Origin of the sequence: Peribacillus sp. NPDC076916, assembly GCF_050269675.1 — a bacterium.
Taxonomy (GTDB): Bacteria; Bacillota; Bacilli; order Bacillales; family DSM-1321; genus Peribacillus; species Peribacillus aracenensis.
The window spans coordinates 561972-619642 of the sequence record NZ_JBNNIU010000003.1; the positions used below are offsets into that span (position 1 = coordinate 561972).

The following is a 57671-nucleotide window of genomic DNA, read 5'->3' on the forward strand; positions in this document are numbered from 1 at the left end:
AAATTCCAAATGACTTGGTATGTAACCCGCGCGTTCTTTTGTGTTTTTTCATTTTGAAAAAAACGGGTCAGCTGCTTCCAGACTGTTTGAAATCTATCTTTTTGATTATTATTCATAGTATCATACCCCCTGAAATCACATATATTATAGCATATAACAGGTAGGGGAAAGGGCATCTTTCTTATTTTTCTATAATCCGTAAGGGTGATGTTGACAAGGATTCTTATGTATGATAAAAGTTTATTAACAACAATAAAATGATGAAATGATCGCGATGATAGGACCCAGTAGTCAGACTATCCCTGTTTCAGAGAGCCGGTGGTTAGTGGAAATCGGTACAAATGGTATGATGAATTACTTCCTGGAGCATTTGCTGTGAAATGATTAGTAGCAGGAAACGGTTGACGACCGTTATTCGTCTTGAGCGGAGGGCATATTATGTCCTCAAGTTGGGTGGTACCGCGAATTCATTCGTCCCTTCATATTTATGAAGGGGCGTTTTTGTGTGTTTTTTGCGGTTTTTTTCTAAGATGGAGGAGGAATATTTAATGGAATTGCTTAAAGACCTCGAGTGGAGAGGGATTATTTATCAACAAACGGATGAAGAGGGTTTTAAGGACCTTTTAGAAAAAGAAAAGATTTCTTTATACTGTGGTGTCGATCCAACTGCGGATAGTATGCACATCGGACATCTATTGCCATTCTTGACATTGCGCCGTTTCCAGCAGCACGGTCATCGTCCACTTGTGCTAGTAGGCGGTGCGACTGGACTTATCGGTGATCCAAGCGGTAAAAAAGAGGAACGCCAGCTGCAAACACTGGAAAAAGTGCTTTATAATGCAGACTGCATAAAAGGGCAGCTATCCCACATCTTTGAATTCGACGGTGATAATGGTGCGGTCATGGTCAATAACTATGACTGGATAGGTAAAATCGATATGGTTACATTCTTGCGTGATTACGGGAAATACATCGGCATTAACTACATGCTGGCAAAAGATACGGTTGCTTCCCGCTTGGATACGGGAATTTCCTTTACTGAATTTGCGTACACGATCTTACAAGGAATTGACTTCGGTCATTTATACAGCAATTTCAACTGTAAATTGCAAATTGGCGGCAGTGATCAATGGGGCAACATTACGACCGGTCTTGAAATGATCAGGAAATCCAATGATGAGAATGCTAAAGCATTCGGTATGACGATCCCGCTCGTAACGAAAGCGGATGGAACGAAATTCGGTAAAACGGAAGGCGGAGCGATTTGGCTTGACCCGGAAAAGACGACTCCGTATGAATTTTACCAATTCTGGATCAATACAGCCGATGCTGATGTTGTGAAATACCTGAAATTCTTCACATTCCTATCTCGTGAGGCGATTGAAGAGTTAGAGCAATCTGTACAGACCGAACCGCATTTGCGTAAAGCGCAAAAAGCATTAGGAGAAGAAATGACACGTTTGATTCATGGTCAGGAAGCTCTAGACCAAGCAATCAAAATCTCTGCCGCCCTATTCAGCGGTGAGGTGAAGAATTTAAGTGCAGCGGAAATCAAATTGGGCTTTAAAGATGTCCCTAGCTTTGAACGTGAAAGCAAAGAAGATATCGGTTTGGTCGATTTAATCGTTGAAGCGAAAATTTCGCCATCCAAGCGTCAAGCCCGTGAGGATATTCAGAATGGGGCAATCTCCATAAATGGGGAGAAAGTGACTGATCTGCAATATGTAGTGACGGAAGCTGCCAAGATTGAAGGGGAGTTCATCCTCGTTCGTCGCGGCAAGAAGAAATACACATTAGTGAAATGATTATTCAAAGCCCGGCTGAATCCCAGCCGGGCTTTGTCTCATGCAAAGGTGTTTAGGTGCAAAAAAAAAACCCATCCAAGGATGGGCTTTTTTGAAGTTATTAACGAGAGTAGAACTCAACGATAAGAGCTTCGTTAATTTCAGCAGGCAATTCAGAACGTTCTGGTAAACGAGTGAAAGTACCTTCTAATTTCTCAGCATCGAAAGTAAGGAAATCAGGAACGAAGTTAGTTGCTTCAACTGATTCTTTGATGATTGAGAAGTTGCGTGATTTTTCACGAACTGCGATTGTTTGTCCAAGAGTCACTTTGTAAGATGGAATGTCTACGCGGCCTCCGTCTACAGTGATGTGACCGTGGTTAACAAGTTGACGTGCTTGACGACGTGTACGAGCTAAACCAAGACGGTAAACTAGGTTGTCAAGACGTGATTCAAGAAGAATCATGAAGTTTTCACCATGAACACCTTTAAGTTTGCCAGCACGGTCGAACATTGAACGGAATTGACGTTCAGTGATTCCGTACATGTGACGAAGTTTTTGTTTCTCTTGCAGTTGCATTCCGTATTCAGAAATTTTTCTGCGTTGGTTAGGACCATGTTGTCCTGGAGCATAAGGGCGTTTTTCTAATTCTTTACCAGTACCTGTTAGGGAAATTCCTAAACGACGGGATAGTTTCCAGCTTGGGCCAGTATAACGAGCCATAGGATGACTCCTCCTTTAAATGTTTTTATTTTGGTAAAATAAAAACCGTGTGAATGTACGATCATGACCATTTTGTTTTCATGTACCTTCGCCCTAGCAGCAGAGAGTTACGAGATACACCTCTGTATTGAGGAACAAAATGAGAACATAAAGGCTGTCACATAGGCTGCAATATTTTACACAAGGAGTATTGTATAATATTCTGCTCAATGAGTCAAGGACAGTTGTGATTAATTAAGGAATGGATAAAGAGAATCACAGGAGGAAAGACAATATATTAAAAAAATGCAATTTATATAGAGAGGTTTTTTCCATTGTAAGCGTAATGATGTAATGAATCCAAAAATTATGGATGGTTTGAGACATTTCTTGGGTGCCTATGCCATGGGTGGTTCAATCCTGTTTCTTTGCTGAAAATGTCAAAAGGGTCGCTGAATTCAGGAAGGAACGGGTACTTGTACAAGTAATGGAAAAGGGAGCAGGCAAGGTTTGCCGCTCCCTTTTACTTTATAAATGATTGGAAAGGATTTCAGCGAACTTCTCCAGTCCATGCTGGTCCATTTCATCGAAACGGTCCGTTATCGGGCTGTCGATATCGAGGACACCGAGCAATTTGCCATCCTTCATGAGCGGTATGACAATTTCAGATCTTGATGCCGCATCGCAGGCGATATGTCCAGGGAATTGATGGACATCCTCTACACGCAGGGTTGTTTCAGTTGCAGCTGAAGTCCCGCATACGCCCTTGCCCATTGGAATGCGGACACAGGCTGGAAGACCTTGAAAGGGTCCTAGAATTAATTGGCCTTCTTCATATAAATAAAAACCTACCCAGTTAATCTCATCGAGAAATAGATTAAGTAAAGCTGCCGCATTGCTTAAATTTGCTATCCGGTTCGTTTCATCTTCGATTAAGGCAAGTAGTTGTTTTTGGACCAGTTCATAGTTTTTTTCTTTTTTTCCTTGATACATTTCGACATTAAACAAAAGCGTTCACCTGTCTTCCGCATATTTTTACAGCACTATCTAATCATGATGCTTTATTGTTGGGAAATTGTCGAGAAATTACTAAAGGATTCAGGCTCTTCCGTGAAGAAGTAGTCCACAAGACTTGTCTCAAAGAAAGCGAGGGATTGCCTGAATGAATCGCCAGACGCCAACGAAACAAGCCATTGTGGAAGCTGCATTGCATTTATTTCATTTAAAAGGCTATCATGCTACATCCATACGGGATATTGCAAATAAAGCGAAAGTGAACGCTGCAAATATTGCCTACTATTTCAAGAATAAACAGGGGTTGCTGGAATTCTGCTTCATTTCCTATTTAGAAGAGTATATCCTGGTCCTTGAGAAGAACATGACATTGCTCGAACTTAAAGGCCCGCAACATTGCTTGATGAATCTTGTAAAGGATATTCTCGCTTTCCAGAGGGAAAACTTCCTTGCTGCACGGTTCATATATGGGGAATCTTCACTAGATTCCAATTTAAACCGCGAAATTCATTCGACTTATTTTACTAAGGAAAAGTCTTATTTTCAATATATTTTGGAACAAGGAATCAAGAGCAGGAGTTTCCACCAAGTATCCGTTCCCATGTATATGCTGCAGTTGAAGGGTTTATTGACGGCCCCTGTCCTGCATACCCATTATGCGATGGAGGTGCTTCACGTCTTCCCGCAGGAAGCCTATTACACGAATATTTATGCCAATGAAGTCGGACGTTTTCTGCAAGATACCCTTTTCAATGCCGAAGACTTCCAGCCACTGTTAGCCGGCCGGCCTGAAGTGTATACATGAGTTATCCTTTATACCCTGCAATCAGTGCCTGATGGCCCTGACCCAAATCTTTAGCCTGATGGGCATCGGAACCGTAAATAAGCGGAATGCCGAGATCTAAAGCACGTTTTGCAAATCGTTCAGGGGGATAGGGCTCACCGCATAGCGGCTTTACAAGCCCGGCTCCATTATAATCCAGTTCATACCTTTGATCCTTGATCATATCGAGAACCTTGTAAACCCGCTCGTCAAAACTTGATGCCGGCGGATATCGATGCTGGAATTTATGGACAAGCGTAATGTGCCCGATCCGTTTTGGTTTATATATGCCTAAATCAGCTTTTATTGATTTTTCCAGTGTATCGTAATATTTGGTATAAACCGATTCCACTGAACCTAGTTCATTGGCAATCTCACTAAACCCATCATCGCTGAAATCGATGCAATGCCAACTGTTTTGATGCTTGATGAAGTGGACGGAAAGTATACTATCATCAAGGAATTCACCGATTTCGTCGAGGAATGCTTTTGTTTCATTTTCATACCCCTCTATAAAGTCAACCTCCAGGCCTGTTTTGATCAGGATTTTGTCTTTATAGCGTTCTTTCAGTACGCGGAGCTCTTGAAAGTAATCCAGGAGCAGGGCAGCGTCCATGCCGCTGTCTTTTTCAGGCGTAGGATCTTGAAAATTTCTTGGCAATGGAGCATGTTCCGTAAATGTGATTTCCTTTAATCCTAGCTCGATTCCCCGCGTAATATATTCATCGAATTTATCCGTAGAGCCGTGTGGGCAAAACGGAGTGTGCACATGACCGTCAGCTTTCATGGTTCTTCCCTCCCAAAAAACAGGTATTTGTAGCAATTTTCTACAAAAAAATCATTTTTCTCGTCAAAAATTATTGCTAACATGGTATCATAAAAGCATTAAATTTAACATTTATAAAATTGATATATAAACGAGCAAGACTGTAAGGACTAGAACAGGGGGCTTACCATGGATTACATAATTGGGGTAATTGTATTAATTTTGATTTTCATCATTTGGGGTTATTTTTTCAAAAAGAGATATTTTAAAGAAATCGATCGACTGGAATCCTGGAAAATAAGCATCACGCACCGCCCCGTGCTGGAAGAGCTTTCTAAAGTCAAACAATTGAACATGACAGGTGAAACAGAGGAAATGTTCGAAAACTGGCGAATTGAATGGGACGCCATCATTACGGATCATATGCCCGAAGTCGAAGAGCTTTTATTCGATGCCGAGGAATTCGTCGATAAATACCGTTTCAGCCGATCAAAAGAGGTACAGCGCAAAATTACAGTCAAGCTGAATGAAATCGAGGAAATGATCAAAAAGATCTTATATGAACTGAATGAACTCGTAGGCAGTGAGGAAAAGAATCGATTGGAAATTGAGGATATCAAAGAATCCTACCGTCAATTGAAGAAATCCCTGCTTGCGCACAGGCATAATTATGGGAAAGCGGCTGATAAGTTGGAAAATTCCTTGGATGAAGTATTGCAAATCCTCCAGAAGTATGAAGAAGAGACCGTGAACGGCAATTATTTGAATGCGAGGGAGCTAGTTCTATCCATTAAGGAAAAATTGGCGGTTCTGTCAGTTAAAATGGAAATGCTCCCAAAATTATTGGTGGATAGCCAATCAGAGCTGCATTCCCAGCTTCAGGAATTGAAGGATGGTTATGAGGAGATGTCAGGACAAGGGTATCTGTTGAGCCATATCCAATTCGAGCAGGAAATATCACGGCTTGAGGAAGAACTGGAACTTTATAAAACACAATTGGACAATGCCGAAACGGAAGCCGTGGAAAAAGGCATTAATGAAATGCGCGAAAGCATCGAGGTTCTTTATGACCTTTTGGAAAAAGAAGTACTTTCAAAACAGTATATTTTGAAAAATGATGAAGTTCTCAGAAAAACGTTAAGTGACCTTGAATATGAAAACGATAAACTTAAAGTTGAAACCATACATGTTCAACACACCTATCATTTGACGGAAAATGAGCTTGATGCACAACGGAAAATGGAAAAGCAGATTGCCCAGATTTCGAAACGCCATCAATTGCTTGTCTTGAAAATGGAGGATAATGTGATGGCAAGCTCCCTTATCAGCGAAGAGATGCAGGGACTGTCGGAACAGCTGAAGGAATTGCAGGAAAATCAGAAAGACTTTACCCTTAAATTACAGGCTTTGCGAAAAGATGAAATGGATGCCAGGGATGCATTGGCCGAATTGAAGCGCAAAATGGTCGATACTGGACGTTTAATTGCAAAAAGCAATATTCCAGGTCTTCCAGAAGAGTATAAAGTGGTGCTTCAGGACGCCAAAGAAAGCATGGACGATGTTCAGGGGAAACTTGAAGAAAAGCCGCTTGACATGGCCGCTGTTTATATTTACTTGGAAAAGGCGGTTCAACAGGTGAATAAGGTCCACGAAAAAGCCAATGAATTGATCGAACATATGTATTTGGCCGAAAAGGTGATCCAATTCGGAAATCGCTATCGCAGCAGTCACGATATGGTAGCCGAGAGCCTTAGGGAGGCCGAGGCCAAATTCCGAAGCTACGAATATCAAGCCGCCTTGGAAACGGCAGCCACGGCCATAGAAAAGGTCGACCCAGGCAGTTTACGAAAAATCGGGACGAACATAGAAGAAGTCCTTTCCTAAAAAACCCGCCATGGCGGGTTTTTTCTTTTACAGGACGCTGCAATAGACTAGGCAGGAAGTTAAATCGTTCTGCGGGACTAAAAAAAGCAGGTCTCCTATCATTTCAGTGGACCAGTGTTTTACATTCTCTTTCAAATTCAATTATGTTAATATTAGAAGTTGCAACAGCAACATTGAAACTTATATTCAGTAGAGTGACCATCATAGATACAAAAACATGGAAGGTGAACCCATGATTTATTTTGATAATAGTGCAACAACAAAACCATATCCCGAAGTAATCGAATCATTCATGAAGGTTACTTCGGACTATTTCGGGAACCCCTCTTCGCTTCATGGACTTGGGGTGCAATCCGAAAAACTGCTTTCCGCCGCAAGAAAGCAGGTCGCTGATTTACTAAAGGTGAAGAGTTCGGAAATATATTTCACTTCCGGGGGGACGGAAGGAAATAATCTTGCCATCAAAGGGGCCGCCCAATCTCAGGGAAATCGCGGCAAACACATAATCACGACTGCGATTGAACATCCTTCTGTTGAAGATGCATGCCAATCATTGACGAAAATGGGCTATGAGATCACATATCTTCCCGTTAACGAATGTGGGCAAATTGATGTAACGGATCTTAAGGAAGCATTGAGGGAAGATACCATTTTGGTTTCCGTCATGCATGTTAATAATGAAGTTGGCTCGATACAGCCGATTGCTGAAATTGGTAAATTGTTAAAACAATACCCAAACGTGCTCTTTCATGTCGATAATGTACAGGGAACAGGCAAAGTTTCGTTATCATTGCGCGAAGCCAATGTGGATTTATGTACAATTTCCGGCCATAAGGTTCACGGCTTGAAGGGGACGGGCATCCTTTATGTTCGTGAAGGCGTTCGGGTCGATCCGCTTTTCCATGGTGGCAATCAAGAAACGAAAATCAGGAGCGGCACTGAAAATGTTGCAGGAATCGTCGCCCTATCGAAGGCTTTGCGTATTAGTATGAACAATCAATTGCTGTATCTTGATAAGCTGCAGCAAATCAAAACATATTTATATAAAGGCTTGAAGGAAATGGACGGGGTAATGGTTAACAGTCCTGAAGAGGGTGCACCCCATATTGTGAATTTTTCCGTTCCGGGGCTTAAATCCGAGGTATTGCTGCATGCACTTGAATCGGAAGGAATATATGTTTCGACGACCAGTGCCTGTTCTTCGAAAAAAAGGACGGTAAGCAAAACGGTGGATGCGATGTTCCATAATACAGCCCGTTCCGAAAGCGTCATCCGGATCAGTACTACCTATGGCAATGAAATGGAAGAAGCAAAGCAAGTTCTGGCGGCGATACAGAAAATAGTCGCTAATTTAGAAAAAATAATGAGGGTTGCAAAATGAAATTTGATCATATAATTATCCGTTATGGAGAAATCTCCACGAAAAAAAGAAACCGCAAAGGCTTTGTAGACAAAATGAAGGCACATATCCGCTGGAGTTTAAAAGATATAGAAGGTGTAGTGCTCACTGCCAACAGGGAGCGGATGTACGTTCTCCTGAACGGTGCGGACCATAAGCCTGTCATTGAGCGGTTGAAAGGCATTTTTGGAATTCAGTCATTAAGCCCTGCAATAAAAATAGAGCGTGATCTGGAAGTGATGAAAACGGCAGCACTGTATTATCTTAATCATACTCTTGAAGAGGTGAATACGTTCAAAATCACGACAAAACGCGCGGATAAGGATTTTCCATATAATACAGATGAAATTAACAGGGCAATCGGCGGGCATTTACTTCGAAATACAGAAGATTTAAAAGTGGATGTAAAGAACCCTGATTTGAACCTGCTAGTGGAAGTGAGACGCGAAGCCGTGTATTTGACAGGTGAAATCATCCAGGGGGCAGGCGGTCTTCCATTCGGTTCAAGCGGGAAGGCGATGCTGATGCTTTCAGGCGGGATTGATAGCCCTGTTGCGGGATTCCTTTCGATGAAACGGGGATTGGACGTCGAAGCGATCCATTTTTATAGCCCGCCGTTCACAAGCGAACGTTCACGCCAAAAGGTCATTGATTTGGCAGGCAAGCTTGCAGAAATAAATGGAAGCATGAAAGTGCATATCGTTCCATTTACGGAAATCCAATTATTGATTCAAAAACAAATCCCGGAAAACTACTCAATGACTACAACCCGGCGTTTAATGATGCGGGTCGCCGATCGAATCCGTGAAAAGGAAGAAGCCATGGCACTGATTACCGGTGAAAGCCTTGGACAGGTTGCGAGCCAGACGATGAGCAGCATGTTTGCCATCAATGAGGTGACGAATACACCGATCCTGCGTCCGCTGATTACCATGGACAAGACAGAAATCATCAAAATTGCGAGAGAGCTCGATACTTTTGAAATATCCAATCTGCCGTACGAGGATTGCTGTACGGTCTTTACGCCGGCAAGCCCAAAAACGAAACCGAAACGTGAAAAAGTCAATTACTATGAAAGCTTCGTCGACTTTGAATCCTTGATTGAAAAAGCGGTCTCCGAAACTGAAATATTAACGGTTAAACCTGGTCAGACTTTCGATAAGGAAGAAGCGATGGAAGACCTATTTTAATATCCTGTAATTACCAATAAAATTGTGCGAATGAAGCCATGTGTTTTAACACACTCTATAATCACAAGGAGGTGAAAAACACATGGCAAACAACAACAGCTCAAACGAATTATTGGTACCTGGAGTTGAACAAGCTCTAGAGCAAATGAAATATGAAATCGCTTCAGAATTCGGCGTACAACTTGGTGCCGACACAACATCTCGCGCTAACGGTTCAGTTGGTGGAGAAATCACAAAACGCCTTGTTCAAATGGCTGAACAACAATTAGGCGGAGGATTCAACAGATAATTTAATAAACATGGCTACAGAGAGCGGGTTCTAACACCCGCTCTCTTTATTTTTGTTGGTCGTGGCGGCCGAATAAAGTGCGGGCCATTATTTTAAACAAGACTTAGTAATACTACATGATTCTTCTACTGTTTTAAATAAAATGAAAACTCACAGGATTGAAGAAATTTGCGACACCCCTGCCGAAAAACTGGCTGGCCGAGACCCCACAGACGCTTGCTTTGATGAGGCTTGGCAGACAGTCGGCGGATTTCTGAAATCAACTGGAACGGTTTTTTTAGTGAAAACTGGATGTTCATCGAATTTGACTACAGTTTACAGAGGGCGGGTTCTAACACCCACTCTCTTTATTTAATTGTAAAAATAAATAGAAATATTAGAGAAGTATCTTGTATAATGAGTAGGTACTAAGAGTTCATAATTGGAGGGGAAGAATATGAAGCGTGAAGACTTATTGGCTCCGGAACATTACAACTTAGTTAGTGAAATGGAACGTTTTGCAAAAGATCCAGAAAAAGTTGCCGTCCTCTGGGAGAACGAAAATGGGGATAAAAAACAACTTACATATGAGAACTTATTAAAAAGTGCAAATAAAATCGGAAATGCCTTCAAGAAAAAAGGACTGGGTAAAGGTGATACGGTCCTTATCATAATCCCTCGTTTGGTGGAAGCTTATCAAGTGTATTTAGCCGCATTGAAAATTGGCATGATTGTCATACCTTGTTCCGAAATGCTTCGTGCGAAGGACTTGCAGTATCGAGTCAACCATGGTGATGTCAAAGGAATCATCAGTTACCATGAATATACTCATGAATTGAATGAAGTAGAAGGGGCGGAAAACCTCCTCAAATTTTCAATCGGAAAACGAATCGAAAATTGGCTGGATTTGAATGAGCTTGCCGATGAGGAATCAGATCAGCTGCCCATGGCCGACACGAAGAGTGAGGATATGGCGTTCTTATCATATACTTCCGGAACGACAGGAAATCCAAAAGGGGTCGTCCATACACATGGATGGGCTTATGCCCATTTGAAAACGTCTGCGGCAAACTGGCTTGGCATAAGCGAAACGGATGTGGTTTGGGCAACGGCAGGCCCAGGGTGGCAAAAGTGGATCTGGAGTCCTTTCCTGGCGGTTCTAGGAACGGGAGCGACCGGTCTTGCCTATCATGGGAAGTTCGAGGCGAAAAAATATCTTCAGCTGCTTCAGGACTACAAAGTGAATGCATTATGCTGCACACCGACCGAGTATCGATTGATGGCAAAGGCGGATAACCTTGATGACTATGATTTATCCCATCTTCATAGTGCTGTATCAGCGGGAGAGCCTTTAAATCAAAAAGTGTTCGAGGTCTTTAAAAACCATTTCCATATTGAAGTGCGTGATGGTTATGGACAGACCGAAAATACCCTGTTGGTAGGGGTAACGAAAGGCATGGATATTAAATTGGGCTCCATGGGCAAACCGACTCCGGGCAACCATGTGGAAATCATTGATGATTCAGGCAAACCTTGTTCTCCTGGCGTAGTGGGGGATATTGCCGTACATGTAGATACACCTGCTCTATTTAAAGAATATTTTAAAGATCCGGAGCGGACATCACAGCAGTTCCGCGGGGACTATTATATTACCGGCGACCAAGCGAAAAAGGATGAAGATGGTTATTTCTGGTTTGAGGGTCGATCTGATGATATCATCATCAGCTCGGGATATACGATTGGACCGTTTGAAGTGGAAGATGCACTCGTGAAGCATCCATTTGTTAAAGAGTGTGCCGTTATAGCAAGCCCTGATGAAATAAGGGGAAATGTGGTCAAGGCATATGTAGTCTTGATGGAGGATATCGATCCGAACAGTCAAGGCTTGATCCAGACGCTCCAAACGCACGTGAAGGAATTGACTGCCCCATATAAATATCCAAGGAAAATCGAATTTTTAGAAGAACTGCCCAAAACGACATCAGGTAAAATCAAACGGGTGGATTTACGGAAAAGGGAAGAAGCACTCCTTAACAATTGATTGAAAGCACTACCGTCAGCCCCAACGGCTGGCGTTTTTTTTATTACAGGTACTTGGATAAAAGCATAAATATGGGATTCCGTGATATGAGATGGTACACTTACTGCATATCTGCACAGTAACAATCATTTAATAAGGAGTGTAAAGCCGGAATGGGAACGTTATGGTTCAATGGGTCGATTTATACGATGATTAAAGAAAACGATCAAGTGGAAGCAGTCTTCACTGAAAAGGGGGTAATTGTTGATACCGGCAGCCAGGACTATTTGAAAAATGAATATGCCGGCAATATTTCCAGGGAAATCGACTTAAATGGACAAACGATGCTGCCGGGGTTAGTGGATAGTCACCTTCATTTGGTCGGGCATGGTGAAAGGCTGCTTCGTTTAGACCTCTCTTTGATGGATAGCAGGGAGGCCATCTTGAAATCCTTGAAGGAAAAGTGCTCAAAAACCCCGGCCGGAAAGTGGATTGTTGCCGAAGGGTGGAATGAAAATGAATGGCCGAGTCCTGAATTGATATTACGGGATGAGCTTGACGAGATATCGACAGAACATCCCATCGTATTGAAAAGGATTTGCCGTCATGCCTTGGTGGTCAATTCCCGCGCCCTATTGGAAGCGGATATTAAAGAAGATATAAAGGAACCTTCAGGCGGGGTGATCTGCCGTTATCCTGACGGGCGTTTAAATGGTTTATTTAAAGAAAGTCAAGCGCAGAACTTTATTTTAGACAGCCTTCCCGGGATTGATCAAGAGTATATCGAAAACGCGCTCACAGAGGCCATAGAAGACGCATATAAGCTAGGTTTGACAGGGGGGCATACCGAGGACCTTTATTATTACAATGGCTTCATGCCGGCATATCAGGCGTTTAAATCGGTTATCGAGGACCGGGGAATGGCCTTTCGCGCCAATTTGCTCGTCCATCACGAAGCGTTTGAAGAAATGCTGGCAGCAGGCGGCGGCTATCAGAAAGGTACGCGATATATCAAATTTGACAGCATGAAGATATTTACCGACGGCTCCTTGGGCGGCCGCACAGCTCTGTTGAGCGAGCCTTATGTAGATCAAAAGGATACGAATGGAGTCGCGATATTCACTGAAAACGAGCTTCAGGAATGGGTGAAAAAAGCAAGGGATGCCGGAATGCCGATTGCTGTACATGCGATTGGCGATCTCGCTTTTGAATACGTCCTGAATGCAGTAGAAGCCCTCCCGCCAATAAAGGGGCAGAGGGACCGGCTCATCCATGCGCAGATTGTCCGGCCGGAGCTGTTGGAGCGGGCGGCAAAACTGCCGGTAATCTTTGATATCCAGCCGGGTTTCGTCCCGTCCGATTTTCCGTGGGTGGAAGAAAAGGTTCCAGCCGATCTACTGGAATCCTCCTATGCCTGGAAAACCTATTTGAATTTGGGCATCATTTGTGCGGGAGGGTCGGATGCACCCATTGAACCATTAAATCCAATTTTGGGCATTCATGCAGCTATCACAAGGAAGAAAATCAACAGTGATGACCCAACCGTATATGGCTTGGGCGAAAGGCTTTCCGTATACGAGGCTTTCTCACTGTATACAAAAGGGAGTGCTGCAGCAATCGGCCAGGAAAAGCGCCGCGGTGTGATCAATGAAGGGTACGATGCTGATTTTACCGTATTTAATCTGGATGTTTTTGCTGTGGCGCCGGATGATCTCCTACAAGCAGAGGCGGTCATGACGGTCATCGATGACAAAATCATGTATGATAAAAAATAACAGTTGCAAAAAAAGAAATGGAAATACAAAATTATTAGATGGAATTAGATAAAGGAATGTAAATGGAAAGAAGGCTTGTTATGAAAGTGGATGAACAAAAAGAAGGGGCAATCTATGCAGCCCTTTCTTACATGATGTGGGGAGTCGTGCCGATTTACTGGAAGTTCCTTCAGGGAGTCGGTGCAACAGAAATTTTAGCTCAGAGGGTATTATGGTCTTTCGTGTTCATGCTGGTTTTATTGATGTTCATGAAAAAATGGCAAGCGTTTCTTGATTATGTCAAAAACATAATGGGAAATCCCAAACTCTTTACGGCATTACTAACGGCGTCACTGCTTGTTACAGCTAATTGGGGAGTGTTCATCTGGGCCGTTAACTCAGGACGGATCCTCGACACGAGCCTTGGATATTATATCAATCCGCTAGTCAGTGTACTATTGGGAGTGATAGTCTTAAAAGAAAAACTGAGCCGGGCCCAAATCATTTCATTCCTGCTTGCAGGAATCGGAGTCTTGATCCTTGGCATTCATTTCGGCACCATCCCGTGGATCTCTCTTGTTTTGGCCATGACGTTCGGATTATACGGTCTGGCAAAAAAAATGATCAAGGCCGAATCGGCGATCGGGCTGACGCTCGAAACGATGATGGTAACGCCTCTTGCCCTGGGTTACCTGATATACTTGATGAACCAATCAGAAATGCAATTCTTTACAGAGGGAAGCACAAGCTTGCTGTTGGTGGGCGGCGGGATTGTCACGGCATTGCCTCTTTTATATTTTGCGAAAGGGGCGGAGAAGATCCCGTTATCGATGCTTGGCATTTTTCAGTATATCGCTCCGACCTTATCTTTATTGATCGGGGTATTCGTCTATCATGAAAGTTTTACCAAAGCACACCTTTTAGCCTTTTTGTTCATATGGTCAGCCTTGGCTGTTTATACATTATCCATAACGAAATGGGGTCAGGCAAGTGCCCGCAGGTTCAAAGGCAAAGGGAATATTGGTGCGTGAATAACAAAAAATGCTCGGAGATTTCTCTCCAAGCATTTTTTTATGCCGGTTAGGAGAAAATGCCCGGGTCATGAAAGGTAAAAACTCGAACCTATTTCTGATACAATACAATTGGAAAGGCTGACAGGACTGTAATCGGACTTTGCACGGGGGATATGTTGTTGGAATTGACTATAGAAGGAACTATCCAGGAAAATGATATGATCTGTCAGGAATGCCGATATGGTGGCGAACGGCTTTCTATTGCTATTTAATTCATCGATGATTCCCTGTGAACTGGTAATCCCGATCCCGTGGCCATAAAAGAGGTCTTTTCCTAATAATATGGCATTTTCACCTTGCCATTCAGGAGTTGCCAGGTCGTGATCAGGGTTTTTGAAGTAAAGGCAATCACCTGGTAAATAATCCCTTCCTTTATGAACGATGAGTTCCATATTTTGTGGAGGGTGCCAGTCATATAAAACTAGGTTTGAAAAAAGGTCGTCGAAATTCCTAGGGCCGATCAAATCCAAAATGGCCTTTAAAAAAGTGACGACTATTGCAGTCCCGCATTCAAAAGCATAAAGCCCTCCATTTATGAAAATGTCAACGAGTGCAGCATGAGGGAGAACTCCTGGCTGAAGGGTAAAAGTGCCATCCTTTGAAAGGCGCCAATATTGTTTATTGGATGCCGATTCCTCAAGTGTGGAAAATTCTGCATTACTTTTATCCAACGCAATAGCTGCCGCAATGACCCGGTTCCTCAGTTGTATCTCGAAATTAAACTTTCTAAAGTTCCGATATTCAAAAATGTTGGAATCCTCCGCCAGCAATTGGACGATTTCAAGTGATTTAGCAGATGCTATTCCTGGTTGGATTTGACTGACATCTAACCGTTTGTGATTAATCTTTATCATGATCATATCCACCTTTTACTTATGAAATGAACGGTTTATAAAACCGGTAAACAAAAATGTTTACATATAATGCTCATTATATGAATGCAAGCTTTGAATTGACTATTTGGAACGTGACAGCTGAGAATGATTGGAATGAAAAGAGGCAGAATTTTTTTGCTTTCATTCCAAAAGATGTTTTGCTAGAAATCCTAGAGTGCAGGAATACCTCTCCGATTAGCGAGAAGAAGCAAATTAGTATTTCTTTTTCCCCATGAATTGATATAATGAGAGAGAAAAGTTCATATGTGCGAGAAATGTAGGGGGGCCAGTACTGCTGGCTGAGATTGCATCCTTTAGATGCTGACTCTTTGAACCTGATCTGGATGATGCCAGCGGAGGGAACATATTATTACTGACTTTCTGTTTTGTATGTTAACGTCCGAATCCATCTTCGGGCGTTTTTTGCTTTTTCATCCAGTATTTGAATAAACCCTGGAGCCCCATTATGGTTCCGGCATATGGATCTTATATGATGTGTAGGAGGATAATGACTTGAATAAATTCTTGCCACTGTTAACTTCGTTGTTCCTTTTGGCTGGATGCGGTGCAGGCGGAACTAATGAAAAAGAAGAAGCATCTAAAAATGAAGGAAATGAAAAATTAAAAAAAGTATCGGTCGTGCTCGATTGGACACCTAATACAAACCATACAGGATTGTATGTAGCCAAGGAAAAAGGTTATTTTAAAGAACAAGGTCTTGATGTGGAAATCATCATGCCAGGTGAAGCCGGAGCTGATAAGCTTGTCGCTTCAGGGAAATCTGAATTTGGCGTAAGTTACCAGGAGGGCATAACGCAGGCCCGCGTGCAGGGCGTGCCGATTGTTTCGGTAGCTGCCGTCATCCAGCATAATACCTCGGGATTCGCTTCACCTGAGGCAAAGAACATTAAAACTCCCAAGGATTTTGAAGGGAAAACGTATGGTGGCTGGGGGTCTCCGGTTGAAAAGGCCATCATTGATTCACTCATGAAAAAAGAAAATGCGGATGTAAATAAAGTGGATATAGTCAATACAGGAGACACGGATTTTTTCACTTCGGTTAAAAGGGATATAGATTTTGCCTGGATTTATTATGGATGGACAGGGATTGAGGCTGAATTGCGAAATGAAAAGCTTAATATGGTTTACTTAACCGAATACTCTGATAAGCTTGATTACTATACGCCTGTATTGACTACGAATGAAAAGATGATAAAAGAAGATCCGGAGACTGTTAAAGCATTCGTACATGCAGCTTCGAAAGGGTACCAGTTTGCGATCAAGAATCCTGATGATGCAGCGGACATGTTAATTAAATCTGCACCGGATCTTGATGCAAAACTAGTGAAGAAAAGCCAGGAGTGGCTGGCAGACAAGTATCAGGATGATGCTCCGCGATGGGGTGAGCAAAAGCTTGCAATTTGGAAGAATTACAGTGATTGGATGACTGAAAATAAGCTTCTTGAAGGTGATTTCGATCCTGAAAAGGCATTTACCAATGAATTTTTACCAAAATAGGAGGAAATACAATGGCCAACTCATTAATTAGCATACAGATCATTCCTAAAGGGGAAAATGTCATCCCCATGGTCGATGAAGCAATCAAGATCATTGAAGAATCAGGTGTCAAGTATGAGGTTCACCCGCTTGAAACGACAATGGAGGGTGAGCTTTCCGAACTTTTTGCCGTGATAGAAAAAATGAATGTAAGAATGATTGAAATAGGATCGCCGAATGTCATTTCCCAAGTGAAAATATTATATCAGCCAAGCGGGATAACGATGGATACGTTAACGGAGAAATATAGGGCATGAACGGAAGGGGAATTTGGAAGAAGGGGGCTCCCTTCTTTCTTTTATTATTGTTGCTGATAGTATGGGAGTCAGTGACAGTTTTATTGAAAGTCGAAGAATGGCTGTTTCCCGCTCCATCGGCCATTTTCATTGAAGGAATTGAGTCGTCCAGCAATCTATACGGACACCTTATATCCACAACCGAGCTTGCGTTGTCGGGTTTTTTTATTGGAAGCTGCATCGGCTTATTGATCGCGGCAATCTTACACCTATTTCCAGGTGTGAAGGATGCGGTTTATCCTCTGCTCATACTATCACAAAATATACCCATCATTGTTCTGGCGCCGCTCTTGGTGATCTGGTTTGGCTTTGGCATGCTGCCTAAGTTAATAGTGATATCGCTTGTATGTTTTTTTCCGGTTGCGGTTTCATCATTGGATGGTTTACGCCAGACACCGTACGAACTTAAGCATTATTTCAAGATGATGGGAGCGGGAAAAAGCCAGTTATTTTGGAAGCTGGAACTTCCTCACTCGATTCCGTTCATTTTCTCCGGCCTGAAAATTTCGGCCACCTATAGTGTAATGGGTGCGGTTATTTCGGAATGGCTTGGAGCAAAATCGGGGATTGGTGTTTATATGACTCTCGCTTCCTCTGCGTTCAGGACAGATCGGGTGTTTGTTGCCATTTTCATCATCATGGGAATGAGCCTGATCTTTTTTGGAATCATCACCATCCTGGAGAAATACTTAGTTTCTTGGAAGAGAAAGGAGGGGAAAAGGGATGAATCTGGAAATTAAAGATGTCTCCTATTCTTTCGATGGTAAACAGAATATATTGGAGAATATGAATTTCCATGTGGATGAAGGGGAATTTGTCACGATCCTTGGGCCATCAGGCAGCGGTAAAAGTACATTGTTCCACTTGATCGGCGGCATTTTGAAGCCGGATCAGGGAATCATTTCACTGGGTGGCAAAAAGATAAATGGCTTAAAGGGCCATATCAGCTATATGCCTCAGCAGCCTTCCCTTTTACCTTGGAGGACGGTAGTGGAAAATGTTTTGCTTGGAAGTGAACTTGCTGGGATCAGAGATAAAGAAAAGGCAAAAGCCCTATTGATGAAAGCCGGATTAGAAGAGTACGAGAAAGCATATCCGCATGAATTATCTGGAGGCATGAAGCAAAGGGCCGCATTCATCCGGAGTATCTTAAGTCCACAGGACTTGATGTGCCTGGACGAACCCTTTTCTGCCTTGGATGAACTGACAAGATTGCAAATGCAAAAATGGCTATTGTCGGTTTGGGAAGAAAATCGGAGGTCGGTGCTATTTGTTACACATAGCATAGATGAAGCAGTTTTCCTTTCAGATAGAATCTATGTGTTATCAGCAAAACCGGCTGCTGTCATCAAAGAAGTGGAAATTCCATTTCCAAGGCCAAGAAGTGAAGAACAGCTTCTTAGTGATGAGTTTTTTCATTTGAAGAGAGACTTATATGCAGCACTGAAGCCAACTATTTCTACTTAAGGGAGGCGATTAAACTTGAGGATCATCGACAGTCATATCCATTTGGACCGGTATGACGTTGTTAAGCGGAAGCAGATTCTGACTGACATGGAAAAGGTTCATATGGAATCCTTACTGTCTGTTTCCATGAATTTGGCTTCTTCGATTAATAATTATCAACTCTCACTGAAGGATTCACGAATAAAGCCTGCCTTTGGTTTTCATCCTGAGCAGCCCCTCCCAAGTGATGAAGAAGTGAACGAACTTTTGAACTGGATGCGGGAACATCATCAAGATATGGTTGCCATTGGTGAGGTTGGGCTGCCCTATTATTTAAGGCAGGAAAATCCCGATATTGATAAGTCAGCGTATATAGCGATACTGGAGAGGTTCCTGATCTTAGCTAAAGAGGTTGAAAAGCCGGTTATCCTCCATGCTGTACATGACGATGCACCCATCGTTTGCGACCTTTTGGATAAGCATCAAATCACAAAGGCACACTTTCATTGGTTTAAAGGCGATATCCGGACAGTCGAAAGAATGGCCGAAAAGGGCTATCGCATTTCGATTACTCCTGATGTTTGTTATGAGAGGGAAATACAGGAATTGGTTTCGGAATACCCACTTAAGCTGATGATGATTGAAACGGATGGACCATGGCCGTTTGAAGGGGTTTTCAATGGGAAATGGACCCATCCCGGCATGATGCATGACAGTGTGCGCCAGATTGCTTCGATTAAAGGATTGCCGATTGAGGATGTCTATGAAATCCTTTATCAAAATACGAAAGATTTTTATCATATTTAAAGGTACCGGTTACCATACCCGGTACCTTTTTTAGTTCATAGAAAGGTCCTTTTAACCTTTTCCCAAAAGGAATTGTCTTTTAATTTAACGGTCTTGATGACTTTACCGCTTAACCGGACCTTTACTTTTTCGACATGATTGATACTTAGTGCTTCATTGTCCATTCCGATGATCGGATAGCTTGGTCCGTTTTCTTCAAGGTGGACGGTCAACGTCTTATCACCGCTTAAAATAAATGAGGAACCTAGGGTCCGATAGGTATTATTATTGACGGAAGCAAGCTCGCTCACTTGAAAGCAAGGGAGGAGAGGATCGACAACGGATCCATTGACCGATTTATTATAGGCGGTGCTTCCAGTCGGAGTCGCAATGATGATTCCGTCCCCGCGAAAAGTTTCAAAATGGAGTTGATCGATGAAAATATCCATGATGAACGTTTTGGTGATGGAAGACCGGATACTGAGTTCATTAAGGGCATAAAAGGAGGGTTGATCGTCCAACTGGATAGCGATGGTTGGGTATTTACGGACCTCGATTTGCTCTTTTGTCATGGCATCGATCATTTTATCACTGTCTTCCAAGTGGAAATCGCAATACATATTCAAGTTACCTGTGGTGGAAATGCCCGCATATAAACAGTCATCCCTGAATCCGGTTTTCCGGGCTGCCTGCAGGAATGTGCCGTCATCACCGATGCTTACGATGATGTTTGCTTTCGTGAAATCCTGGATGACTTCATACGAATGTTGCTTCGCCAAGTCCGACAAGTATTCTACCTTGCTAATCATCTCTGCATTCGGTGCATGGAAAAAATAAATATTCCTTCGAGTGTTCATCATGTTCCCCCTAGTATGTATGGTGATGAAAGGGCTTTCTTTATCCTGTTTACGATAAATGCAATTTGTGCAAAATGGACCAATGCATTTCCAATTTGAGGATTATTTGCTACAATTTTATATGTCTTAGTTTATCATGGAATGAAACATTTTTGTCATTAGTTCGTATGGTAAGAAGGATACATATATTTAAGGGGGAAAACAGATGAATGGAAAGCGTTGGGCGGCACTTGGAATCGCAGCCGTTTTATTTTTTGTCTCTATTGCTGTTGGGGCGGCTACGACTCTATTTACAGCGGATACGGAAAATATCATTGATGAATTATTAGCTTCCGAAAGTGCATTTTACGAGGAAGTCATAGAAGGTGATGATTTCTCAAATGTTATTGCCGTATTTGATGTAGAGGGCACGATTCAAGATACAGGAGAAGCCTCATTACTTAGTTCAGCAACATATAATCACCGGGCCTTCATGGATAAGCTGAAGATGGCAGAGGAAAATGATGATATCAAAGGAATCATCCTTCGGGTGAATTCTCCAGGCGGCGGTGTCGTCGAAAGTGCAGAGATCTATGACAAGATCCTAGATATCAAGAAAGTGAAAAAACCTGTTTATGTTTCCATGGGATCAATGGCGGCTTCAGGCGGATATTATATTTCTGCACCAGCCGATAAGATTTATGCTAGCCCGGAAACGATGACGGGTTCACTAGGCGTCATCATGCATGGGTATAATTACGAGAAGCTGGCCAAGAAGTATGGTGTCGAGTTCGAAACCATCAAAAGCGGACCACACAAAGATATAATGAGTCCAACCAGGGAAATGACTGGGGAAGAACGAGAAATACTGCAGAACATGATTAATAATTCTTATGATCAATTTGTAAAAGTCATTGCAGACGGACGCGGAATGACAGAGAAGGAAGTAAGGGAAATTGCCGATGGACGCATTTATGATGGGCGTCAGGCTAAAGAAAACCATCTAATCGATGATTTCGGTCATTTGGATGATGTAATTGCCGCAATGAAAACGGATATCGGTAAAAAGGATGCTCAAGTTATCCGTTATACAGATGAGGCAGGTTTCGGTTCATTATTCAGTATGGGTGCGCAAAAAATGTTGGGAAATGATGTGGAAACGGCAGTCTTGACAAAAATCCTTTCCTCTTCAAATTCTCCACGCTTAATGTATTTGTATGCGGAATAGGGGGGCTGAAGGATGACGGAACGAAATGAAAACAATGAACAAATCGCTTCATCCAATCTAATGGCAGATCAAGAGGTTCCCGTTCAGCAGGAATTTACACCAGCCAGTAAGACTGTGGATGATGACGGAGTCAAGAAAGTGCATTTTGCTGGTTTTTGGATGAGGTTTTGGGCCTATTTAGCAGATTTATTGGTTATCGGAAGTTTGAACCGGATTTTGATTCATCCGATCTTCAAGTTTTATGAAGGGACAGATGATCTCTGGTTTTCCGCAGAGGGCTTCTTAACGGGGGTCGTATTCTTCCTATATTTTGTTTTAATGACCAAATTCTTGAACCAGACCCTTGGCAAGATGATTTTTGGACTGAAAGTCGTTGCATTGAAGGAAGAGAAAAAAACCATTTCATGGGGGACGATATTGTTCAGGGAGCTGATTGGCCGCTATATTTCAAAAGTCACATGGATTGGCTATCTCTTGGCAGGCCTTTTACCGAAAAAGCAGGCTTTGCATGATGTCTTTGCAGACACGGGCGTTGTGTTGACCAGAAGATGATTCTTCCATTCATAAATCTGTAAGAGCGGAATTTTCGCTTTTGCAGGTTTATTTTTTTTGCATATGCCGATAATGATAGGCTGAAGGGGTGTGGGTGCATGAAGTGGCTATTGTTGATTATAGGTATCCTCATATTGGTGCTGCTGATTGTTGTTTTCACTAAAGTAAGAGTGTACATCGACTACAAACGTATCCAAACTAATGATCAAATACATATTAAATTATCAGCTTGGCATGGGCTTTTTCACTATACATTCAAGGTTCCGGTCATCAAAATGGAAGATGACTCTGCAGCTATAGTAGTAAAGGAAGAGCAAGAAATGAACGGAAATACCAAAAAGGAAGAAAAGAAAAAAATCACAGCCGAAGATTTGCGTGACGGATTCGCAGACAGTCTGGAAATGCTTCAGCATATAATCGGTTTTCATGGGATCGTCCGTCAATTCACAGGGAAAGTCCAAGTCAAAAAATTCACCTGGCATAGTATGGTCGGTACTAAAAACGCTGCACACACCGGTGTTTTAACTGGAGCATGCTGGGCACTTAAAGGTTCGATCATCGGGGTGCTGACAACCTATTTCAATTTCCGGATCATGCCCTCCTATTCCATTACACCCGACTTTCAGAGATGGCAGGCAAACACGAAGATTTCCTGCATATTACAATTTAGAATCGGGCAGGCTATGGTGACTGGAATAAAACTGCTTCGTTATTGGAAAGGCGGAAAGCCGCATTTCAAATCCAGGAAATTAGCGAAGCTATCAGGTGATTCCAATAAACAATCGTTCTAGAGTGGAGGAATTTAAATGTCAGATCATCCGATCCAAGGTTTAATGAAAGAAGCTATGGAAAATCTGAAAGAAATGGTTGATGTGAATACTATCATCGGGGATCCGGTGGAGACTCCGGATGGAAGTGTCATTTTAACCGTATCCAAAGTGGGATTTGGTTTTGCAGCCGGTGGCAGCGAATTTATGATGGATGGGAACCATCAAGGACAGCAAGGTGGTTCCAAGCAACCTTTTGGCGGCGGTAGCGGCGGTGGGGTTTCCATAACACCAATTGCCTTTTTGATTGTCGGTTCCCATGGGGTGAAAATGATTCATCTGGATGAAGGGACGCATCTTCTCGAAAAAATGATGGATTTAGCTCCTCAAGTCGTCGATAAAATTCAGTCCATGCTATCCAAGAAAGACAGTAATCAAAATCAAGGCAGTAATCAAGGCGGCAGTCAACCAGCTGTAAAGAGGTACCAAGAACCTAAACAGGATATAGATTTCTAACTGTGACTCGGCACCCGCCGAGTTTTCTTTTTGCTGCAGTCTGCCAATACACCATAAAAGGCTTGGATGTCGGACATGTGCAAGCACGTCTCACATTTCCCAATTCAATTTATTGCAAAATTCCGGTAAAACAAATATGATTATGCTTGTACATATAGCATAAAAAGGAGGAATTATTAATGGCTTCAGTTACATTTAAAAACAACCCGATCACTTTAGTGGGACAAGAACTAAAAGTTGGGGACAAAGCACCTGATTTTACAGTATTGGCAAATGACTTATCACCTGTTACATTAAGCGACTCCAAAGGTTCTGTCCGCATTATCAGTGTGGTTCCATCCGTGGATACAGGAGTATGTGATGCACAGACACGTAAATTCAATGAAGAAGCGGCAAAATTGGATAATGTGAAAGTACTGACGATCAGTAACGATCTTCCTTTCGCCCAAAAACGCTGGTGTGCAGCAAGCGGCTTGGACAATGTTCAAGTTCTTTCCGATCACCGTGACCTTTCATTCGGTGAAGCGTATGGTGTCGTCATGCAGGAACTTCGTCTATTGGCCCGCTCTGTATTCGTAGTGAACAGCTCTGATGAAATCACATATGTTGAATATGTGAGTGAAGGTACGAATCATCCAAATTACGAAGGTGCAATCGAAGCGGCTAAAGCGGCAAAATAAGATGCAATCCTAAGAAACCGGGCGCTATGTGCCCGGTTTTTTGTTTTAGCTTTATTTAACGGATGTTATTTTATATGCTTGGTTTAGTTATGGCTCCAAACTCGGATTCAGTGGTAAAACAATTTTGCCAGACCACTCTTGACCATTAGGTGTACCCACTTTTATATCAATTTCATTAGGCCACGACGGCATTTGTCTTTGATGATGTCCTGGAAACCCCGCTTGTTGCCCTGCTCGGTATCCATCCCTATACCCTTGTCGATATCCTTGTCGATACCCTTGTCTAAACGCTTCTTGAAACCCTTGTTGTTGCCTGTTAATTTCATCTTCTGACTGTGTATCATGTTGCTGATTTATCGGATTAACCTGCCCATGATAGTATTGATATTGATTATCCATAATAATCACCACCTCATGTATGCTATTCTGTTTGGGCATTCATTGAGCTTTTCCAAAATAAAAAATACAGGGCAACACCCCTATTATTTCATTTTGTAGACAAAAGGACTTCGGAAAAACGTACCTTTGAAATGTTTTTCCAAAATCAACTGACCCGAAGCAATATTTTCAATTCCGTGTTTTCGGTTTATAACTAAATTTTATAACAAAGTTGATTGGAGGGGACTCAGGTGGGAGAAGCGAGTGCCAGGAGGGAAAATCTGCGTCCAAATTATCCATCCGGTATTTCATTTACTTTTTAATTACGCGTGGTTGAAATTTTTGAAAAAGGAGTGCGCGCAGTACGTTAAACAAACGAAGAATGATAAGCAGGACGTACGGCTTGTATCTCTTACTTCTTACCTTTAAAATAGGGACAGAAGCAAACAGGAGGAATTAATAAGTGAAGTCTACCCCAGTTGAACAATTATTTTATGAATTTGATGAAACAGCCCAAATACTGCAAAGCGAACTATCATGTACGTATCTGGATGCCCTGGGTGAAACGGGCGAGAATTTCTTCCAAGGGAAAGTCCTGCAGGAGGAAATCAGTGAAGTATCGAAGAAAAGGTTAGTGAAGCATTATGCAGATTTTTCACCGGAGAAATATGAGAAGGAAGCAATCCGTAAAGCTTATCAGCTTGCTATTTTAAAAGGCATGCAGCAGAGCGTTCAGCCGAATCATCATATGACTCCTGATGCAGTCGGCATGTTCGTCAGCTATTTAGTCGGTAAATTCACCAAGGATCAAAAAGAGATAGTCATGCTCGATCCTGCCATTGGAACGGGGAATTTACTATTTGCGATCTTGAATCAACTTACTGATAAAAACATCGCTTCATATGGTGTCGAGATTGATGAAACCTTGATCAGGCTTGCATATGCAGGTGCCAACCTGCAAGAACACCCGCTGGAATTTTTCAACCAGGACAGCTTGGAGCCGCTTTTCATCGATCCTTCAGATGTTGTGGTCAGTGATTTGCCGATAGGCTATTACCCGAATGATGTGCGTGCAGCTGAGTATGAATTGAAGGCCGATAAAGGACATTCGTATGCACATCATTTGTTTATTGAACAAGGTGTTAAACACGCGAAGGATGGCGGACACCTATTCTTCATTGTCCCGAATAACCTGTTCGTCTCGGAGGAAGCTCCGAAACTCAATGATTTCTTGAAGAAGCATACACATATCCAAGGGATGGTGCAACTGCCGCTTTCCATGTTTAAGAGTGAAGCGGCTGCGAAAAGCATCCTGATCCTCCAAAAGAAAAAAGAGGGTATCGAAGCACCGAAGAAGGCATTGCTCGTACAACTTCCGAAGTTGTCGGATTTCGAAGCGACAAGGTCTGTCATGCAACAGATGGACGATTGGTTTAAAGAAGAAAAATAGTCAATGAAAGCTGATGCCGCAGGCATTGGCTTTCTTTTTTTTTGAATGAGTGATTATTTGCAATTTTTCATTATTATTTGGTTGGATTCGCCTGCCATGATAAGATTGTACAATACACTGCACGTTTCGTTGCGATGAATATTGGAAGAACTAGCATAGAGTAAAGGGGCAGGATGGATGTCAAAAATCATGGCTATTAATGCGGGCAGCTCATCATTGAAGTTCCAGCTTTTTGAGATGCCTTGTGAAAATGTAATTACAAAAGGTCTTGTAGAAAGAATCGGCTTGAAAAATTCCGCATTTACCTTAAGCGTCCTAGGCGAAAAGGTTACTGAAACGATGGATATACCCAATCATGAAATAGCTGTAGGGCTTTTATTGAAAAAGCTGATTGACCATCGCATCATTGACTCCTTTGAAGAGATAGATGGTGTAGGGCATCGGGTGGTGCATGGCGGTGAGATATTCACGGAATCGGTCTTGATTACGGAGGACGTAATAGTGGAAATCGAAAAGCTTTCCGAGTTGGCGCCCCTTCATAATCCGGCTAATATCACCGGAATCAAAGCCTTCAGGCGAATACTGGACGATGTGCCAGCGGTTGCGGTATTCGACACTGCCTTCCATCAAACGATGGCGGCGGGTTCCTATTTGTACAGCTTACCTCTTGAATATTATGAAAAGTACGGAATAAGGAAGTATGGATTTCATGGCACTTCACATAAATATGTATCGCAGCGGGCTGCCGAAATGATTGGCCGCCCAATTGAACAGCTTCGGTTGATATCGTGCCATTTGGGGAATGGTGCAAGCATTACGGCCATAAAGGGCGGCAAATCAATTGATACATCAATGGGATTTACGCCATTGGCCGGTGTTACTATGGGAACGCGTTCAGGGAACATCGACCCTGCACTGATTCCTTATATCATGGAAAAGACGGGAAAGACAGCAGATGAAGTGCTGGATATCCTGAATAAGAAAAGCGGCATTCTGGCCCTTTCCGGATTTTCCAGCGACCTGCGCGATATTCAAGTTGAAGCCGACAAAGGCAATGAGCGGGCTGAACTCGCACTTAAAGTGTTCGCAGACCGGATTCACAAGTACATAGGCTCCTATTCAGCAAAAATGGGAGGCGTGGACGGCATCATTTTTACAGCGGGCATCGGTGAAAACAGTCAAACCATCAGGGGGCGGATCTTGGAGGGGCTTGAATTCATGGGGATATATTGGGATGAGGATCTCAATCGCACCTCAGGTAAGGAAGCGTTCATCAATGCGCCCTATTCCCCTGTGAAAGTCATGGTCATCCCAACTAATGAAGAAATCATGATTGTCAGGGATACCATGAAAATAGCTTTGAGCGAAACTTGGAAAGCATGACTTCCTGTTTTATGATGATCTCCTTATCTCTCTGGTAAGGGGGCTTTCCCATGAAATTTCATCCTCAAAACCCTCCTTCGCTTGGTTTTATGTCCATGCAATCCAAACCTTGAACGCTGGATGGCCATCATCTATTCTCTAAAAAAGCTTCCCTCTATGTTATACTTAAGGGAGAATCCACCAATTCTGTACATAGGAGGCTTGATGCATGGAATTCACGAATCGGGAAATGAAACTTTTGGATGAAATTAGTGAATGGCAGGAAAAACTTTATCAATATGAGCCAACGGATCTGGCTGCATTGTATGATAAATGGTTGGAGCAGGGGTTTGCCCTGCTTCCGGAAAACGTCCAACAACAGTTTTTTGACAAGCTTGATACTTGGCTTTTTCATTTGCATGCCATGGTTCAGAGCTCACAAGTTCAAATAGATGCAAGAGAGCGGATTTTAGCATCTGCGCGCGTGTTTAATGAAGAAATCGAAACGCTGAGCGATTTGAAACACTTACCGATCGATCAGTTGAATTACATAGCCAATCAGCATATCGCTAAGCATCGCTTATATTCATTTGCACAAGGCGGGATGAGCGGATCTGGAGGCCTGCTTCTGCTAGGGAGCGATATTCCGGCCATGACGGTCATCAATGTCAGGACCGTACAGCTGATTGCGATGTCTTATGGTGTTGAGGTGAATACACCGTTTGAAATGATGCTGGCCCTTAAGGTATTCAATGCAGGAGCGATGCCAAAGAGGCTCCAAGGAATAGCTTGGGAAGAATTGATCCGCGAGGTCCAGACTGCAGAAGATGATTATTTTTATTTAGGAATCGAAGAACTGACAAACCCCACCTGGATGGAGCAGCCGCTGAAGCAGCTGTTGAAAGCATTGGCCATTACTGTTTTCCGAAAAAAACTGGTCCGGGGCATACCGTTCATCAGCATGGCCATAGGTGCTGGGTCCAATTATCAAATGACCCGGAATGTCAGTGAATTTGCCCAAAAGTTCTATCAATATCGTTATTTACTGGAGAAGAAGGCTGATGAAGAATGAGTGTCAAGAATCATAAAAAAGCCATCACGGAGGCAGTTCGCTGCATGGTGATGACCGTCAGCGATACGCGAAATGAAGAAACGGATAAAAGCGGAGCACTGATGATGGAATTGCTGAAGTCGAATGGGCATGAAGTGACGGATTATGTAATCGTTAAAGATGAACGGAAAGCGATTCAGGATGCGGTCACTTCAGGTAGCCAAAGCAGCACGGTCGATGTCATATTAACAAATGGAGGCACTGGCATCGCCAATAGGGATGTGACGATCGAGGCGGTCAAAGAGTTGATGACCAAGGAAATTCCCGGTTTTGGCGAGATTTTTCGAATGCTCAGCTATCAAGAGGATATCGGTTCCGCCGCCATCCTATCCAGGGCGATTGCCGGAGTCGTGAACAACAAAGCGGTTTTTTCCACACCAGGCTCTTCAGGGGCGGTTAGGCTCGCAATGAATAAATTGATTCTCCCGGAATTGGGACATGTCGTTGGTGAACTTCGCAAGGATTTATAAGAGGGATGCAAAAAAAAGCCACAGTTTTAAACTGTGGCTTTTTTTGCATGGAATAGGCCTTAATTATGCATCTTTTCAGTCACGCCTTGATTGGCTCGATACCATAGCCATAAATCATTGATGATGGAAGCAAGTTCCGCAATTTCGGAATTGAGCTGGCATGATTTGGCGAAATTACTCTCATCGGAGAGCCGAAACTGCTTTCGGTTAATGGTGGATTCCAGTTCCTTGATGCGGTCCGGGATGCTTCCCCGGATATTCTCCCAATGTACGAGTATTTGCTGTTGCTCGCCTTTTGTATATTCATCCCACTCCAGATTCAAATCGGGAATGGAGATGCCAAGCCGTTCATCATAGATAAATAGTTCTTTCATATGCCCTCCGCTTTTCGATTTATCATACTCCTAGTTTACTATATTCTCGCGGAAGCATCCAATGTGTAAATTCACTGAAAATATTAGCGGATTATTTAGCAAAATCTTTAAAATACCCCTTGTATTCCTTTAATAAAGATGATAAAGTACTATCATAGATTGAATAAAAATAACAAACGATGAATTTTTATTCACACGAAAGGACGATGGAAATGAAAAATCAAAAAGTTGTTTTAGCATATTCCGGAGGTTTGGATACTTCCGTTGCAATTAAATGGTTACAAGATCAAGGGTACGAAGTTGTGGCATGCTGCTTGGATGTCGGTGAAGGGAAAGATTTGGATTTCATTAAAGAAAAAGCGATCACTGTCGGTGCTGTAAGTTCTTATGTCATTGATGCGAAGGATGAATTCGCTGATGAATTCGCATTGACGGCTCTTCAGGCACATACTTTGTATGAAGGGAAATATCCATTGGTATCAGCTTTATCACGTCCGCTGATCGCGAAGAAATTAGTGGAAGTGGCTGAAGCGGAAAACGCGGTAGCCGTTGCGCACGGTTGTACGGGAAAAGGAAATGACCAAGTGCGTTTCGAAGTATCCATCTCCGCCTTGAACCCTAATTTGCAAGTTCTTGCACCTGTTCGTGACTGGAAATGGTCTCGTGAAGAGGAGATTGAATATGCAGCGAAAAATGGCATTCCCGTTCCGATTGGCATGGCGAGTCCATTCTCGATTGACCAAAACCTTTGGGGAAGAAGTAACGAATGCGGAATCCTGGAAGATCCATGGGCAGCTCCGCCGGAAGATGCATATGATTTGACTGCAAGCCTTGAATGTACGCCAGATACTGCTGATATCATTGAAATTGGTTTTGAGCAAGGTGTGCCGGTTACATTGAATGATAAAAACTATAAACTGGCTGACCTGATCGTCGAGTTGAATCAAATTGCCGGCAAACACGGAGTTGGACGTATCGATCACGTTGAAAATAGATTAGTAGGAATCAAATCGCGTGAAGTCTATGAAGCTCCTGGTGCAATGACATTGATAGCTGCACACAAAGAACTTGAAGATATCACGCTTGTAAAAGAATTGGCTCACTTCAAACCGGTGATCGAGAAGAAAATGACTGAATTGATTTATGAAGGACTTTGGTTCTCTCCGCTTCAAAAAGCTTTGGCTGCATTCCTGAAAGAAACACAAGTGAATGTAACGGGTACGGTCCGTGTGAAACTATTCAAAGGTCATGCGATTGTTGAAGGAAGAAAATCCGAGTACTCCCTATATGACGAAAAATTGGCTACTTATACAAAAGCGGACGAGTTCGATCATGATGCAGCAGTTGGATTCATCAAGTTATGGGGACTTCCAACGAAAGTGAACAGCATGGTCAATAACAAGAAGGTGACAGTGTGAGCAGCAAGCTTTGGGGAGGAAGATTCACGAAATCTGCCGAAGAATGGGTAGATGAATTTGGTGCTTCCATTTCCTTTGACCAGGAACTTGTCCTTGAAGATATTCAAGGCAGTTTAGCTCATGTAACCATGTTAAAGAAATGCAGCATTTTACCTGAAGAAGATGCGGATCAGATCATTGCGGGTCTGAAAAGTTTACAGGGAAAAGCTGAGAAGGGTGAATTGACTTTTAAGGTTGAGATGGAAGATATCCATCTTAACCTGGAAAGTATGCTAATAAGCGAAATCGGTCCAGTTGGCGGAAAGCTTCATACAGGAAGAAGCCGTAATGACCAAGTTGCAACCGACCTTCATCTGTATATGCGGAACCAAACGAAAGTGATTCTGGAACTCATCAATGATTTGCAAATGGCGATTTTGGGACAAGCCAAGAAAAATGTGGAAACACTAATTCCAGGTTATACACATTTGCAGCGTGCACAGCCCATTTCATTTGCCCATCACTTAATGGCTTATTTTTGGATGCTTGAGCGTGATAAGCAACGCTTCACCGAGAGTTTCAAAAGGATCAATATTTCTCCATTGGGTGCCGGGGCATTAGCTGGGACGACCTTCCCGATTGACCGTGCCCTCAGTGCGGAGCTATTGGGGTTTGAGGGAATTTACGAAAACAGCCTTGATGCGGTGAGTGATCGTGATTTTGCCATTGAATTCATGAGCAACAGTGCAACAATGATGATGCATTTATCCCGTTTCAGCGAAGAAATCATTCTCTGGTCAAGCCAGGAATTCCAATTCATTGAATTGGATGATGCGTTTTCCACGGGAAGCAGCATCATGCCGCAAAAGAAAAACCCTGATATGGCGGAATTGATCCGTGGTAAAACAGGACGGGTTTATGGGAACCTAACGGGGTTATTGACTGTTTTGAAAGGACTGCCTCTTGCTTATAACAAAGATATGCAAGAAGATAAAGAAGGCGTTTTTGATACGGTTAAGACCATTGTTGGTTCACTTAAAATATTTGCCGGCATGATTTCAACGTTGAAAGTGAAAACGGACGTAATGGAAAAAGCAACAAAAAATGACTTCTCGAATGCCACGGAATTAGCTGATTACCTAGCTTCAAAGGGTATGCCTTTCCGTAAAGCGCACGAAGTGGTCGGGAAGCTTGTATTGTTCTGTGTCCAGAATGGCTGCTATTTAGTGGACTTAAGCATGGAACAATTCCAGGAAGCTTCCGAGTTGTTTGAACAGGATATTTATGATGCATTAAATCCTTATGAAGCAGTTAAACGTCGGAACAGTGCGGGCGGTACAGGTTTTGCCCAAGTCTTGCTGGCGATTGAAAAAGCGGAAAAACTAGTAAGTGAATAATAGGAAAAAGCTCGTTCACCAATTTGGCGAACGAGCTTTTTATATCATTTCTTTTATCAATTCGTACGCACGACCATTACATCACAGTTGGAATGGCGAACGATTCCTTCCGACACACTGCCGATAAGGAAACGTTCGACTGCGTTAAGGCCCGTTGCACCGCATACAATTAAATCGATCTTATGCTTTTTCGCTAAATCCCTTGGAATTTGAACTTTAGGAGAACCATATGCAACCACTGTTTGGACCTTTGCAATCCCGGAGGCAATGGCATCCGTTTTATACTTGTCCAATAGCTCGTTGGCAAAGGTTTCAGAGTGATCACGGATAGTCATTCCATAAGCTTCGACAGTAGGGAAATTCCTTGTATCCACGATATGTGTTAGCACAAGGGTAGCGTCACTGAGCTTTGCTAAATAGATTGCCTTTTTTAGGGCCCACTCTGCTTCTTCCGAACCGTCCACTGCTACAAGAATATTTTTATAATCTATACTATTCAAGTGAATCTCCTCCTTCTATTATATTCCTATTATACTATGGTTTACCTAATGGGTCTGATTTCAATTGTAACAAATTAGCGAATGTTTTAGCCAATTATCTGGAAATCAAAAAGGGAAAATGATTCTAACCGTATTAAGTGATGTGAAAAATATAATGAAAGATATCAAAGCATGCAAAAGTACGTTTAAATATTATGCATAGTTTAATATTTTTGGGGCCACCATAATAAAAGGGAATAAAAATTAGATTTATAATCATTTCAAGCCTTGTCTTTTCTCTCCTATTATAGTGTGGTTATGTCACGGGTAAGTTAAATGATGATGAAGGAAGAGTATATCCGGTTCGGACCGTTTAGTTGAAATGAATTTTGAACAATAGATACCCCCGTCTTATATGAAGGCGGGCGTATCCGAGTTTCGATCTATTAAAGGGTTAAAACATCTTCACTTTATGATTTGCAGGCTCTTCGGGAATTTGGTCAAAACTTCACAGCCGGTATCGGTGATCAGTAGATCATCTTCAATCCTGACGCCGGCAACATTTGGAACATATATGCCAGGTTCGATGGTATAAACCATTCCGGATTGAAGTTCGAGGGAATTCGTTTCAGTCAAGGATGGGTACTCATGGACGCTGATCCCTAGTCCGTGGCCGAGCCTGTGCGGGAAGAATTCACCGTATCCTTTATTCCTGATGATGTTTCTGGCAGTCAAGTCTATTTCGGAACAGGATACACCAGGTTTACTGGCTGCAACGGCAGCTTCTTGTGCTCTAAGTACAGTTTCATATATTTCTGCCTGTTTATCATTGATATCCCCGTAAGCAACCGTTCTAGTGATGTCAGAGCAGTACCCTTCATGAACGACGCCCAGGTCAAATAGGACAAGGTCGCCGCGCTGAACCTTCGTATTCCCGGGTGTGCCATGTGGGGAAGCGCCATTTTTACCAGTCAGGACCATCGTGGAAAAAGACATTTGGCTGACGCCGGCCTTTTTCAATTCGTATTCTATCGCTGCAAGGATTTCCATTTCCGTTTTACCCTCTTGAATTTCGCTGACGCCCACTTCGATCGCAAAGTCGGCAAGGCGGCATGCTTCACGGATTTTGACCATTTCATCTTCCGATTTGATCATTCGCATCCTTTGAAGTTTCTCTTCTGCGGAAACGAGCTTTGGTGCTCCTAAATATTGTTGGACCTTTTCATAACGTTCTACATTCATATGCTCTTTTTCAATGGCCATTGTATGAATGGTTAACCCGCGATCCTTCACTGCTTGCTTAACTTTTTCCCAAGGATTTTCAATATCGGTGTAACCGATGATATCTCCAGCCCATCCAGCCTGTTTAGCATCCGGGACTTCCATCTGCGGGCAGACAAGGAATGGGTCGGCATTTGCAAAAATGGCAAGTGCTAGCAGTCTTTCATGAGGATCACTATAAAAACCGCTCAAATAGAAGATGCTCTCTGTTGATGTAAGTATAGCGGCTTCAGCCTCATTGGCCTGTAGCCAATTTTGTAGTTCTGTTAAACGTTCATTCATGACGATACCTCCATTAATAAGATATAATTACCTTAGCAATATTTAAAAGTATAGTAAATGGGAAAGGCCTAAGAAAGCTACTTAAAAAAATTAGTGGGTATGGGAAGGGAGCATCTAAAGTGAAAGTATCTTTTCATGGACATGCAGTTGTAAAAGTCGAAACGAATGGTAAAACCATTTTAATCGATCCATTCATTACTGGAAACGAATTAACCGATTTGAAGGTTGAAGATGTGAAACCGGATGTGATCATCTTAACACATGGCCATAATGACCATGTCGGTGATACGGTTGAATTGGCCAAAAGGCATGATGCACTTGTCATCGGCATTGCAGAGATTGCAGACTACCTGGGTGCTCAAGGGGTTAGAACCCACGGGATGAGCATCGGCGGAGCTTTCGAGTTCGATTTTGGAAAAGTGAAACTGACGCCAGCTTTCCATGGAACGGGATTCAATAACGGAGAGGGTCAAATCATTTATTTAGGAATGCCTGCTGGCGTATTCCTTATGATAGAAGGGAAAACGATCTATCATGCAGGGGATACAGCGGTATTTTCCGATATGAAACTGATCGGGGAGCGTCATCCGATTGACTTGGCATTCTTGCCAATCGGCGACAATTACACCATGGGCCCTGAAGATGCGGCACTTGCTGCGAAATTCCTTCAAGCCAAACAAGTCGTGCCGATTCATTACAATACTTTCCCTGTAATCAAACAGGATCCTGACAAATTCATCGACTTGCTTGAAGAGGGAAATGGACTGATCATGGAAGCCGGGGATGAAATAGAACTTTAATAGAAGCGGGAGCCTACAAGGGCTTCCGTTTTTTTTGTGGGGATAGCCGACCGGATTGACTGTTCTCCGTGCTGCATTGCCCTTTACGCAGATGGTTCTTGCAATGGAAAGTAAAGTCTCGTTCTGCAGCCGAGTCTTTTTTCCTTTTACAGGCATAAAATGAATAGATGAAAAAAAAGGGGGGGATTGGATGAAACAGAGATTATTGCTTTGTTTGCTTTTATGCGGTGTGATGCTGTATTATGCCGTGCCGCGTTTGTCGTTGGAAAGTGGCGGTCTGGAGAGTCTGTTTGCAGGATCCTGGCTGTTGTTTGCATTGTTGGCGGTAGCTGGAAACTTGACGGGCATACTATATTCTCCTAAGAAACAAAAGGTAAAACGCAAGCTGGAATACAAAAGGTTGCGCCAATACTAGTAGTTGTTTGATAAACTAGGCTCTTTGACCTTATAATGGAGAATAGGAATACCGTGAAAAGGGTGAAGCGCTTGGCTACAAAGCATGAACAAATATTAAAACATATCGATGGGCTCCCTGTTGGCGAAAAGATTTCCGTCCGTCAAATTGCGAAAGCATTGAATGTTAGTGAAGGTACGGCATACCGGGCAATTAAAGAGGCGGAGAATCAGGGCTACGTGAGCTCGATTGAGCGTGTAGGCACGATCCGCATTGAGAAAAAGAAAAAAGAGAATATTGAAAAGCTCACTTTCGCAGAAGTAGTCAATATTGTTGATGGACAAGTTCTTGGTGGAAAAACGGGACTTCATAAGACATTAAATAAATTTGTCATCGGGGCGATGAAGCTGGATGCCATGATGAGATATACAGGGGCAGGAAACCTGCTGATCGTCGGGAACCGTACACAGGCCCACGAGCACGCGTTAAAAGCAGGTGCAGCAGTGCTGATCACCGGGGGATTCGATACGGAAGAGCCCGTTAAAAGGTTAGCCGATGAATTGGAGATGCCAGTCATCTCAACGAGTTACGATACGTTTACCGTCGCAACGATGATCAATCGGGCGATCTATGACCAATTGATCAAAAAGGAAATCTTGCTGGTGGAGGATATTTTGACACCAGTACAGGAAACGACCTTTTTGACTGTGGGTGACCGGGTTCAGACTTGGCATGAATTGAATCAGGAATCCGGGCATAGCCGTTTCCCTGTTGTCGATGACAATATGAAGGTTCAAGGAATGGTCACATCAAAAGATATCATCGGACAGGAAGAACTGACGCTCATTGATAAGGTGATGACGAAAAACCCGATGACCGTAGGCGATAAAATGAGTGTGGCATCTTCTGCACATATGATGGTTTGGGAAGGGATTGAATTAATCCCGGTCGTGAATGACAGTCATATCCTAAAAGGAATCGTGAGCAGGCAGGATGTGCTGAAGGCACTGCAAATGAGTCAAAGGCAGCCACAGGTAGGCGAAACGATCGACGATACGATCACAAGCCAGCTTGTGATGACTTCGAATCGTGGCAAGGGCGAGGAAGTGTATAACTATGGCGTCACTCCGCAGATGACCAATTACCTTGGGACCATTTCAAGCGGTGTGTTCACGACATTGGTCACCGACTCGGCAAACCGTGCACTTCGAAGCTATAAGCGCGGTGACTTGGTCGTGGAAAACATGACGATCTACTTCATCAAGCCAGTCCAGATCGACAGTACGCTTGAAATCCACCCGCGTGTCCTTGATGTAGGACGTAAATTCGGAAAAGTGGATGTCGAGGTGTTTAACCAAGGCAAACTTGTCGGCAAGGCGATGTTGACTTGCCAATTGCTGGACCGATCATAAAAAATAAAAAGGATAATCGAAATTCGATTATCCTTTTTGATTTGCAGCTTCTTCGATTGCATGCGGCAAATAAAATTTATACATTTTATAGCCGCCCCAAACACTGAATAGGCCAACGAAGATGAAAATGGCAGCAATGATATAAGTGATGGTCGTGTGAAACAGAAAAAGCTGATTGATTCCGAATAGTGCGACAAACGCACCAAGGGCGATGGAAGACTTCCCAGAAATCCACTTTTTCTCCATCGGCATCCTGGTTCGGACCGATTTGATTTTATAAAACAGATAGACCCCTAGTGAAAGAACGATCAAGGTGACAAGAATAGGCATCGTTTGAAATTCCCCCAATTTAACATATGTACCTTTTTATTGTAGCGGGAAATGAAGGAGAATGCCACCGTAAACAAGATGAGTCTTTCTATTTCTCCAATTTTTTGATTAAATGAAATATATCATCTTTATAAGGCTCGATAATACATATGTAAAGGGGAGATCTATATGAAAGCTGAAATATTAGCAGATATAAAGCGTTATGACACTATCATTCTCCATCGTCATGTCCGTCCAGATCCGGACGCTTATGGTTCACAGGGGGGATTGGCGGAAATCCTGAAAGCAACTTTCCCCGAAAAGCGAATTTTTACGGTCGGGAAAGAAGAACCGTCAATGAATTATTTAAGAAGGCTCGATGTGATTCCGGATGAAACATATCAAGGTGCTCTGGTCATCGTTTGCGATACCGCAAATACGGACCGGATTTGTGATGCAAGGTACACGACGGGTGATAAACTGATTAAGATCGATCATCATCCTAATGAAGATCCATATGGGGATATGCGCTGGGTCGATACATCGGCAAGTTCAACAAGTGAAATGATTTATGAATTTTACCAGTTCGGTAAAGAACAGGGCTTGAAGATGAGTGATGAAGCGGCACGCCTTCTATATGCAGGCATTGTTGGCGATACCGGCCGCTTCCTATTCCAGAATACGACTGAAAAGACATTTGCCTATGCAAGTGAATTGATTAACTATTCGTTCTCACGCCCGCAGTTATATCAGGAGATGTATGACGTGGAGGAAAGCATAGTCCGTTTGAATGGCTATGTGCTGCAGCATTTTGAAATCCTTCCATATGGCACAGGGAAAATGATCATCACAAAAGATATACTTGAACGATTCCAGGCTTCTACATCTGAGGCATCTCAGCTCGTTTCCTCGCTCGGTTCGATTAAAAATGTTAAGTCATGGGTCTTTTTCATTGAAGAGGATAAAGAAATCAGAGTCCGTTTCCGTTCTAAAGGACCGATCATCAATACGATTGCCCGTAAATATAACGGAGGAGGCCACCCGCTTGCAGCAGGGGCTTCGATTCATTCTTGGGATGATGTGGATAATATCCTTGCCGACATGGAAGAGTTGAATAAATCGGAATGAAAAAAACTTAAAGACCAAATCGGATATGATTTGGTCTTTAAATATAGTGGCCTGATTAAGAAGTAGTCCTTTTTAGTTTGATTTCAATATTCATTTTCGTATAGAACATGATCTCAACGACTTCAAGTCGATAGCGCTTTTTATTGATGGTCACGATCTTATTTTCTATGGACTTCTTCAAAAGCACCTTTCCGTCATAGACACTGGCGACATCTTTGGCAAGAAGAGAGGAAAGGTCGTCCTCGATCACATCCTCGGCTTCTGCAATACTCAGCCGATCCAGACTGTATTTTTCATTCGTAATGGTTACTTCCACTTCCTGAATCGTCAATATCTCCTCGTTTTTCTGGTTCAATTTTTTATAATCCTGCTCCCAGATTGCGATTTTCCCGTTTAAATCCGTGATCACTTCACTTTGTTCGTGAAGGGTCCGGATCTGCTTCTCCTGCTGGACACCATGCATATAAAAGAAAATCACCCAACTGATCAATCCGCCAAGTGCAGCTCCGGCAAAGAAGCGCTGCCAGGTGGGAGACCGGTGATAGGGGGGAATCCTCATGGTGAAATATGCTCCTGCGTGAACCAGTTTATGATCAGTGCTCCTGTCTGTGCTCCGCCAAGTGCAGATAGGATCAATAGGACCTGCTTGACTATATCCTTCGTTTCCCCGTGGAAAATACCGCGTTCGAAATTATAGACCATATCAAAAGTACCACCGATTGCAGCGACAATCGCCCAAATACGGAGGCTGTCCGACAGCCGGAATACAGTCGTCATCGGGGCTTGTCCAGTAAAAAAAGCGGCGAGGCCCCCGATTATCGATCCGCCAAGCAATACGCCAAGCGATATGAAAAAGCTGTTGATGAAGGCTGGAACAAAGGCTTCATTCATATATCATCATCCTTTTTTTCTTGATATTCTTCTATTCCATTTATATGGGAAGTTCAGAGGTAATATGATAGTCGTCGGAAATCAGGAAGTTAAATTGCCTTGGTAATGAGAACATATTTTCTTTTTTTGAAATAAACACTATAATGAAAAGAAACATGCCTTACAAAGGTGGGAGAAAAAACGTGTATACTCATCTCCATATTCAGAGCGGATACAGCCTGCTGACAAGTACGGTGAAGATCACTGAACTTGTGGCCAAAGCGAAAGCGGATGGCTGTACAAGTCTTGCCTTAACCGATCGAAATGTTATGTACGGTTCGGTCTATTTTTATAAAGAATGCAAGAGACAGGGCATAAAGCCGATCATCGGCATACTTGCGGATGTCCTTGATGAACGGGATTCGCCACATGGACTTCTTTTATTGGCAAAAAGTCTACAAGGTTATCAAAACCTGCTTAAAATAAGCAGTGCCATAAAAACGAAATCCCCGTCAGGCATTCCAATGAATTGGCTTAAAGCCTATTCCCGGGGCCTGATAGCAATCACTCCGGGTGCGGAGGGGCAAATAGAAACGCTATTGAAAGAAGAAAATCCACAGGAGGCCAAACAGGCAGCGGAACGATTTCTGCGAATTTTTGGTCATGATAACTTTTATGTATCCATACAGAGACTTTCAATCGCGAATGAGGAAAAAGGCAACGAAGCCATAAGTCAGTTGGCGAGAGATTTAGAGATAAAGATTGTCGCGACGAATCCAGTCTATTATTTGAACGAAAGCGATGCACTCGCTCAAGAAGTCCTATTGGCAATTGGAAATGGCGACAAGCTGGCGGATGAGGCGCATACGGTTCTTGAATCCGATCAATTTTATTTGAAAAGCCGGGCCCAGATGGCAGAACTATTCCATGACAGACCGGATGCACTCGAAAATACACTGCATATTGCCGCGCAATGCAATCTGGAAATTCCATTTCACCGTTCACTGCTTCCTAAGTACCCTACTGAAGATGGTGTCACAGCCGAGGAAATGCTCGAAGCCATCTGTTTCCAAGGGCTGAAGAAAAGATTGCCGGAGCCATCCATTCAATATGAAGAGCGTCTGCGATATGAATTGGATATCATCACCAAGATGAAATTCAGCGATTACTTTTTGATCGTCTGGGATTTCATGAAATTCGCCAAGGACCATCAAATCCTGACTGGTCCTGGAAGGGGGTCGGCCGCCGGATCGATGGTCGCTTATGTGCTGTCGATAACGGATGTCGATCCAATCGAACATTCCTTGCTGTTCGAGCGTTTCCTGAATCCGGAACGTGTCTCGATGCCGGATATCGACATTGACTTTCCGGATAACCGCCGTGAAGAAGTGATAGCCTATGTCGCGAAGAAGTACGGGGAACTTCATGTAGCACAAATCATTACATTCGGGACATTGGCTGCCAAGGCTGCATTAAGGGATACAGGCCGTGTTTTCGGCTTGAATTCAAAGGAACAGGAAGCGGTATCGAAAATGATTCCAGGACGCCTGGGCATCACGCTTCCCGAGGCTTACAAGGAATCGAAAAGGCTCAGGGAATTCGTTAATGAGAGTGACCTGAATCAAAAACTTTTTCAAACCGCTTTATTACTTGAAGGGCTGCCTCGCCATGCTTCGACACATGCCGCCGGCGTCGTCATCAGCGATCAGGCACTGACCGAGCATATTCCGATCCAGGGGGGGCATGAAGGCATCCATCTGACTCAATACCCAATGGACCTTCTCGAAGAACTGGGACTTCTTAAAATGGATTTTCTTGGACTCCGCAATTTAACGCTCATCGATAACATTTTAAATAACATTAAAAAGGGATCGGGGAAAAAGCTCGACTTGTCCCATATCCCAATGGATGACCCCGAGACGCTAGCCCTTTTAGGGAGAGGCGAAACAACCGGAGTGTTTCAATTTGAATCGGATGGCATCCGAAAGGTTTTGATCAAGCTGAAACCGAATCGATTCGAGGATATCGTCGCGGTCAATGCCCTATATCGTCCAGGTCCGATGGAAAATATACCGCTGTTCATCGAGCGAAAACATGGACTGGCTCCGATTGATTACCTGCACGAGGATTTGAAGGATATCCTCGAGCCTACATACGGGGTCATCGTTTATCAAGAACAAATCATGCAAATCGCCTCCCGCTTAGCCGGGTTTTCATTAGGGGAGGCTGACCTGCTCCGTCGTGCCGTTTCGAAGAAGAAGAAGGATGTTCTGGATCAAGAGCGGCAGCATTTCGTGAACGGCTCATTGAAACAAGGATACTCGGAAAAAACGGCAGATGAAATTTATTCCTTGATTGTCCGCTTCGCTAACTATGGATTCAACCGAAGCCATGCGGTGGCGTATAGTTTCATCGCTTATCAACTGGGTTACTTGAAAACCCACTATCCGGAATATTTCATGGCAGCACTCCTGACATCGGTCGTCGGGAATGATGAAAAGATTTCGCAATATATCCGTGAAGCCAAAAAGAAAGGGATAATGGTTCTGACTCCCTCGATTAACCGGAGCGGTTACCCGTTTTTACCGGAAAAGGAAGGGATCCGTTATAGCCTTGGAGCCATAAAGGGGATTGGCGGTACGGTCCTAAAAGAAATCTTTGCTGCAAGGAGGCAAAAGAAGTTCGCTGATTTATTCGATTTCTGTTTGCGCGTTTCGGGAAAAATCGTAAATAGAAAAGTGTTGGAGGCGCTTGTGCATTCAGGTGCATTTGATGAATTCGGTGAAGACCGGGCAACATTGTTGGCGAGCTTGGACGTAGCGATCAATCATACGGAATTGGTTAATCCGGATGATGACCTATTCGATATGTTTTCGGATGGCGAGTTTTCACTCAAACCGAAATACAACCGAGTCGAGCCTATTCCTATCGAGCACAAACTCTCATTGGAAAAAAGCGCATTGGGGCTTTATCTATCGAATCATCCGGTGACAAGCTACAGAGAACTTTTTCAGCACTTCGGCTGTTTGACCATAGATGAAGCCACCAATAAAAAGGAATCAAAAGTCTTGCTTGGCGCATACATCACGTCGGTTAAAACCATAAGGACAAAAAAGGGCGATGTGATGGCTTTCTTGAGCGTTAGTGATGAAGAAGGGGATATTGAAGCGGTCGTTTTTCCAAATGTTTATAAAAATCACTCTGCCGACTTGAATCACGGACAACTCGTCATGCTGCAAGGAACATTGGAAGAGCGGGATGGAAAAACACAGCTCCTGATCAGGAACGTATACCCGCTTGAAAAAGTGAAGCAGATGAAAGAGGAAAAAAACGGAACGATATTCCTGAAAATAGAGGCTGGCAAGCAAACGAATGATACCCTGCAAAAAATAAAAAAAATTTTAATGCAGCATAGCGGTGAAACGAAGGTCATGCTTTTTTACGAGAGGGAAAACCGCTATGTACAGCTATCTTATTGGGATTGGGTCAATCCTACAGATAGACTGATGCAGGCATTATTTGACTTGGTGGGAAAAGGAAATGTGGTTTACAAGAAAGAATAACTGTTTTACAACTTTAATAGTTATGTTATATTGAAAACAGGCCGCTGTGGTCTGACCACTAGATTTCAGCATATAAGATATGGGATACCCAATTTGGTTTAGGAGTGAAACTATGACATTGAGAGAAGAAGCATTACATATGCACCGCTTGAATCAAGGAAAATTAGAAACAGTTTCGAAAGTACCGGTAAGGAATGCAGTGGATTTAAGCCTGGCTTATTCTCCTGGTGTCGCAGAACCGTGTAAAGATATTTACGATAAACCGGATACCGTTTATGACTATACAATGAAGGGGAATACTGTTGCTGTTATTTCCGATGGAACGGCTGTATTGGGACTTGGAAACATCGGTCCGGAAGCTGCCATGCCGGTTATGGAAGGTAAAGCCGTTCTATTTAAAAGTTTCGCTGGAGTGGACGCTTTCCCAATCTGTTTAAAAACGACGGATGTGGACAAAATTGTAGAGACCGTTAAGTTACTCGAACCGACATTCGGTGGAGTGAACTTAGAGGACATAGCCGCACCGAATTGTTTTGAAATTGAAGAACGACTCAAGAAAGAAATGAATATTCCTGTTTTTCATGATGATCAGCACGGTACAGCCATTGTTACTGTTGCCGGTCTTGTGAACGCGTTACGACTAGTGAATAAATCAATGTCAGAAATTAAAGTGGTAGCGAATGGGGCAGGCGCTGCGGGCATTGCCATCATTAAATTGCTTTATAGCTATGGGGTTCGTGACATCATCATGTGTGATACGAAGGGTGCCATTTACGAGGGCCGTTCGACAGGGATGAATGATACGAAAGAACAAGTGGCGAAAGTGACCAATCGAAATAGGGTTTCAGGACCTTTGGAAACTGTCATTCAAAACGCTGATGTGTTTATAGGTGTTTCTGCTGCAGGTGCATTGACAAAAGAAATGGTTTCTTCGATGAACCGGGATGCGATCATTTTCGCGATGGCCAACCCAGATCCGGAAATCATGCCGGAAGAAGCAAAAGCGGCAGGTGCCAAGGTTGTTGGAACAGGCCGTTCGGATTTCCCGAATCAGGTCAATAACGTCCTTGCATTCCCAGGGATTTTCCGTGGTGCCCTAGATGCACGTGCGACTCATATCAATGAAAAAATGAAGGTTGCTGCAGTACAAGCCATTGCCGGTTTAATACAGGAACATGAGATAAACGAAGACTACGTCATACCTGCTCCATTTGATGAGAGGGTAGCACCTGCCGTCGCGGCTGCTGTAGCCAAGGCAGCAATGGAAACGGGAGTAGCTAGGATTAATGTAGATCCAGAGGAAATTAAAGAAAAAACAAAGAAATTAGCGATCATTGGAAAAAGTGAGGAATAATTAATTTGTCAGGTCGTACTTCTTCATCCAAAATTTATCTCGATGTCGTTGAGAGCCTACGTACCATGATTGAAGCGGACAGCCTCTTGCCGGGAGATAAAATCCCATCAGAACGGGAGTTATCGGATCGTTTTAATGTTGGCCGTTCCTCTGTCCGTGAAGCATTGCGTGCCTTAGAACTATTAGGGTTAATAGAAACAAGGCGCGGTGAAGGGACGTTTATCAGGGATTTCCAGGAGCATAAGCTAGTAGAGCTTCTGGGAACCTTTTTTTTGCAAGATAAAAAAGTACAAGAAGATTTGTCTGAGACGAAAAGGCTGATTGAAATTGACTGTTTGCGGATCGTCGCCTTTTTCGCTACGGCTGATGATATCAAAAGATTAATGGTCTGGGTCAAAGCGGATGAGTTTCATGATGATGATTTCTTTTTAAGAATTGCCATTTTGAATCGCAATCGATTGCTGGAAAGAATTTGGCGCATTGTCAACAGCTATGCCAGAACATCAGAGATGGTACAGGGTAATGTGAAAAAAGAAGATTATCTGGCACTTCTTACATATTTGCTCGAACGTGATGAAGAAAAAGCCATCGAAACGTATCTTATTAGAATTAGAAATATGTCGAAGGACGAGTGACACCTTTTTACACGATACTAATTTTATTTCTGATATAGTTTGTACCAAGTATCATAAAATAGATAATTGGTGGTAAAGGGAGGATTAAGCTTGCTTAAAGAGCTATTTGCGAAGTCTAAGAAGAAATATGCAACGGTTCCTTTAGATCGTGAGAAACAAGATGTACCGGAAGGAATCATGACAAAGTGCACCGGCTGTAAAAAAATCATGTATACAAAAGAATTGGTGAAAAACAAGAAAGTCTGTCTGCATTGCGGGTACCATCATCCGATGTCTTCCCATGAGCGCATCGAATTTTTATTCGACGCAGGCACTTTTAATGAATTTGATAAAGAAATGATTTCAGTTAACCCGCTTGAATTTCCGGATTACTTAGAGAAGTTGGAAAAAGATAGAAAGAAAGCCAAGATTAATGAGGCGGTTGTCACAGGAGTGGGAAGCATCAATGGGTACCAAGTTTCCACGGCCATCATGGATTCAAATTTCCGGATGGGAAGCATGGGATCCGTTGTTGGGGAAAAAATCACCCGTGCCATTGAACGTGCAGGTGAATTGAAGGTTCCGTTCATCATATTTACGGCATCAGGCGGAGCTCGGATGCAGGAGGGTGTTTTAAGCTTGATGCAGATGGCGAAGACAAGTGCGGCACTGAAGATATTCAGCAATGAAGGCGGACTGATCATATCAATGATGACCCATCCTACCACGGGCGGGGTTTCGGCTAGTTTCGCGTCACTTGGCGATATTAATCTAGCTGAGCCAGGAGCCCTTATTGGATTTGCGGGACGAAGAATCATTGAACAGACGATCCATGAAGAGCTTCCTGAAGATTTCCAAACGGCTGAATTCTTGATGAAGCACGGCCAATTGGATGCGGTCGTCAAACGTACGGAAATGAAGGAAACCTTGACAACGATCCTTAAAATCCATGCCCCGGGCGGTGAATGGTTATGATTTACGAATTAGAATTCGAGCGTCCCATTACGGACCTCAGAAATAAAATTAAAGAACTAAAGGCCATTTCGAAGGACGCTGATGTAGACCTGACAGCCGAAATCGAAACATTGGAAAAGCGTCTAGAGAAGCTGGAAGTGGATATTTATAACCATCTTAAACCGTGGGATCGCGTTCAGATCGCCCGCCATCCAGCCCGTCCGACGACGCTTGATTACATTCCGCTATTATTCAATGACTTCATCGAGTTTCATGGTGATCGTTATTATGGGGATGATGAAGCGATTGTAGCAGGAATTGCAGAATTTGATGGACTTGCCGTGACTGTCATCGGTCATCAGCGGGGTAAGGATACGAAGGAAAACATCCGTCGTAACTTTGGCATGCCCCACCCTGAAGGCTATCGAAAAGCTTTACGTCTGATGAAACAGGCGGAAAAATTCAACCGCCCGATTATTTGTTTCATTGATACGAAGGGAGCTTTCCCTGGTAAAGCTGCTGAAGAGCGCGGGCAAAGTGAAGCCATTGCGAAAAACCTTTTTGAAATGGCGGGGCTGAAGGTGCCTGTCATCAGCATTGTCATCGGTGAAGGCGGTAGCGGCGGTGCATTGGCACTTGGCGTCGGGGACCGAATTTTCATGCTTGAGAACTCAACATATTCGGTGATTTCCCCTGAAGGGGCTGCAGCCTTGCTGTGGAAGGATGCCTCTCAGGCTAAGAGGGCTGCGGAATCGATGAAAATCACGGCTCCCGATTTAAACCGCTTAGGAGTCATCGATGAGATCATTCCTGAAGTGAGGGGCGGCGCCCATCGGGATTCAAATTTACAGGCAGAAGCCATCAAGGATATCCTGAAACGTTCATTCAATGAACTTCTGCCATTGAATAGTGATGATCTTATCAACCAGCGTTATATGAAATTCAAGAAAATCGGTGAATATGAATTTGCAAAACAGCCTGAGGGAGAGCCTAAGGAAGTTGAACAGCATTCATAAACACATTTACAAAAGGGAAAACGTGCTGCCTGGGGCAACACGTTTTTTCATCCTTTCATGGGCACATATGCATTCATTACAGAAACGTGTAAAGAATATGGTTTGTGTGTAGAATGTAAACTTTTGCGCCATTTTACTTCAATTTCTGATGAGAATCGGTTAGTCTTATAACATCAAGTAAGCATAAGTGAAGCAGTTTCCTGCTTATTGAAGCTTGAAAAAGGGTACAATGATATAACGAGGCTAAAAATTGATTAGTGCTGTAGAGAGGTGACATTTATGAAAAGAATAGGTGTATTGACAAGTGGAGGAGATTCTCCTGGCATGAATGCGGCAGTCCGAGCGGTTGTCCGGAAAGCAATTTTTCATGAAATTGAGGTCTTCGGAATTTATCATGGCTATCAGGGACTGATAAATGGAAATATAAAGAAGCTTGAACTTGGGTCTGTCGGGGATATCATTCATCGAGGCGGCACGATGTTACATACGGCTCGCTGTCCGGAATTTAAGACGGAGGAAGGCCAGCTGAAAGCGATTGAACAATTGAATAATTTTGGTATCGAGGGCATTGTCATCATTGGTGGCGATGGTTCATACCGCGGAGCGAAAGCTTTAACGGAAAGGGGCTTCCCTTGTATTGGAGTTCCTGGAACGATTGATAATGACATACCGGGTACGGACTTCACGATTGGTTTCGATACGGCCCTTAATACAGTCATCGATGCCATCGATAAAATTCGGGATACGGCCACTTCTCATGAAAGGACTTATGTCGTTGAAGTGATGGGAAGAGATGCCGGCGATATTGCGCTTTGGGCTGGATTGGCTGGCGGGGCTGAAACGATTCTTTGTCCTGAATGTGAATATGATATGGAAGATCTGATTGGGAAGCTGAACCGCGGACATGACCGTGGGAAAAAGCATAGTATCATCATTGTAGCTGAAGGTGTTGGAAGTGCCGTTGATATCTCCAGGAAAATTGAGGAAAAGGCAGGGTTTGAAACCCGTGTAACGGTCCTGGGCCATGTTCAGCGCGGAGGTTCTCCTTCGGCAAATGACCGTGTATTGGCAAGCCGGCTTGGAGCAAAAGCCGTTGAACTGCTTCTTGAAGGAAAAGGAGGCAGAGCTGTCGGGATAGAACAAAATCAACTCGTTGATTATGATATCATCGAAGCTCTTGCTAAACCGCATACAATTGATAAGAAAATGTATGAATTATCTGCTGAGCTATCCATTTAATCATTATTGATCGATAGATTGTTTAAAGAAGATATAAAACACTGCTCCTCTGTCTTCAAAAGGTGGACAGGCGGCAGTTTTCCTTAAAGGAGGATGACCACATGCGTAAAACCAAGATTGTTTGTACGATTGGCCCCGCAAGTGAAAGTATAGAAAAGCTGGTTCAATTAATAGAGGCGGGGATGAATGTAGCACGGCTTAACTTTTCTCATGGAAATCATGAAGAACACGCCGCTAGAATACGCAATATCAGAGAAGCGAGCGAAAAAGCGGGTAAACAGGTTGCCATCCTGTTGGATACAAAAGGACCTGAAATACGGACAAATAATATGGAAAATGACTCCATGGAGCTTGTAGCCGGCAATGAAATCATTATTTCCATGAATGAAGTCCTGGGAACACCTGAAAAATTCTCCATTACCTATGAAGGGCTTCTGCATGATGTCCACCCAGGATCTAAAATCCTTTTGGATGATGGATTGATTGGGCTTGAAGTGTTGAAGATAGATAAAGTAAGAAAAGAAATCCATACCAAGATCTTGAATAGCGGTACACTTAAGAACAAAAAAGGCGTGAATGTTCCTGGAGTTTCGGTTAACCTGCCTGGCATAACGGAGAAAGATGAACAGGATATCCTTTTTGGGATCGAACAGGGTATTGACTTCATTGCTGCCTCATTTGTACGCAGGGCTTCCGATGTGCTTGAAGTAAGTGAATTATTGCAGCAAAATGGAGCGGAACATATTCAAATCATCCCTAAGATCGAAAATCAAGAGGGCGTGGACCGCCTTGATGAAATCTTGGAAGTTTCAGATGGCTTGATGGTAGCGCGGGGAGATTTGGGAGTGGAAATTCCCGCAGAAGAAGTGCCATTAGTCCAAAAACAAATGATCAAAAAATGTAATAATGCTGGGAAACCAGTCATAACTGCTACACAAATGCTCGATTCGATGCAGCGTAATCCAAGGCCGACCCGTGCAGAAGCAAGTGACGTCGCCAATGCCATATTTGATGGAACGGATGCAATCATGCTTTCTGGCGAAACAGCTGCTGGGACCTATCCTGTCGAAGCGGTGCAAACGATGCATAACATTGCCTCACGTGCTGAAACTGCCCTTGATTATCGGGATATATTATCAATCAGAAGCAAAGTGAACCGTCATAATGTTACTGATGCTATTGGTCAATCCGTTGCCCACACCGCGCTTAATCTCAATGCCGGGGCAATCATCACCCCTACAGAAAGCGGTCATACGGCAAGGATGATTTCCAAATACCGCCCTAAAGCACCGATCATTGCGGTTACATCCAATGATCATGTTTCAAGACGGCTTGCATTGGCTTGGGGAGTCTATCCGCAGATTGGTCCAAAAGCGACGACTACCGATGAAATGCTTCAAACCGCAATAGATGAAAGCTTGCATTCCGGCTTAGTTTCCCATGGGGATTTAGTCGTCATTACAGCCGGTGTGCCTGTAGGTGAAACAGGTACGACTAACTTGATGAAAATTCATGTGTTAGGTGAGGTTCTTTTGAAGGCTCAAGGAATCGGCAGGAAATCAGCGAAAGGTGAAGTGGTTGTAGCTAAGAATGCCAAGGAAGCTTTGGAAAAAGTGACGGAAGGCTCGGTATTGGTTACGATCGGTTCGGACCGTGAAATGATGCCGGCGATTGAAAAGTGTGCGGCATTGATTACGGAAGAAGGCGGTTTGACAAGCCATGCAGCTGTTGTAGGAGTTACATTGGGCATACCGGTCATCGTTGGGGCGGAGGACGCGACCAAGGTTTTCAAGGATGGTCATAGAATAACAGTCGATGCAGGTCGCGGAGTCATTTACGATGGGCATGCCAACGTTTTGTAAACGAAATTTTGGCTGATTCCGTGCAAATGAGGTAAGATGGATGTACCGCACCAGAAATGGGCTGTGCAGGAGGAATGTAGATGAAATATTTTTTAATGTTTATCATTGCGATGCCGGTCGTTGAAATTATTGTCCTTTTGCTGTCAGGCAATCTGATTGGTTTTTGGCCAACGCTGTTCCTGATTGTAGCCACAGGTTTGATCGGGGCCTATTTGGCTAAACGGCAAGGGATGGAAACATGGAAAAAGGCACAGGAACAGATTCGTTACGGAATGATGCCAGGAAATGAAATCATTGATGGAATCTGTATCTTTATCGGAGCTGCACTGTTGCTGTCCCCTGGGCTCATCTCGGATATCATGGGATTGATCCTTGTGTTTCCGCCAACCCGGAAACTCCTCAAACCGATTGTAATCCGGTTTATCATGAACAGGATGAATAAAGGGAAAGTTACCATCATTCAGCATAAATAATATAAGGCTGTCTAAAGGCTAAAGCTTTTAGGCAGCCTTTTTTGGTCTGGAAAAAAGGTCAAAAAAAGCATCCAAGTTTTTTATAGGATGCTTTTTTTGATTAACAATGAAATGAGAATTACATGGTTAATCGGATTTTGCCTGTTTCATCATTAAATGATGAATTCCACGAGATTGAAAAAGTGTATAATAACAGGAATTTTAAAGATTAATCCTTTGGAACATTGGTAAATCAGGCTTTTCCATGCTTAAAAATCTTTTTTTAGATTTTTTAGAAAAAACTGGTGACAAATTTATACAACGTGTTATATAATACAATCAAGAAATAAAACAACTGTATTATAACATAGGGGATTTGGAAAGGATGTGGAGAGGCAACATGATTACGGAAGCAAAAGGCTTACAAATTACAGGCTACATTAAGCCAGGATATGAACAAATACTTACAAAGGAAGCTCTTCAATTCATTGAAAGAATTGAACGGCATTTCAGTGGAAGAAGGAAAGAACTTCTAGAACGGCGGAAAAGCGTTCAGGAAGAACTGAATCAAGGTAAGCTTCCTGATTTCCTTGAAGAAACGAAGCATATTCGCGAAAGTGATTGGACGATTGCACCCCTCCCGAATGATTTACAGGACCGCAGGGTTGAAATCACAGGGCCTGTTGATCGCAAAATGATCATCAATGCCATGAACTCAGGTGCCAATGTATTCATGGCGGACTTTGAAGATGCCAATTCACCTACTTGGGAGAATTGCATCGATGGCCAATTGAATCTGCGGGATGCAATTCGCGGAACCATTTCATTTAAAAATCCAAATGGCAAAGTGTATGAATTAAATGAAAGAACAGCTGTCCTGAAGGTAAGGCCACGCGGCTGGCATTTGGAGGAAAAACATGTCCTATTGGATGGACAGCCTATATCAGCTAGCATTTTTGATTTCGGACTGTACTTTTACCACAACGCAAAAGCATTGGTCGAAAAACAAAGCGGTCCATACTTTTACTTACCAAAAATGGAAAGCCATCTAGAAGCAAGATTATGGAATGACATATTCGTATATGCACAGAACGATTTAAGAATTTCGCAAGGAACCATCAAGGCAACGGTCTTGATAGAAACGATTCTTGCTGCATTCGAAATGGACGAAATTCTGTACGAGCTGAAAGAACATTCGGCAGGCCTGAACTGTGGCCGCTGGGATTATATCTTTAGTTTCCTGAAGAAATTCCGTCACTCGGATGATGTCATCTTCCCAGACCGGCAGCAGGTCACGATGACCGTCCCGAACATGAGGGCGTATTCCTTACTGGCAATCAAAACATGCCACACTCGTAATGCTCCTGCAATCGGCGGGATGGCGGCGCAAATTCCTGTGAAAAATGATCCGGTAAAGAACGATGAGGCTTTTGCGAAAGTAAAGGCGGATAAAGAACGCGAAGCAAGAGACGGTCATGATGGAACATGGGTTGCCCATCCAGGTATGGTAAGCACGGCAAAAGAGGTTTTTGACCTGCTCGTCCCAAAACCGAATCAAATTTTCCGAAAACGGGAAGATGTCCATGTAACAGCTCAAGAGTTGCTGGCTGTACCGGAAGGAACGATCACAGAGGCAGGATTAAGGACGAATATTAACGTAGGCATCCAATATATCGCCTCCTGGTTAAGCGGCAGAGGTGCGGCACCCATCAATAACTTAATGGAAGATGCTGCCACCGCTGAAATTTCAAGGGCTCAAGTTTGGCAATGGATTCGTCATCCAAACGGCATTCTCGAAGATGGCAGGAAAATAACCGAGGAATTATTCCATCAAATCAAAGAAGAAGAATTGGCGGTCATTAAATCGGAAGTAGGGGAAGAAACTTTCAAATCAGGAAAGTTTGAAGAATCTACTAAACTATTTGAACAATTGATTGAAGCGGACGACTTTGCAGATTTCTTAACGAATGCGGCATACGAAAAATTATCTTAATATTCAAAATACAAAAGATGAATTAGGAGGAAATAATGATGATGAATGAGAGAGCGCAAAAATTACAACAAAGCTGGGAAAATGACTCACGGTGGACTGGTGTTAAGCGTCCTTATACGGCCGAAGAAGTTATTAAACTAAGGGGTTCCATCGATATTGAACAGACATTGGCGCGCCGTGGTTCTGAAAAACTATGGAATCTATTGAATACGGAGGATTTCATCAATGCATTAGGGGCGTTGACTGGTAACCAAGCCATGCAGCAGGTGAAAGCTGGTTTAAAAGCAATTTACTTAAGCGGTTGGCAAGTGGCGGCAGATGCTAACATCGCAGGGCAAATGTACCCTGACCAAAGTTTATATCCAGCCAACTCCGTGCCGCAAGTAGTTAAACGCATTAATCAGACACTTCAGCGTGCAGACCAAATCAGCTTTGCTGAAGGAAAAGATGATATCGATTGGTTCGCTCCAATCGTGGCGGATGCTGAAGCAGGCTTTGGCGGTTCCCTTAACGTCTTCGAATTAATGAAAGGCATGATCGAAGCTGGAGCGGCAGGCGTTCATTTTGAAGACCAGCTTTCTTCCGAGAAAAAATGCGGTCACCTAGGCGGTAAAGTGCTTCTTCCAACACAAACGGCAGTACGTAATTTAGTTTCCGCCCGATTGGCAGCCGACGTAATGGGTACACCGACTATCTTGATTGCCCGTACCGATGCTGATGCTGCAGATTTGATCACCGATGATATCGATCCGGTCGATGCACCATTCATCACTGGCGAAAGGACTCCAGAAGGATTCTATCGCACGAATGCTGGTCTTGACCAAGCAATTGCAAGAGGCCTGGCTTATGCGCCGTATGCCGACCTTATCTGGTGTGAGACTTCTGAACCTAATCTAGCGGATGCTCGCCGATTTGCCGAAGCAATCCATGCAGAGTTCCCGGGCAAACTGCTAGCATACAATTGTTCCCCATCATTTAACTGGAAAGCGAAATTAAGTGATGAAGAGATTGCAAATTATCAGGTGGAATTGGGTAAATTGGGTTATAAATTCCAATTCGTTACACTTGCAGGCTTCCACTCATTGAATCATAGCATGTTCAACCTTGCTCTTGGCTATAAAGACCGCGGCATGGCTGCATACTCAGAACTTCAACAAGCGGAGTTCGCTAGTGAGCCAGACGGCTATACGGCAACACGTCATCAGCGTGAAGTGGGAACTGGTTACTTTGATGAAGTGGCACAAGTCGTTTCTGGTGGAACATCATCCACAACAGCGCTTGCAGGTTCTACTGAAACAGAACAATTCGAGACGTCAAAATAATTTTAGCTTAAAACCAAAAATCCGCCTTGTACCCGAGGCGGATTTTTAAATGGAAATGGTGAATGCTAATAGATGTCTGGAGTATCTTAAGTCGTTTTCTTCGTATCGCCGATAATGAAGATCCATATGGCCTTGAAGACATTGGCACGCTGGAGTGTATTGAATATGACAAGTACGACAGGTCCTGCGATCAGACCTAGGAAACCGATCAATTTGAAGCCGATGAACAAGGCGATGAGAGTGGCAAGCGGATCCAAACCAATACTGGAAGAAAGTACTTTTGGCTCTATTAACTGACGCTGGACAACGACGATTATGTAAAGAACGGACAAACCGATTGCAAGACTTGTATTCCCGGCAATGAATTCAAAGATGATCCAAGGAATGAAAACCGTACCTGTCCCTAAATAGGGGATGATGTCGACCAGTCCGCATATCAGGGCAATGGTAATTGAATAATTCACCCCCAAAATGAGAAATCCGATTAAAATCGTGACGGTCGTCAATGAAACAAGTGTGAATTGTGCACGGATAAATCCGAACAAAGCCCGTTTTAAGTCCCTGAATAAACGCTTGGCACCCGCAAAAATCTTATCAGGCAATACCTTTCCGGTCATGCGGTTAAAGGTATCCCAATCTTTGCTGATGAAGAAAGTGCCCAGCAGGGTAAAAAGGAGTGCCGTTGCTGTAGTTGGAAACCATCCGATGATTGTGGGGATGTTCTTCAAGAAAGCTTGAATGAAGCCGCTTACTCCGGTAGTGATGGATTCACCGATATTTTGGATATTCTTGAGGACTGTGTCCTGCTGTTCGGTATCCAAATTATTGAACATGGCTGCTATTTGATTATAAAAAGGGATGACGGTGGACGCGATGTATGTTTCTATATAATCCACGATGGTTTCAATATGTTTCGGGATGACACCGGCCAGGTAATTGGTCCCTGAAATGATCTCGGTGACCAGTAATGTGATGAGGCCCGCAAATAAAAGGAAAATGAGTAAAAGGGAAACGAATACAGCCAACCCCCGTGGCAGCCTTCCTTTCTTTTCGAAGAAAGTGACCAGGGGATTCATCAAGAAAGCGATTATCATGGCAATGATGAATGGATATGTATATTTAGATAAATAAAACAAGGCAATTCCGCCTAAAATTATCCCTCCGATGACCAGTAAAGAGCGAATGAAACGATACATATAAACCGGATTCAAGTCATATCCTCCTTCAATCATAAAGTTTGTATTATAATTGTAACGATGATGGAAAAGAAAGGAAAGATTCTTTCATCTTACGGCTTAAATTTTTTTCGCCGATGCATCGTTCCATAAATCATTTTTCTCCCAGGAAATACGGGAGTTTGTTATGTTAAAATAACAAAAACAGAAGGAAGAAGGTGAAGGGAGAATGATCAACGGTCCTGTCGTATTTTTAATTCTGCTTGCTGCAATCGGTTGGTTTGGGAAAAACACCTCACTCATCATGGCTGCGGGTTTTCTTTTAAGCATGAAACTGATCGGCCTTGACGCTAAAGTGTTTCCATACCTCGAAGCCAAAGGAATCAACCTGGGCGTTACGATCATTACGATTTCGGTACTCATACCCATAGCAAACGGGGCGATAGGTTTCAAGGAACTCGGAGACGCAATAAAATCTCCTTATGCCTGGATTGCGCTTGCATCTGGAATAGCGGTTGCACTCATAGCGAAAAATGGGATTACGCTTTTATCACATGATCCGCACATTACCACAGCTCTTGTTTTTGGGACGATTCTTGCAGTCGCTTTATTCAAAGGGGTGGCTGTCGGTCCATTAATCGGGGCGGGAATTGCTTATTTATGCATGCAGATCTTCAATTTTTTTAAATGAAGCGAGTGGCAGAGGGGAGAAAAATCCGTCAGTTGTGGAGATGGAAATTTTCTATTTAATGTTTCGTTTATTCTGCTTTGAGGCGAATTTTCAAAAAAAGCGTTTTGGATCGCATAAAAAAAAGCAAGAGAATATGTAGCTAATTTTTCTAATAAAATAATAATTTTTTCACATTTTAAGTGCTTTTCATTCCCAAAAAAGTGTTTATTGTTTATAATAATGTTGTAACTGCTCTGATTTATTAAAATTGAGATTCAGAATATCTTTGATATTTTTGAGGAATCTTAAAAAAAGATGTAGTTATTGAGCAAGCGCTCACTAGGAATAGCTACAAGCATTATTTTTAGAATTTCGTTTAAAAGATTATCGTACATTTTACTATTGTTGGGGTCCTATTCTGTGAACGCTTCCAATACAAGATGTATGTCTTCTGCTAAAAAATAGATGGTTGTTTACAATAGCTAATTTCTTGGAAGCGCTATATTTATACGCTAATAGCAAGGGCATAGGGGAATATTTAGGAAAAGGAGAGATTTAGTATGACAGCAACAAAAGGTCTTGAAGGTGTGGTAGCTACAACTTCATCAGTAAGCTCCATCATCGATGACACATTAACGTATGTAGGTTATGACATCGATGATTTAGCTTCTAACGCAACATTCGAGGAAGTAATCTATCTTTTATGGCACGGAGCTCTTCCGAACAAAAGCCAATTAGAAGAATTAACTCAACAACTTGCTGAAAATGCTGAAATTCCAGCTGAAGTGGTTAATCACTTCAAAACATACCCAATCGATAAAGTACATCCAATGGGAGCTCTTCGCACTGCAGTATCTCTTCTGGGTCTTTATGATGAAGAAGCAGATGTAATGAGTGAAGATGCTAACTATCGTAAAGCAATCCGCATCCAAGCAAAAATCCCTACATTGGTAACAACTTTCGCTCGCATCCGTCAAGGGAAAGAAGCTGTTGCTCCACGTACAGATTTAAGCTTTGCTGCTAACTTCTTATATATGTTAAGCGGTAACGAACCAACGGCAATCGAAGAAGAAGCATTCAACAAAGCATTGGTTCTTCATGCTGACCATGAATTAAACGCTTCTACATTCACTGCACGTGTTTGTGTGGCTACATTATCTGATATCTATTCTGGCGTAACTTCTGCCATCGGCGCTTTAAAAGGCCCTCTTCACGGCGGAGCTAACGAACAAGTCATGAAAATGCTTACAGAAATTGGTTCAGTTGAAAACGTTGAGCCATATATCAACGAAAAATTAGCCAATAAAGAAAAAATCATGGGCTTTGGCCATCGTGTATACCGTAAAGGTGACCCTCGTGCTAAGCACCTTAAAGAAATGTCACAAAAACTGACTGAACTTACTGGACAACCGCAATATTATGATATGTCCATCAAAATTCATGAAATCGTAACCGGTCAAAAAAATCTTCCGCCGAACGTGGATTTCTATTCTGCTTCCGTATACCACAGTTTAGGTATCGAGCATGACCTATTTACACCAATCTTTGCTGTAAGCCGTGCTTCAGGCTGGATCGCTCATATCCTTGAGCAATATTCAAACAACCGCCTTATCCGTCCGCGTGCAGAGTATGTTGGGCCAGGTATGCAAAAATACGTACCGATTGAAAACCGCTAATTAAAAGTTTTTTCGAAAAATCATTTTTTATTTCATCGAATTTGTAGTAAATTAATAGATGTGAGTAAAAAAGGTTAGTGGTTCTGCCCCATTAAATGGCAGGCCATCTAACCTTTGAATTTGAATCGGAGGTAAGAGACATGACACAAAGCCAAAAAATCACAGTTACTAACGGTGCTCTTAACGTACCAAACAATCCAATCGTTCCTTATATTGAGGGAGACGGAATCGGTCCTGATATCTGGGCTGCAGCATCCCGCGTTTTAGACGCAGCAGTTGAAAAAGCTTACAATGGCGAAAAGAAAATCGAATGGAAAGAAGTTTTAGCTGGACAAAAAGCATTTGACCAAACGGGCGAATGGCTTCCACAAGAAACTCTTGATGTCATTAATGAATATCTAATCGCTATTAAAGGACCTCTTACAACACCAATCGGTGGCGGAATCCGCTCATTGAACGTTGCATTGCGTCAAGTATTGGACTTATTCGTATGTCTACGTCCAGTACGTTACTTTGACGGTGTACCTTCACCAGTTAAACGTCCTGAAGACACTGACATGGTCATCTTCCGTGAAAACACTGAAGACATCTATGCTGGTATCGAATATGCTAAAGGTTCTGACGAAGCGAAAAAATTAATCGATTTCCTACAAAATGAATTCGGTGTTAA

Annotated in this window: 56 protein-coding genes, 1 riboswitch and 1 other annotated feature (2 of these 58 cut by a window edge); of the genes, 42 read left to right on the top strand and 14 right to left on the bottom strand. The window is 43.0% G+C overall.

Features of this window, described 5'->3' with window-relative positions; genetic code table 11:
* Positions 1-116, bottom strand: partial view of a transglycosylase domain-containing protein gene (locus ACQKFG_RS12300; protein ID WP_427559255.1) — the beginning only. It extends 2872 nt beyond the left edge of the window; only the first 116 of its 2988 coding nucleotides appear in the window; it begins with the start codon at positions 114-116; its stop codon lies off the left edge, out of view.
* A 149-nt stretch (positions 117-265) separates the two neighbouring features.
* Positions 266-482 (top strand) — a binding site (T-box leader).
* A 66-nt stretch (positions 483-548) separates the two neighbouring features.
* On the opposite strand from ACQKFG_RS12300, the gene tyrS reads away from it, so the two are divergent.
* A complete protein-coding gene (gene tyrS, locus ACQKFG_RS12305; protein ID WP_192206077.1) occupies positions 549-1805 on the top strand; it encodes a tyrosine--tRNA ligase in 1257 nt (418 codons plus the stop codon).
* Between the two features lie 100 nt (positions 1806-1905).
* Here the strand turns inward: tyrS and rpsD are convergent, their stop codons facing one another.
* Entirely contained in the window at positions 1906-2508 is a 603-nt protein-coding gene (gene rpsD, locus ACQKFG_RS12310; RefSeq protein WP_192206076.1) for a 30S ribosomal protein S4, read from the bottom strand.
* 507 nt (positions 2509-3015) lie between these two features.
* Positions 3016-3495 carry a GAF domain-containing protein gene (locus ACQKFG_RS12315; RefSeq protein ID WP_192206075.1) on the bottom strand — a complete coding sequence of 160 codons (480 nt, stop codon included), beginning with the start codon at positions 3493-3495 and terminating at the stop codon, positions 3016-3018.
* A 154-nt stretch (positions 3496-3649) separates the two neighbouring features.
* Between ACQKFG_RS12315 and refZ the strand changes: the two genes are divergently transcribed.
* Positions 3650-4306: a forespore capture DNA-binding protein RefZ gene (gene refZ / locus ACQKFG_RS12320; RefSeq protein ID WP_427559260.1), complete on the top strand. Its 657-nt coding sequence runs from the start codon at positions 3650-3652 to the stop codon at positions 4304-4306.
* A 1-nt stretch (position 4307) separates the two neighbouring features.
* Here refZ and hisJ read toward each other — a convergent pair whose 3' ends face one another.
* Positions 4308-5111 (bottom strand): histidinol-phosphatase HisJ, encoded by an 804-nt coding sequence (gene hisJ / locus ACQKFG_RS12325; protein ID WP_427559263.1) that lies wholly within the window; start codon positions 5109-5111, stop codon positions 4308-4310.
* A gap of 168 nt (positions 5112-5279) precedes the next feature.
* Here hisJ and ezrA point away from each other — a divergent pair, with 168 nt between their 5' ends.
* The 7 genes from ezrA (at position 5280) to rarD (ending at position 14636) form a co-directional block, all read left to right on the top strand.
* Complete coding sequence (ezrA, locus tag ACQKFG_RS12330; protein ID WP_353872322.1) at positions 5280-6974, top strand: septation ring formation regulator EzrA; 1695 nt, start codon at positions 5280-5282, stop codon at positions 6972-6974.
* Between the two features lie 232 nt (positions 6975-7206).
* On the top strand, positions 7207-8355 hold the full coding sequence (locus tag ACQKFG_RS12335; protein WP_192206071.1) for a cysteine desulfurase family protein: 1149 nt from the start codon (positions 7207-7209) through the stop codon (positions 8353-8355).
* Positions 8352-9563: a tRNA uracil 4-sulfurtransferase ThiI gene (gene thiI, locus ACQKFG_RS12340; RefSeq protein ID WP_214790982.1), complete on the top strand. Its 1212-nt coding sequence runs from the start codon at positions 8352-8354 to the stop codon at positions 9561-9563. The genes ACQKFG_RS12335 and thiI overlap by 4 nt, the downstream gene beginning before the upstream one ends.
* Before the next feature lie 82 nt (positions 9564-9645).
* Positions 9646-9852 carry an alpha/beta-type small acid-soluble spore protein gene (locus tag ACQKFG_RS12345; RefSeq protein WP_125160175.1) on the top strand — a complete coding sequence of 69 codons (207 nt, stop codon included), beginning with the start codon at positions 9646-9648 and terminating at the stop codon, positions 9850-9852.
* Positions 9853-10288: 436 nt separating this feature from the next.
* Positions 10289-11872: an acyl-CoA synthetase MbcS gene (mbcS, locus tag ACQKFG_RS12350; RefSeq protein ID WP_427559270.1), complete on the top strand. Its 1584-nt coding sequence runs from the start codon at positions 10289-10291 to the stop codon at positions 11870-11872.
* A 152-nt stretch (positions 11873-12024) separates the two neighbouring features.
* The gene (locus tag ACQKFG_RS12355) at positions 12025-13626 is read left to right on the top strand and encodes an amidohydrolase (RefSeq protein WP_427559273.1); all 1602 of its coding nucleotides are present in this window, start codon (positions 12025-12027) and stop codon (positions 13624-13626) included.
* A gap of 80 nt (positions 13627-13706) precedes the next feature.
* Entirely contained in the window at positions 13707-14636 is a 930-nt protein-coding gene (rarD, locus tag ACQKFG_RS12360; protein WP_342614285.1) for an EamA family transporter RarD, read from the top strand.
* A gap of 68 nt (positions 14637-14704) precedes the next feature.
* Here rarD and ACQKFG_RS12365 read toward each other — a convergent pair whose 3' ends face one another.
* Positions 14705-15532, bottom strand: a complete 828-nt coding sequence (locus ACQKFG_RS12365) for a protein-glutamine gamma-glutamyltransferase (RefSeq protein ID WP_427559276.1) — start codon at positions 15530-15532, stop codon at positions 14705-14707.
* Between the two features lie 290 nt (positions 15533-15822).
* A riboswitch (TPP riboswitch) is annotated at positions 15823-15932 on the top strand.
* Between the two features lie 134 nt (positions 15933-16066).
* Between ACQKFG_RS12365 and ACQKFG_RS12370 the strand changes: the two genes are divergently transcribed.
* Genes ACQKFG_RS12370 through ACQKFG_RS12390 form a run of 5 tightly spaced genes read left to right on the top strand, consistent with a single transcriptional unit; the run spans position 16067 to position 19659 of the window.
* Positions 16067-17071 (top strand): ABC transporter substrate-binding protein, encoded by a 1005-nt coding sequence (locus tag ACQKFG_RS12370; protein WP_342614283.1) that lies wholly within the window; start codon positions 16067-16069, stop codon positions 17069-17071.
* Between the two features lie 11 nt (positions 17072-17082).
* Positions 17083-17367 carry a thiamine-binding protein gene (locus tag ACQKFG_RS12375; protein ID WP_034309193.1) on the top strand — a complete coding sequence of 95 codons (285 nt, stop codon included), beginning with the start codon at positions 17083-17085 and terminating at the stop codon, positions 17365-17367.
* Positions 17364-18146, top strand: a complete 783-nt coding sequence (locus ACQKFG_RS12380) for an ABC transporter permease (RefSeq protein ID WP_427559280.1) — start codon at positions 17364-17366, stop codon at positions 18144-18146. Before ACQKFG_RS12375 ends, ACQKFG_RS12380 begins: the two co-directional genes overlap by 4 nt.
* The gene (locus ACQKFG_RS12385; protein ID WP_342614281.1) at positions 18130-18873 is read left to right on the top strand and encodes an ABC transporter ATP-binding protein; all 744 of its coding nucleotides are present in this window, start codon (positions 18130-18132) and stop codon (positions 18871-18873) included. The genes ACQKFG_RS12380 and ACQKFG_RS12385 overlap by 17 nt, the downstream gene beginning before the upstream one ends.
* Before the next feature lie 15 nt (positions 18874-18888).
* The gene (locus tag ACQKFG_RS12390; protein WP_427559284.1) at positions 18889-19659 is read left to right on the top strand and encodes a TatD family hydrolase; all 771 of its coding nucleotides are present in this window, start codon (positions 18889-18891) and stop codon (positions 19657-19659) included.
* Between the two features lie 35 nt (positions 19660-19694).
* Here ACQKFG_RS12390 and ACQKFG_RS12395 read toward each other — a convergent pair whose 3' ends face one another.
* Positions 19695-20495 carry an NAD kinase gene (locus ACQKFG_RS12395; protein ID WP_342615855.1) on the bottom strand — a complete coding sequence of 267 codons (801 nt, stop codon included), beginning with the start codon at positions 20493-20495 and terminating at the stop codon, positions 19695-19697.
* 205 nt (positions 20496-20700) lie between these two features.
* Between ACQKFG_RS12395 and sppA the strand changes: the two genes are divergently transcribed.
* The 5 genes from sppA (at position 20701) to tpx (ending at position 24217) form a co-directional block, all read left to right on the top strand.
* Positions 20701-21702, top strand: coding sequence for a signal peptide peptidase SppA (gene sppA, locus ACQKFG_RS12400; protein ID WP_427559287.1), 1002 nt, complete (start codon positions 20701-20703; stop codon positions 21700-21702).
* A 12-nt stretch (positions 21703-21714) separates the two neighbouring features.
* Positions 21715-22254 carry an RDD family protein gene (locus ACQKFG_RS12405; RefSeq protein WP_427559290.1) on the top strand — a complete coding sequence of 180 codons (540 nt, stop codon included), beginning with the start codon at positions 21715-21717 and terminating at the stop codon, positions 22252-22254.
* A gap of 98 nt (positions 22255-22352) precedes the next feature.
* Entirely contained in the window at positions 22353-23045 is a 693-nt protein-coding gene (locus ACQKFG_RS12410; protein WP_349727829.1) for a DUF2953 domain-containing protein, read from the top strand.
* Positions 23046-23060: 15 nt separating this feature from the next.
* Positions 23061-23537: a GerW family sporulation protein gene (ytfJ, locus tag ACQKFG_RS12415; protein ID WP_349727830.1), complete on the top strand. Its 477-nt coding sequence runs from the start codon at positions 23061-23063 to the stop codon at positions 23535-23537.
* Between the two features lie 179 nt (positions 23538-23716).
* On the top strand, positions 23717-24217 hold the full coding sequence (gene tpx, locus ACQKFG_RS12420) for a thiol peroxidase (RefSeq protein ID WP_034309176.1): 501 nt from the start codon (positions 23717-23719) through the stop codon (positions 24215-24217).
* 87 nt (positions 24218-24304) lie between these two features.
* On the opposite strand, the gene ACQKFG_RS12425 is transcribed toward tpx, so the two are convergent.
* The gene (locus ACQKFG_RS12425) at positions 24305-24616 is read right to left on the bottom strand and encodes a hypothetical protein (protein WP_192206059.1); all 312 of its coding nucleotides are present in this window, start codon (positions 24614-24616) and stop codon (positions 24305-24307) included.
* Positions 24617-25058: 442 nt separating this feature from the next.
* Here ACQKFG_RS12425 and ACQKFG_RS12430 point away from each other — a divergent pair, with 442 nt between their 5' ends.
* From ACQKFG_RS12430 to ACQKFG_RS12445, 4 genes are all read left to right on the top strand, one after another.
* A complete protein-coding gene (locus tag ACQKFG_RS12430) occupies positions 25059-26045 on the top strand; it encodes a class I SAM-dependent methyltransferase (protein WP_076364715.1) in 987 nt (328 codons plus the stop codon).
* Positions 26046-26222: 177 nt separating this feature from the next.
* Entirely contained in the window at positions 26223-27428 is a 1206-nt protein-coding gene (locus ACQKFG_RS12435) for an acetate kinase (RefSeq protein WP_427559296.1), read from the top strand.
* A gap of 208 nt (positions 27429-27636) precedes the next feature.
* Positions 27637-28479 (top strand): EcsC family protein, encoded by an 843-nt coding sequence (locus ACQKFG_RS12440; protein ID WP_260285419.1) that lies wholly within the window; start codon positions 27637-27639, stop codon positions 28477-28479.
* Entirely contained in the window at positions 28476-28988 is a 513-nt protein-coding gene (locus ACQKFG_RS12445; protein ID WP_427559299.1) for a MogA/MoaB family molybdenum cofactor biosynthesis protein, read from the top strand. The genes ACQKFG_RS12440 and ACQKFG_RS12445 overlap by 4 nt, the downstream gene beginning before the upstream one ends.
* A gap of 59 nt (positions 28989-29047) precedes the next feature.
* On the opposite strand, the gene ACQKFG_RS12450 is transcribed toward ACQKFG_RS12445, so the two are convergent.
* Entirely contained in the window at positions 29048-29362 is a 315-nt protein-coding gene (locus tag ACQKFG_RS12450) for a hypothetical protein (protein WP_076364723.1), read from the bottom strand.
* 212 nt (positions 29363-29574) lie between these two features.
* On the opposite strand from ACQKFG_RS12450, the gene ACQKFG_RS12455 reads away from it, so the two are divergent.
* Both ACQKFG_RS12455 and argH read left to right on the top strand, forming a co-directional pair.
* Positions 29575-30780, top strand: a complete 1206-nt coding sequence (locus ACQKFG_RS12455; RefSeq protein WP_192206055.1) for an argininosuccinate synthase — start codon at positions 29575-29577, stop codon at positions 30778-30780.
* On the top strand, positions 30777-32156 hold the full coding sequence (gene argH / locus ACQKFG_RS12460; protein WP_192206054.1) for an argininosuccinate lyase: 1380 nt from the start codon (positions 30777-30779) through the stop codon (positions 32154-32156). The genes ACQKFG_RS12455 and argH overlap by 4 nt, the downstream gene beginning before the upstream one ends.
* A gap of 56 nt (positions 32157-32212) precedes the next feature.
* On the opposite strand, the gene ACQKFG_RS12465 is transcribed toward argH, so the two are convergent.
* Both ACQKFG_RS12465 and ACQKFG_RS12470 read right to left on the bottom strand, forming a co-directional pair.
* Positions 32213-32647, bottom strand: a complete 435-nt coding sequence (locus ACQKFG_RS12465; protein ID WP_192207994.1) for a universal stress protein — start codon at positions 32645-32647, stop codon at positions 32213-32215.
* A gap of 453 nt (positions 32648-33100) precedes the next feature.
* Positions 33101-34198, bottom strand: a complete 1098-nt coding sequence (locus ACQKFG_RS12470; protein WP_192206053.1) for a M24 family metallopeptidase — start codon at positions 34196-34198, stop codon at positions 33101-33103.
* Between the two features lie 119 nt (positions 34199-34317).
* On the opposite strand from ACQKFG_RS12470, the gene ACQKFG_RS12475 reads away from it, so the two are divergent.
* From ACQKFG_RS12475 to ACQKFG_RS12485, 3 genes are all read left to right on the top strand, one after another.
* Entirely contained in the window at positions 34318-34998 is a 681-nt protein-coding gene (locus ACQKFG_RS12475) for a metal-dependent hydrolase (protein ID WP_427559304.1), read from the top strand.
* A gap of 190 nt (positions 34999-35188) precedes the next feature.
* Complete coding sequence (locus ACQKFG_RS12480; RefSeq protein WP_098369970.1) at positions 35189-35413, top strand: hypothetical protein; 225 nt, start codon at positions 35189-35191, stop codon at positions 35411-35413.
* A gap of 71 nt (positions 35414-35484) precedes the next feature.
* On the top strand, positions 35485-36804 hold the full coding sequence (locus ACQKFG_RS12485; protein WP_137018167.1) for a DRTGG domain-containing protein: 1320 nt from the start codon (positions 35485-35487) through the stop codon (positions 36802-36804).
* Between the two features lie 27 nt (positions 36805-36831).
* Here the strand turns inward: ACQKFG_RS12485 and ACQKFG_RS12490 are convergent, their stop codons facing one another.
* Positions 36832-37134, bottom strand: a complete 303-nt coding sequence (locus tag ACQKFG_RS12490; RefSeq protein ID WP_192206051.1) for a YtpI family protein — start codon at positions 37132-37134, stop codon at positions 36832-36834.
* A 168-nt stretch (positions 37135-37302) separates the two neighbouring features.
* On the opposite strand from ACQKFG_RS12490, the gene ACQKFG_RS12495 reads away from it, so the two are divergent.
* The gene (locus ACQKFG_RS12495) at positions 37303-38241 is read left to right on the top strand and encodes a DHH family phosphoesterase (RefSeq protein WP_192206050.1); all 939 of its coding nucleotides are present in this window, start codon (positions 37303-37305) and stop codon (positions 38239-38241) included.
* A gap of 55 nt (positions 38242-38296) precedes the next feature.
* Here the strand turns inward: ACQKFG_RS12495 and ytrI are convergent, their stop codons facing one another.
* Together ytrI and ACQKFG_RS12505 are read right to left on the bottom strand one after the other, a co-directional pair.
* A complete protein-coding gene (gene ytrI / locus ACQKFG_RS12500; protein ID WP_427559309.1) occupies positions 38297-38800 on the bottom strand; it encodes a sporulation membrane protein YtrI in 504 nt (167 codons plus the stop codon).
* Positions 38797-39132, bottom strand: coding sequence for a YtrH family sporulation protein (locus ACQKFG_RS12505; protein ID WP_377391937.1), 336 nt, complete (start codon positions 39130-39132; stop codon positions 38797-38799). Before ACQKFG_RS12505 ends, ytrI begins: the two co-directional genes overlap by 4 nt.
* Before the next feature lie 182 nt (positions 39133-39314).
* On the opposite strand from ACQKFG_RS12505, the gene dnaE reads away from it, so the two are divergent.
* From dnaE to aceA, 10 genes are all read left to right on the top strand, one after another.
* The gene (dnaE, locus tag ACQKFG_RS12510; RefSeq protein WP_427559313.1) at positions 39315-42674 is read left to right on the top strand and encodes a DNA polymerase III subunit alpha; all 3360 of its coding nucleotides are present in this window, start codon (positions 39315-39317) and stop codon (positions 42672-42674) included.
* Positions 42675-42786: 112 nt separating this feature from the next.
* Positions 42787-44028 carry an NAD(P)-dependent malic enzyme gene (locus tag ACQKFG_RS12515; protein WP_192206047.1) on the top strand — a complete coding sequence of 414 codons (1242 nt, stop codon included), beginning with the start codon at positions 42787-42789 and terminating at the stop codon, positions 44026-44028.
* A 5-nt stretch (positions 44029-44033) separates the two neighbouring features.
* Positions 44034-44663, top strand: a complete 630-nt coding sequence (locus tag ACQKFG_RS12520) for a FadR/GntR family transcriptional regulator (RefSeq protein ID WP_192206046.1) — start codon at positions 44034-44036, stop codon at positions 44661-44663.
* A gap of 90 nt (positions 44664-44753) precedes the next feature.
* Positions 44754-45617 carry an acetyl-CoA carboxylase, carboxyltransferase subunit beta gene (accD, locus tag ACQKFG_RS12525; protein ID WP_427559318.1) on the top strand — a complete coding sequence of 288 codons (864 nt, stop codon included), beginning with the start codon at positions 44754-44756 and terminating at the stop codon, positions 45615-45617.
* The gene (gene accA / locus ACQKFG_RS12530) at positions 45614-46612 is read left to right on the top strand and encodes an acetyl-CoA carboxylase carboxyl transferase subunit alpha (RefSeq protein ID WP_098369978.1); all 999 of its coding nucleotides are present in this window, start codon (positions 45614-45616) and stop codon (positions 46610-46612) included. The genes accD and accA overlap by 4 nt, the downstream gene beginning before the upstream one ends.
* A 279-nt stretch (positions 46613-46891) precedes the next feature.
* Complete coding sequence (gene pfkA, locus ACQKFG_RS12535) at positions 46892-47851, top strand: 6-phosphofructokinase (protein WP_427559322.1); 960 nt, start codon at positions 46892-46894, stop codon at positions 47849-47851.
* Between the two features lie 101 nt (positions 47852-47952).
* Positions 47953-49713, top strand: coding sequence for a pyruvate kinase (pyk, locus tag ACQKFG_RS12540; RefSeq protein ID WP_427559325.1), 1761 nt, complete (start codon positions 47953-47955; stop codon positions 49711-49713).
* Between the two features lie 80 nt (positions 49714-49793).
* Positions 49794-50186: an FxsA family protein gene (locus ACQKFG_RS12545; RefSeq protein ID WP_260285402.1), complete on the top strand. Its 393-nt coding sequence runs from the start codon at positions 49794-49796 to the stop codon at positions 50184-50186.
* A gap of 379 nt (positions 50187-50565) precedes the next feature.
* On the top strand, positions 50566-52158 hold the full coding sequence (gene aceB, locus ACQKFG_RS12550; RefSeq protein ID WP_427559328.1) for a malate synthase A: 1593 nt from the start codon (positions 50566-50568) through the stop codon (positions 52156-52158).
* Positions 52159-52196: 38 nt separating this feature from the next.
* Positions 52197-53480, top strand: a complete 1284-nt coding sequence (gene aceA, locus ACQKFG_RS12555; RefSeq protein WP_192206040.1) for an isocitrate lyase — start codon at positions 52197-52199, stop codon at positions 53478-53480.
* Positions 53481-53566: 86 nt separating this feature from the next.
* On the opposite strand, the gene ytvI is transcribed toward aceA, so the two are convergent.
* Positions 53567-54691, bottom strand: coding sequence for a sporulation integral membrane protein YtvI (gene ytvI, locus ACQKFG_RS12560; RefSeq protein WP_192206039.1), 1125 nt, complete (start codon positions 54689-54691; stop codon positions 53567-53569).
* Between the two features lie 193 nt (positions 54692-54884).
* Here ytvI and ACQKFG_RS12565 point away from each other — a divergent pair, with 193 nt between their 5' ends.
* The 3 genes from ACQKFG_RS12565 to icd form a co-directional block, all read left to right on the top strand.
* A complete protein-coding gene (locus ACQKFG_RS12565) occupies positions 54885-55346 on the top strand; it encodes a DUF441 domain-containing protein (protein ID WP_034309113.1) in 462 nt (153 codons plus the stop codon).
* A 539-nt stretch (positions 55347-55885) separates the two neighbouring features.
* A complete protein-coding gene (gene citZ / locus ACQKFG_RS12570; RefSeq protein ID WP_192206038.1) occupies positions 55886-57001 on the top strand; it encodes a citrate synthase in 1116 nt (371 codons plus the stop codon).
* Between the two features lie 95 nt (positions 57002-57096).
* Positions 57097-57671, top strand: partial view of an NADP-dependent isocitrate dehydrogenase gene (gene icd / locus ACQKFG_RS12575; protein WP_260398060.1) — the 5' portion only. Its footprint extends 742 nt past the window's final position; 575 of the gene's 1317 nt are visible here — the first part of the coding sequence; the start codon lies at positions 57097-57099; its stop codon lies beyond the right edge, outside the window.

Bases quoted from the DNA above. Each gene is read 5' to 3' on its own strand.
- pfkA (WP_427559322.1), top strand. From the start codon at position 46,892: ATGAAAAGAATAGGTGTATTGACAAGTGGAGGAGATTCTCCTGGCATG.
- ACQKFG_RS12450 (WP_076364723.1), bottom strand. From the start codon at position 29,362: ATGAAAGAACTATTTATCTATGATGAACGGCTTGGCATCTCCATTCCC.
- accA (WP_098369978.1), top strand. From the start codon at position 45,614: ATGATTTACGAATTAGAATTCGAGCGTCCCATTACGGACCTCAGAAAT.
- citZ (WP_192206038.1), top strand. From the start codon at position 55,886: ATGACAGCAACAAAAGGTCTTGAAGGTGTGGTAGCTACAACTTCATCA.
- ACQKFG_RS12470 (WP_192206053.1), bottom strand. From the start codon at position 34,198: ATGAATGAACGTTTAACAGAACTACAAAATTGGCTACAGGCCAATGAG.
- ACQKFG_RS12425 (WP_192206059.1), bottom strand. From the start codon at position 24,616: ATGGATAATCAATATCAATACTATCATGGGCAGGTTAATCCGATAAAT.
- ytfJ (WP_349727830.1), top strand. From the start codon at position 23,061: ATGTCAGATCATCCGATCCAAGGTTTAATGAAAGAAGCTATGGAAAAT.
- thiI (WP_214790982.1), top strand. From the start codon at position 8,352: ATGAAATTTGATCATATAATTATCCGTTATGGAGAAATCTCCACGAAA.
- ACQKFG_RS12455 (WP_192206055.1), top strand. From the start codon at position 29,575: ATGAAAAATCAAAAAGTTGTTTTAGCATATTCCGGAGGTTTGGATACT.
- ACQKFG_RS12505 (WP_377391937.1), bottom strand. From the start codon at position 39,132: ATGAATGAAGCCTTTGTTCCAGCCTTCATCAACAGCTTTTTCATATCG.
- tpx (WP_034309176.1), top strand. From the start codon at position 23,717: ATGGCTTCAGTTACATTTAAAAACAACCCGATCACTTTAGTGGGACAA.
- ACQKFG_RS12405 (WP_427559290.1), top strand. From the start codon at position 21,715: ATGACGGAACGAAATGAAAACAATGAACAAATCGCTTCATCCAATCTA.
- tyrS (WP_192206077.1), top strand. From the start codon at position 549: ATGGAATTGCTTAAAGACCTCGAGTGGAGAGGGATTATTTATCAACAA.
- ACQKFG_RS12480 (WP_098369970.1), top strand. From the start codon at position 35,189: ATGAAACAGAGATTATTGCTTTGTTTGCTTTTATGCGGTGTGATGCTG.
- ACQKFG_RS12515 (WP_192206047.1), top strand. From the start codon at position 42,787: ATGACATTGAGAGAAGAAGCATTACATATGCACCGCTTGAATCAAGGA.
- rarD (WP_342614285.1), top strand. From the start codon at position 13,707: ATGAAAGTGGATGAACAAAAAGAAGGGGCAATCTATGCAGCCCTTTCT.
- aceA (WP_192206040.1), top strand. From the start codon at position 52,197: ATGATGAATGAGAGAGCGCAAAAATTACAACAAAGCTGGGAAAATGAC.
- ACQKFG_RS12440 (WP_260285419.1), top strand. From the start codon at position 27,637: ATGGAATTCACGAATCGGGAAATGAAACTTTTGGATGAAATTAGTGAA.
- ACQKFG_RS12410 (WP_349727829.1), top strand. From the start codon at position 22,353: ATGAAGTGGCTATTGTTGATTATAGGTATCCTCATATTGGTGCTGCTG.
- ACQKFG_RS12385 (WP_342614281.1), top strand. From the start codon at position 18,130: ATGAATCTGGAAATTAAAGATGTCTCCTATTCTTTCGATGGTAAACAG.
- ACQKFG_RS12445 (WP_427559299.1), top strand. From the start codon at position 28,476: ATGAGTGTCAAGAATCATAAAAAAGCCATCACGGAGGCAGTTCGCTGC.
- ACQKFG_RS12345 (WP_125160175.1), top strand. From the start codon at position 9,646: ATGGCAAACAACAACAGCTCAAACGAATTATTGGTACCTGGAGTTGAA.
- ACQKFG_RS12380 (WP_427559280.1), top strand. From the start codon at position 17,364: ATGAACGGAAGGGGAATTTGGAAGAAGGGGGCTCCCTTCTTTCTTTTA.
- refZ (WP_427559260.1), top strand. From the start codon at position 3,650: ATGAATCGCCAGACGCCAACGAAACAAGCCATTGTGGAAGCTGCATTG.
- ACQKFG_RS12375 (WP_034309193.1), top strand. From the start codon at position 17,083: ATGGCCAACTCATTAATTAGCATACAGATCATTCCTAAAGGGGAAAAT.
- ACQKFG_RS12365 (WP_427559276.1), bottom strand. From the start codon at position 15,532: ATGATAAAGATTAATCACAAACGGTTAGATGTCAGTCAAATCCAACCA.
- ACQKFG_RS12495 (WP_192206050.1), top strand. From the start codon at position 37,303: ATGAAAGCTGAAATATTAGCAGATATAAAGCGTTATGACACTATCATT.
- mbcS (WP_427559270.1), top strand. From the start codon at position 10,289: ATGAAGCGTGAAGACTTATTGGCTCCGGAACATTACAACTTAGTTAGT.
- ACQKFG_RS12490 (WP_192206051.1), bottom strand. From the start codon at position 37,134: ATGCCTATTCTTGTCACCTTGATCGTTCTTTCACTAGGGGTCTATCTG.
- ytrI (WP_427559309.1), bottom strand. From the start codon at position 38,800: ATGAGGATTCCCCCCTATCACCGGTCTCCCACCTGGCAGCGCTTCTTT.
- ACQKFG_RS12335 (WP_192206071.1), top strand. From the start codon at position 7,207: ATGATTTATTTTGATAATAGTGCAACAACAAAACCATATCCCGAAGTA.
- sppA (WP_427559287.1), top strand. From the start codon at position 20,701: ATGAATGGAAAGCGTTGGGCGGCACTTGGAATCGCAGCCGTTTTATTT.
- ACQKFG_RS12435 (WP_427559296.1), top strand. From the start codon at position 26,223: ATGTCAAAAATCATGGCTATTAATGCGGGCAGCTCATCATTGAAGTTC.
- ACQKFG_RS12545 (WP_260285402.1), top strand. From the start codon at position 49,794: ATGAAATATTTTTTAATGTTTATCATTGCGATGCCGGTCGTTGAAATT.
- ACQKFG_RS12355 (WP_427559273.1), top strand. From the start codon at position 12,025: ATGGGAACGTTATGGTTCAATGGGTCGATTTATACGATGATTAAAGAA.
- aceB (WP_427559328.1), top strand. From the start codon at position 50,566: ATGATTACGGAAGCAAAAGGCTTACAAATTACAGGCTACATTAAGCCA.
- rpsD (WP_192206076.1), bottom strand. From the start codon at position 2,508: ATGGCTCGTTATACTGGCCCAAGCTGGAAACTATCCCGTCGTTTAGGA.
- ACQKFG_RS12565 (WP_034309113.1), top strand. From the start codon at position 54,885: ATGATCAACGGTCCTGTCGTATTTTTAATTCTGCTTGCTGCAATCGGT.
- ACQKFG_RS12395 (WP_342615855.1), bottom strand. From the start codon at position 20,495: ATGAACACTCGAAGGAATATTTATTTTTTCCATGCACCGAATGCAGAG.
- ezrA (WP_353872322.1), top strand. From the start codon at position 5,280: ATGGATTACATAATTGGGGTAATTGTATTAATTTTGATTTTCATCATT.
- hisJ (WP_427559263.1), bottom strand. From the start codon at position 5,111: ATGAAAGCTGACGGTCATGTGCACACTCCGTTTTGCCCACACGGCTCT.
- pyk (WP_427559325.1), top strand. From the start codon at position 47,953: ATGCGTAAAACCAAGATTGTTTGTACGATTGGCCCCGCAAGTGAAAGT.